The sequence below is a fragment of the Streptomyces sp. NPDC096046 genome (assembly GCF_040303285.1).
In the GTDB taxonomy this organism is placed as follows: domain Bacteria; phylum Actinomycetota; class Actinomycetes; order Streptomycetales; family Streptomycetaceae; genus Streptomyces.
Map to the genome: position 1 here is coordinate 1 of NZ_JBEOSZ010000038.1, position 57,671 is coordinate 57,671.

49 protein-coding genes and 1 pseudogene (1 of these 50 running past the window's edge) are annotated in these 57,671 nt (G+C 70.1%); 17 read left to right on the forward strand and 33 right to left on the reverse strand.

The genetic code is table 11. The features are described 5' to 3' along the window. Positions 1 to 224: 224 nt before the first annotated feature. Both ABTX62_RS27245 and dapE read right to left on the reverse strand, forming a co-directional pair. Positions 225 to 983 carry an LOG family protein gene (locus tag ABTX62_RS27245; protein ID WP_352118683.1) on the reverse strand — a complete coding sequence of 253 codons (759 nt, stop codon included), beginning with the start codon at positions 981 to 983 and terminating at the stop codon, positions 225 to 227. 118 nt (positions 984 to 1,101) lie between these two features. After that, positions 1,102 to 2,181, reverse strand: a complete 1,080-nt coding sequence (dapE, locus tag ABTX62_RS27250) for a succinyl-diaminopimelate desuccinylase (protein WP_352118684.1) — start codon at positions 2,179 to 2,181, stop codon at positions 1,102 to 1,104. Positions 2,182 to 2,266: 85 nt separating this feature from the next. Between dapE and ABTX62_RS27255 the strand changes: the two genes are divergently transcribed. Then, complete coding sequence (locus tag ABTX62_RS27255; protein ID WP_502998018.1) at positions 2,267 to 3,247, forward strand: heavy metal transporter; 981 nt, start codon at positions 2,267 to 2,269, stop codon at positions 3,245 to 3,247. 345 nt (positions 3,248 to 3,592) lie between these two features. Further along, positions 3,593 to 4,051, forward strand: coding sequence for an ATP-binding protein (locus ABTX62_RS27260; RefSeq protein ID WP_352118686.1), 459 nt, complete (start codon positions 3,593 to 3,595; stop codon positions 4,049 to 4,051). Between the two features lie 73 nt (positions 4,052 to 4,124). Here ABTX62_RS27260 and ABTX62_RS27265 read toward each other — a convergent pair whose 3' ends face one another. Beyond that, entirely contained in the window at positions 4,125 to 5,216 is a 1,092-nt protein-coding gene (locus ABTX62_RS27265; protein WP_352118687.1) for a bifunctional succinyldiaminopimelate transaminase/glutamate-prephenate aminotransferase, read from the reverse strand. A 121-nt stretch (positions 5,217 to 5,337) separates the two neighbouring features. Then, positions 5,338 to 5,658 (reverse strand): ferredoxin, encoded by a 321-nt coding sequence (gene fdxA / locus ABTX62_RS27270; RefSeq protein WP_003973842.1) that lies wholly within the window; start codon positions 5,656 to 5,658, stop codon positions 5,338 to 5,340. Positions 5,659 to 5,798: 140 nt separating this feature from the next. On the opposite strand from fdxA, the gene ABTX62_RS27275 reads away from it, so the two are divergent. Together ABTX62_RS27275 and ABTX62_RS27280 are read left to right on the forward strand one after the other, a co-directional pair. Beyond that, entirely contained in the window at positions 5,799 to 6,806 is a 1,008-nt protein-coding gene (locus ABTX62_RS27275) for a GNAT family N-acetyltransferase (RefSeq protein WP_352118688.1), read from the forward strand. Positions 6,807 to 6,836: 30 nt separating this feature from the next. Next, entirely contained in the window at positions 6,837 to 7,688 is an 852-nt protein-coding gene (locus tag ABTX62_RS27280; RefSeq protein WP_352118689.1) for a transglutaminase family protein, read from the forward strand. A 92-nt stretch (positions 7,689 to 7,780) separates the two neighbouring features. Here the strand turns inward: ABTX62_RS27280 and ABTX62_RS37960 are convergent. The 7 genes and pseudogenes from ABTX62_RS37960 to ABTX62_RS27310 form a co-directional block, all read right to left on the reverse strand. Beyond that, a pseudogene (locus tag ABTX62_RS37960) lies at positions 7,781 to 8,104 on the reverse strand (hypothetical protein); the annotation flags it as partial. A 75-nt stretch (positions 8,105 to 8,179) separates the two neighbouring features. Then, positions 8,180 to 10,738, reverse strand: coding sequence for a hypothetical protein (locus ABTX62_RS27285; protein WP_352118690.1), 2,559 nt, complete (start codon positions 10,736 to 10,738; stop codon positions 8,180 to 8,182). Positions 10,739 to 10,894: 156 nt separating this feature from the next. Continuing rightward, on the reverse strand, positions 10,895 to 11,305 hold the full coding sequence (locus ABTX62_RS27290) for a DUF6113 family protein (RefSeq protein WP_352118691.1): 411 nt from the start codon (positions 11,303 to 11,305) through the stop codon (positions 10,895 to 10,897). Then, positions 11,302 to 12,162: an N-acetyl-1-D-myo-inositol-2-amino-2-deoxy-alpha-D-glucopyranoside deacetylase gene (mshB, locus tag ABTX62_RS27295; RefSeq protein WP_352118692.1), complete on the reverse strand. Its 861-nt coding sequence runs from the start codon at positions 12,160 to 12,162 to the stop codon at positions 11,302 to 11,304. Before mshB ends, ABTX62_RS27290 begins: the two co-directional genes overlap by 4 nt. A gap of 49 nt (positions 12,163 to 12,211) precedes the next feature. Further along, entirely contained in the window at positions 12,212 to 12,874 is a 663-nt protein-coding gene (locus ABTX62_RS27300) for a hypothetical protein (protein ID WP_352118693.1), read from the reverse strand. Between the two features lie 136 nt (positions 12,875 to 13,010). Further along, the gene (locus tag ABTX62_RS27305; protein WP_352118694.1) at positions 13,011 to 13,628 is read right to left on the reverse strand and encodes a Uma2 family endonuclease; all 618 of its coding nucleotides are present in this window, start codon (positions 13,626 to 13,628) and stop codon (positions 13,011 to 13,013) included. 57 nt (positions 13,629 to 13,685) lie between these two features. Next, complete coding sequence (locus tag ABTX62_RS27310) at positions 13,686 to 14,651, reverse strand: helix-turn-helix domain-containing protein (RefSeq protein WP_352118695.1); 966 nt, start codon at positions 14,649 to 14,651, stop codon at positions 13,686 to 13,688. Between the two features lie 303 nt (positions 14,652 to 14,954). Here ABTX62_RS27310 and ABTX62_RS27315 point away from each other — a divergent pair, with 303 nt between their 5' ends. Beyond that, positions 14,955 to 15,254, forward strand: a complete 300-nt coding sequence (locus ABTX62_RS27315) for an NIPSNAP family protein (RefSeq protein WP_352118696.1) — start codon at positions 14,955 to 14,957, stop codon at positions 15,252 to 15,254. Between the two features lie 9 nt (positions 15,255 to 15,263). Here the strand turns inward: ABTX62_RS27315 and ABTX62_RS27320 are convergent, their stop codons facing one another. Next, a complete protein-coding gene (locus ABTX62_RS27320) occupies positions 15,264 to 18,806 on the reverse strand; it encodes an nSTAND1 domain-containing NTPase (RefSeq protein ID WP_352118697.1) in 3,543 nt (1,180 codons plus the stop codon). Positions 18,807 to 19,087: 281 nt separating this feature from the next. Beyond that, entirely contained in the window at positions 19,088 to 19,555 is a 468-nt protein-coding gene (locus ABTX62_RS27325) for an ATP-binding protein (RefSeq protein ID WP_352118698.1), read from the reverse strand. Between the two features lie 157 nt (positions 19,556 to 19,712). On the opposite strand from ABTX62_RS27325, the gene ABTX62_RS27330 reads away from it, so the two are divergent. After that, positions 19,713 to 20,588 (forward strand): helix-turn-helix domain-containing protein, encoded by an 876-nt coding sequence (locus tag ABTX62_RS27330; RefSeq protein ID WP_352118699.1) that lies wholly within the window; start codon positions 19,713 to 19,715, stop codon positions 20,586 to 20,588. After that, positions 20,585 to 20,794, forward strand: a complete 210-nt coding sequence (locus tag ABTX62_RS27335; RefSeq protein WP_352118700.1) for a DUF397 domain-containing protein — start codon at positions 20,585 to 20,587, stop codon at positions 20,792 to 20,794. The genes ABTX62_RS27330 and ABTX62_RS27335 overlap by 4 nt, the downstream gene beginning before the upstream one ends. A 4-nt stretch (positions 20,795 to 20,798) precedes the next feature. Here ABTX62_RS27335 and ABTX62_RS27340 read toward each other — a convergent pair whose 3' ends face one another. The 4 genes from ABTX62_RS27340 to ABTX62_RS27355 form a co-directional block, all read right to left on the reverse strand. Continuing rightward, positions 20,799 to 22,394 carry a type I restriction-modification system subunit M gene (locus ABTX62_RS27340; protein WP_352118701.1) on the reverse strand — a complete coding sequence of 532 codons (1,596 nt, stop codon included), beginning with the start codon at positions 22,392 to 22,394 and terminating at the stop codon, positions 20,799 to 20,801. Further along, positions 22,391 to 23,806: a restriction endonuclease subunit S gene (locus ABTX62_RS27345; protein WP_352118741.1), complete on the reverse strand. Its 1,416-nt coding sequence runs from the start codon at positions 23,804 to 23,806 to the stop codon at positions 22,391 to 22,393. The genes ABTX62_RS27340 and ABTX62_RS27345 overlap by 4 nt, the downstream gene beginning before the upstream one ends. A gap of 2 nt (positions 23,807 to 23,808) precedes the next feature. Next, a complete protein-coding gene (locus ABTX62_RS27350) occupies positions 23,809 to 27,405 on the reverse strand; it encodes a type I restriction endonuclease subunit R (RefSeq protein WP_352118702.1) in 3,597 nt (1,198 codons plus the stop codon). 145 nt (positions 27,406 to 27,550) lie between these two features. Then, positions 27,551 to 27,745: a hypothetical protein gene (locus ABTX62_RS27355; protein WP_030842840.1), complete on the reverse strand. Its 195-nt coding sequence runs from the start codon at positions 27,743 to 27,745 to the stop codon at positions 27,551 to 27,553. 177 nt (positions 27,746 to 27,922) lie between these two features. On the opposite strand from ABTX62_RS27355, the gene ABTX62_RS27360 reads away from it, so the two are divergent. The 3 genes from ABTX62_RS27360 to ABTX62_RS27370 all read left to right on the forward strand — a co-directional run bounded on the left by ABTX62_RS27360 (position 27,923) and on the right by ABTX62_RS27370 (position 30,961). Next, positions 27,923 to 30,046 carry a S9 family peptidase gene (locus ABTX62_RS27360; protein ID WP_352118703.1) on the forward strand — a complete coding sequence of 708 codons (2,124 nt, stop codon included), beginning with the start codon at positions 27,923 to 27,925 and terminating at the stop codon, positions 30,044 to 30,046. A 265-nt stretch (positions 30,047 to 30,311) separates the two neighbouring features. After that, on the forward strand, positions 30,312 to 30,581 hold the full coding sequence (locus ABTX62_RS27365; RefSeq protein WP_352118704.1) for a hypothetical protein: 270 nt from the start codon (positions 30,312 to 30,314) through the stop codon (positions 30,579 to 30,581). Further along, positions 30,578 to 30,961, forward strand: a complete 384-nt coding sequence (locus ABTX62_RS27370; protein WP_352118705.1) for a hypothetical protein — start codon at positions 30,578 to 30,580, stop codon at positions 30,959 to 30,961. The genes ABTX62_RS27365 and ABTX62_RS27370 overlap by 4 nt, the downstream gene beginning before the upstream one ends. A gap of 97 nt (positions 30,962 to 31,058) precedes the next feature. Here ABTX62_RS27370 and ABTX62_RS27375 read toward each other — a convergent pair whose 3' ends face one another. The 8 genes from ABTX62_RS27375 to ABTX62_RS27410 form a co-directional block, all read right to left on the reverse strand. Then, positions 31,059 to 32,207 (reverse strand): ABC transporter ATP-binding protein, encoded by a 1,149-nt coding sequence (locus ABTX62_RS27375; protein WP_352118706.1) that lies wholly within the window; start codon positions 32,205 to 32,207, stop codon positions 31,059 to 31,061. After that, positions 32,200 to 33,258: an ABC transporter ATP-binding protein gene (locus tag ABTX62_RS27380; protein WP_352118707.1), complete on the reverse strand. Its 1,059-nt coding sequence runs from the start codon at positions 33,256 to 33,258 to the stop codon at positions 32,200 to 32,202. Before ABTX62_RS27380 ends, ABTX62_RS27375 begins: the two co-directional genes overlap by 8 nt. 11 nt (positions 33,259 to 33,269) lie before the next feature. Next, a complete protein-coding gene (locus ABTX62_RS27385; RefSeq protein WP_352118708.1) occupies positions 33,270 to 34,238 on the reverse strand; it encodes an ABC transporter permease in 969 nt (322 codons plus the stop codon). Then, positions 34,231 to 35,157, reverse strand: coding sequence for an ABC transporter permease (locus ABTX62_RS27390; protein ID WP_283971421.1), 927 nt, complete (start codon positions 35,155 to 35,157; stop codon positions 34,231 to 34,233). The genes ABTX62_RS27385 and ABTX62_RS27390 overlap by 8 nt, the downstream gene beginning before the upstream one ends. Positions 35,158 to 35,303: 146 nt before the next feature. Beyond that, a complete protein-coding gene (locus ABTX62_RS27395) occupies positions 35,304 to 36,944 on the reverse strand; it encodes a peptide ABC transporter substrate-binding protein (RefSeq protein WP_352118709.1) in 1,641 nt (546 codons plus the stop codon). Positions 36,945 to 37,555: 611 nt separating this feature from the next. Continuing rightward, complete coding sequence (gene typA / locus ABTX62_RS27400; RefSeq protein ID WP_352118710.1) at positions 37,556 to 39,463, reverse strand: translational GTPase TypA; 1,908 nt, start codon at positions 39,461 to 39,463, stop codon at positions 37,556 to 37,558. 234 nt (positions 39,464 to 39,697) lie between these two features. After that, a complete protein-coding gene (locus ABTX62_RS27405; protein ID WP_352118711.1) occupies positions 39,698 to 40,369 on the reverse strand; it encodes a hypothetical protein in 672 nt (223 codons plus the stop codon). A gap of 131 nt (positions 40,370 to 40,500) precedes the next feature. Further along, a complete protein-coding gene (locus ABTX62_RS27410) occupies positions 40,501 to 42,684 on the reverse strand; it encodes an ABC transporter family substrate-binding protein (protein ID WP_352118712.1) in 2,184 nt (727 codons plus the stop codon). 288 nt (positions 42,685 to 42,972) lie between these two features. Here ABTX62_RS27410 and ABTX62_RS27415 point away from each other — a divergent pair, with 288 nt between their 5' ends. Genes ABTX62_RS27415 through ABTX62_RS27430 form a run of 4 tightly spaced genes read left to right on the forward strand, consistent with a single transcriptional unit; the run spans position 42,973 to position 46,888 of the window. After that, on the forward strand, positions 42,973 to 43,263 hold the full coding sequence (locus tag ABTX62_RS27415) for an Rv0250c family protein (protein ID WP_352118713.1): 291 nt from the start codon (positions 42,973 to 42,975) through the stop codon (positions 43,261 to 43,263). A 57-nt stretch (positions 43,264 to 43,320) separates the two neighbouring features. Continuing rightward, complete coding sequence (gene sdhC, locus ABTX62_RS27420) at positions 43,321 to 44,157, forward strand: succinate dehydrogenase subunit SdhC (RefSeq protein ID WP_352118714.1); 837 nt, start codon at positions 43,321 to 43,323, stop codon at positions 44,155 to 44,157. A gap of 17 nt (positions 44,158 to 44,174) precedes the next feature. Beyond that, positions 44,175 to 46,115, forward strand: coding sequence for a fumarate reductase/succinate dehydrogenase flavoprotein subunit (locus tag ABTX62_RS27425; protein ID WP_352118715.1), 1,941 nt, complete (start codon positions 44,175 to 44,177; stop codon positions 46,113 to 46,115). Continuing rightward, positions 46,112 to 46,888: a succinate dehydrogenase/fumarate reductase iron-sulfur subunit gene (locus ABTX62_RS27430; RefSeq protein WP_352118716.1), complete on the forward strand. Its 777-nt coding sequence runs from the start codon at positions 46,112 to 46,114 to the stop codon at positions 46,886 to 46,888. Before ABTX62_RS27425 ends, ABTX62_RS27430 begins: the two co-directional genes overlap by 4 nt. On the opposite strand, the gene ABTX62_RS27435 is transcribed toward ABTX62_RS27430, so the two are convergent. From ABTX62_RS27435 to ABTX62_RS27465, 7 genes are all read right to left on the reverse strand, one after another. After that, entirely contained in the window at positions 46,889 to 47,977 is a 1,089-nt protein-coding gene (locus ABTX62_RS27435) for a glycoside hydrolase family 18 protein (RefSeq protein ID WP_352118717.1), read from the reverse strand. It abuts the gene before it with no gap. Between the two features lie 696 nt (positions 47,978 to 48,673). Next, positions 48,674 to 51,310 carry a SpoIIE family protein phosphatase gene (locus ABTX62_RS27440; protein ID WP_352118718.1) on the reverse strand — a complete coding sequence of 879 codons (2,637 nt, stop codon included), beginning with the start codon at positions 51,308 to 51,310 and terminating at the stop codon, positions 48,674 to 48,676. A gap of 252 nt (positions 51,311 to 51,562) precedes the next feature. Then, entirely contained in the window at positions 51,563 to 52,006 is a 444-nt protein-coding gene (locus ABTX62_RS27445; RefSeq protein WP_352118719.1) for an ATP-binding protein, read from the reverse strand. Positions 52,007 to 52,129: 123 nt separating this feature from the next. After that, a complete protein-coding gene (locus tag ABTX62_RS27450) occupies positions 52,130 to 52,585 on the reverse strand; it encodes a (deoxy)nucleoside triphosphate pyrophosphohydrolase (RefSeq protein ID WP_352118720.1) in 456 nt (151 codons plus the stop codon). 64 nt (positions 52,586 to 52,649) lie between these two features. Next, positions 52,650 to 52,844 (reverse strand): SPOR domain-containing protein, encoded by a 195-nt coding sequence (locus ABTX62_RS27455; protein WP_352118721.1) that lies wholly within the window; start codon positions 52,842 to 52,844, stop codon positions 52,650 to 52,652. 341 nt (positions 52,845 to 53,185) lie between these two features. Beyond that, positions 53,186 to 53,938 carry a GntR family transcriptional regulator gene (locus tag ABTX62_RS27460; RefSeq protein WP_352118722.1) on the reverse strand — a complete coding sequence of 251 codons (753 nt, stop codon included), beginning with the start codon at positions 53,936 to 53,938 and terminating at the stop codon, positions 53,186 to 53,188. 147 nt (positions 53,939 to 54,085) lie between these two features. Next, positions 54,086 to 54,859, reverse strand: a complete 774-nt coding sequence (locus tag ABTX62_RS27465) for a hypothetical protein (RefSeq protein ID WP_352118723.1) — start codon at positions 54,857 to 54,859, stop codon at positions 54,086 to 54,088. Positions 54,860 to 54,915: 56 nt separating this feature from the next. On the opposite strand from ABTX62_RS27465, the gene ABTX62_RS27470 reads away from it, so the two are divergent. Both ABTX62_RS27470 and ABTX62_RS27475 read left to right on the forward strand, forming a co-directional pair. Further along, on the forward strand, positions 54,916 to 55,137 hold the full coding sequence (locus tag ABTX62_RS27470) for a DUF2283 domain-containing protein (RefSeq protein ID WP_352118724.1): 222 nt from the start codon (positions 54,916 to 54,918) through the stop codon (positions 55,135 to 55,137). 248 nt (positions 55,138 to 55,385) lie between these two features. Beyond that, a complete protein-coding gene (locus tag ABTX62_RS27475; protein WP_352118725.1) occupies positions 55,386 to 56,966 on the forward strand; it encodes a S8 family peptidase in 1,581 nt (526 codons plus the stop codon). A 90-nt stretch (positions 56,967 to 57,056) separates the two neighbouring features. Here ABTX62_RS27475 and ABTX62_RS27480 read toward each other — a convergent pair whose 3' ends face one another. Continuing rightward, positions 57,057 to 57,545, reverse strand: a complete 489-nt coding sequence (locus tag ABTX62_RS27480) for a MarR family winged helix-turn-helix transcriptional regulator (protein WP_352118726.1) — start codon at positions 57,543 to 57,545, stop codon at positions 57,057 to 57,059. A 109-nt stretch (positions 57,546 to 57,654) separates the two neighbouring features. Between ABTX62_RS27480 and ABTX62_RS27485 the strand changes: the two genes are divergently transcribed. After that, a protein-coding gene (locus ABTX62_RS27485; RefSeq protein WP_352118727.1) for an MMPL family transporter crosses the window boundary here: on the forward strand, positions 57,655 to 57,671 show its 5' end (the start). Its footprint extends 2,086 nt past the window's final position; the window shows 17 of its 2,103 coding nt (coding positions 1-17); it begins with the start codon at positions 57,655 to 57,657; the stop codon falls past the right edge of the window.

The following is a 57,671-nucleotide window of genomic DNA, read 5'->3' on the forward strand; positions in this document are numbered from 1 at the left end:
AGCGGCGTCCGGTGCGTGCTCTCGGCGTGCCGGGTGCAAGCCCTCGTACTGGGTGTACTTGGGCTTGCGCCCGGTGCGGCGAGAGTGCGTGCCGGACGCCGCGACGGGGCGAACGTTGCCTGCTGCGGCACTAGCCGGAGTACCGGGGGGCTTCGCCCCCGGCCCCCCGGCCGTGCCCTCACCTCACCGCGACGCACCCGGACCCGAGGCCGGGCTCGAAGGCCTCAGCGGCCGGCTTCCTTGGACACCAGGGCCACCGCCTCGTCCACGTCGTCCGTCACGTGGAACAGCAGCAGGTCCTTGTCCGCCGCCTTGCCCTGGGCGATCACCGTGCCGCGGAGCCAGTCGATCAGGCCGCCCCAGTAGTCGCTGCCGAACAGCACGATCGGGAAGCGCGTGACCTTCTGGGTCTGGACGAGGGTGAGGGCCTCGAAGAGTTCGTCGAGGGTGCCGAGACCGCCGGGCAGGACGACGAAGCCCTGGGCGTACTTGACGAACATCATCTTCCGCACGAAGAAGTAGCGGAAGTTGAGGCCGATGTCGACGTACGGGTTGAGCCCCTGCTCGAACGGCAGCTCGATGCCGAGGCCGACCGAGATGCCCTTCGCCTCCAGGGCCCCCTTGTTGGCCGCCTCCATCGCGCCCGGGCCACCGCCCGTGATGACGGCGAAGCCCGCGTCCACCAGGCCCCGGCCCAGCCGGACGCCCGCCTCGTACTCGGGTGAGTCCGCCGGGGTCCGGGCCGAGCCGAACACGCTGATCGCCGGCGGTAGTTCGGCCAGTGCGCCGAAGCCCTCGATGAACTCCGACTGGATGCGCAGCACGCGCCACGGGTCGGTGTGGACCCAGTCGGAGGGGGCACGCTCGTCCAGCAGTCGCTGGTCCGTGGTGCTGGCCTGCACCTGATCCCGCCTTCGGAGGACGGGACCCAGGCGCTGTTCGTCCGGCGGCTGCTTCTTCCCCTCGGGGTTGCCGGTCGCCATGTGCGCTCCCTCCGTCGTGCCTGTCTTTCCACCTCAGCGTAGATCTACGCGGGTTACGAACGAGGGACGTGAGCATGTCCGCGCTGAAGCGCCGTAAACACGAGGGCGTCCCGGCGGGTCAGGCGGTCAGCCAGTTCCTCAGGCGCTCCTCGCCCGCGAGGATCTTGGCGATCTCCACCCGCTCGTCCCGCTTGTGCGCCAAGTGGGGGTTGCCGGGGCCGTAGTTGACCGCCGGGACGCCGAGCGCGGAAAAGCGGGAGACATCCGTCCAGCCGTACTTCGGCATGGGGGTGCCGCCGACCGCCTCGATGAAGGCCTTGGCCGCCGGATGGGACAGGCCCGGCATCGCCGCGCCGCTGTGGTCGACGACCTCGAACTCCTCGACCCCGCAGTCCGCGAAGACCTCCCGGACGTGGGCGACGGCCTCCTCGGGCGTGAGGTCGGGCGCGTAGCGGAAGTTGACGGTGACCACGCACGCGTCCGGGATGACGTTGCCGGCCACTCCCCCGTCGATGCCGACCGCGTTCAGGCCCTCGCGGTACTCCAGGCCGTCGATGACCGGCCGGCGGGGTTCGTAGGAGTCCAGGCGGGCGAGGATCGGGGCCGCGGCGTGGATCGCGTTGGAGCCCATCCAGCCGCGCGCCGAGTGGGCCCGCTCACCCGTGGTCTTCAGCAGCACCCGCAGGGTGCCCTGGCAGCCGCCCTCGACCTGGCCGTCCGACGGTTCGAGCAGGACCGCGAAGTCGCCCTCCAGCCACTCGGGGCGCGTCTCGGAGACGTGCTTGAGGCCGTTCAGCTCCGCGGCGACCTCCTCGTTGTCGTAGAAGACGAAGGTGAGGTCGCGGTTGGGGGCCGGGACGGTGGCGGCGATGCGCAGCTGCACGGCGACGCCCGACTTCATGTCGCAGGTGCCGCAGCCCCACAGGACGCCGTCCTCGTCGAGCCGGGAGGGGACGTTGTCCGCGATCGGCACGGTGTCGATGTGGCCGGCCAGGATCACCCGCTCCGGGCGGCCCAGGTTCGTGCGGGCCACGATGTTGTTGCCGTACCGGTCGACCGTCAGGTGGGGCAGCACGCGCAGCGCCGTCTCGATGGCGTCGGCGAGGGGCTTCTCGGTGCCGCTCTCGGAACGGAAGTCGACGAGCCGGGCGGTCAGCTCCGCGGCGTCCAGCGTGAGGTCAAGCGAGGTGTCGGCCATGCCGTCGACCCTAACGCGCCAGGCCGTCGCCTCACTGTCCACACCCGGCTCATACCACTCCGTACTCTCCAGTACCTTGTACCGCGTGCCAGAGCCGACATCTCCCAAACGTCGTGGCCGCCTCTTCCGATGCGGAGCCGCCTTCATGGTCCTGCTCGCGGTCGCCGGTTACCTCGTCGTGCAGTACGTCGCCGGTGGCTCCGGCGGACCGGGCTGCAAGGTCGTCTCCGGCAAGGGCGACGGAGCGTCGTACGAGTTCAGCCCCGAGCAGGCGGTGAACGCGGCGACGATCACCGCCGTGGGGACCGCGCGCGGGCTGCCCGAGCGGGCCGTGACCATCGCGCTGGCGACCGCGCTGCAGGAGTCGGCGCTGCGCAACATCGACCACGGCGACCGGGACTCCCTCGGCCTGTTCCAGCAACGGCCCTCGCAGGGCTGGGGGACGCCGAAGGAGATCATGGACCCGACGTACTCGGCCAGCGAGTTCTACGAGCACCTGGTCAAAGTGCCCGGCTACACCCGGCTGCCGCTCACCGTCGCCGCCCAGCGGGTGCAGCGCAGCGGTTTCCCGCAGGCCTACGCCAAGCACGAGCCGGACGCCGCGCTGCTCGCCGCGGCCCTCACCGGGCAGTCCGCGGCCACGCTGACCTGCGAAGGCCGCCCGGGTGCGACCCGGGCCTCGGGCCCGGACGGTGTGCGGGCCGCGCTGGTGCGGGACTTCGGGCGGGACGTGCTGGAGTCGGCCGGCGCCGAGGTGGGCGGCTCGCCGGCGGCGGGACCGGCGCCGTCCCCGAGCGGTACGGGCGGCACCGGCGGGCGGACGGTGACCCTGCCGGTGACCGCCGACCCGGGTTCGACGACCGGGCGCAGCCCGGACCGGCGCGGCTGGCAGCTGGCGCACTGGGCGGTGGCCCACGCCTCCGAGCTGCACATCGCGCGCGTCACCTACGCGGGGCGCGAGTGGGTCGCCGGGAACACCGCCAGCCAGTGGCGGGACGCTCCGGCGAAGGGCACCGCGGGAGCGGAACGGGACGCGGACGCGGTCCGTATCGTCACGATGGGCTAGCTCGAGCAGGAGTGCGGGGACTCACCCGTGGGGCTTAGCCGCACGACTCGGTGGCGGTGTGTGCGCAGGTTTTGGCACCCTCCTCCGGAAACCGTGGAATCCCTTGGGAACACAGGGCTGGAAGGATTCGGCGGCGTTTCCCGCAGTAGCCTCTTTGACCGTTTTTATCCGCAGCCGATAATGCGACACATTGCCAACTCTTTACGTTGCGGCGCCGCAACCTTCACGGACTTCGAGCGGTAGTCACTGCGTCCGAGCCGGGGTGATCCACAGCCAGTCGATCAACTGCCCCACCCGGCCGGGCACTTCACGAAGCTCACTGTTCTCTCCCGTCGAAGGAGCACCATGTCCCTCCCCCTGACCCGCAGGATCGCCCGTGCCGCGCTGATCGTCGCTGCGGGAGCGGCTGCCGGGGTCGGTGCGGCCGGTTCCGCCAGCGCGGCCCCCGAGCTGCCCGCCACCCCGAACCTCGGGGGTCTGACCGCCCTGGACGGCGCGAACGTCGGCGACACCGTCGACGGCGCGGCGCAGAACGTCACCGAGTCCGCGGGCGACACCGGCGGCAAGACCGTCGAGAAGGCGGTGCCGGCCGCGGGCAAGACCGGCGGCAAGAACGGCGGCAAGGCCGTCAAGAAGACCACGCCCCTGACGCAGAAGACCGCCGGTGACGCGGCGGGCACCGCCGAGCAGCTCGTCGGCGACACGGCCGGTTCGGCCAAGGGCGGCCTGCCGACGGACTCCCTCACCCAGGGCGGCGTGCCGTCCGCCGACTCCCTGCCGGTGAAGAGCCTGCCGGTCGGCTGACGCACCGAGGCTGTGACGCCGAAGGGGTCCGGGGAGCTTCCCCGGACCCCTTCGCCATGTGCTCGTTCGGCGCTCACAGACGCCGTACGGCCGCCGCGACCCTTTCGTCCGTCGCCGTCAGCGCCACGCGGACGAACTCCGCGCCCGCCGGGCCGTAGAAGTCGCCCGGTGCGACGAGGATGCCGCGCTGCGCGAGGTGGGCGACCGTGTCCCAGCAGGACTCGCCCCTCGTGGCCCACAGGTACAGGCTGGCCTCGCTGTGCTCGATGCGCAGGCCGTGGGTGCGGAGGGCCTCGCGCAGAAGCTCGCGGCGGGAGGCGTAGCGCTCGCGCTGCACGCGCACGTGGTCGTCGTCGCCCAGGGCCGCGATGACGGCCGCCTGGGTCGGAGCCGACGTCATCATGCCGCCGTGCTTGCGGATCTCCAGCAGCGGCCCGAGGACCGCCGGGTCGCCGGCCAGGAAGGCCGCGCGGTAGCCCGCGAGGTTCGAGCGCTTGGAGAGGGAGTGGACGGAGACGATGCCGTCGTACGAGCCGCCGTTGACGTCCGGGTGCAGCACCGAGACCGGGTCTGCCTCCCAGCCCAGCTCCAGGTAGCACTCGTCGGAGAAGAGCAGGATGCCGCGCGAGCGGGCCCAGGCGACGATCCGGGTCAGCTCCTCCTTGGAGAGGACCTTGCCCGTGGGGTTCGACGGGGAGTTCAGCCAGAGGAGCCTCAGGCCCTCGGGGTCCAGCTCCGTCGGGTCGTCGTAGGCCTCGTACGCGGCGCGCGCCAGCCGGGCGCCCACCTCGTACGTCGGGTAGGCCAGGCGCGGGTAGGCCACCCGGTCGCCGGGGCCGAGGCCCAGCTGGGTCGGGAGCCAGGCGACGAGTTCCTTGGAGCCGACGATCGGCAGCACGTGGCGGTGGGTGACCTCACGGGCGCCGAGGCGGCGCTCGACCCAGCCGGTGATCGCGTCGCGCAGCTCGGGCGTGCCCCAGACCGTCGGATAGCCCGGCGAGTCCGCGGCCGCGACCAGCGCTTTCTGGATCAGCTCGGGGACCGGGTCGACCGGGGTGCCGACGGACAGGTCGACGATGCCGTCCGGGTGGGCGGCGGCCGTGGCCTTGTACGGGGTCAGCTTGTCCCAGGGAAACGTGGGGAGGCGGTCGGAGACTGCGGACACGGGTTCTGGCTCACTTTCTGGCACGTACGAGCCGGGCTACGGCAAACGCCTCGGCCCCGTACGGCGATCAGCGGGCTGATCGGGCCGTACGGGACCGAGGCGGCGCCGGTGCGGGCCGCTCTTACTGGTTCTGCGGCGGCAGCGCGGCGACGAAGGGGTGGTCGCGCTCGATCAGCCCCAGCTTGCTGGCACCGCCGGGCGAACCGAGTTCGTCGAAGAACTCGACGTTCGCCTTGTAGTAGTCCTTCCACTCCTCGGGAGTGTCGTCCTCGTAGAAGATCGCCTCGACCGGGCAGACCGGCTCACAGGCACCACAGTCGACGCATTCGTCCGGGTGGATGTACAAGGACCGCTGGCCCTCGTAGATGCAGTCGACCGGGCACTCCTCGATGCACGCCTTGTCCTTGACGTCGACACAAGGCTGCGCGATGACGTAGGTCACGCTGTCGTTCCTCCTCGATAGGGCGCTGGCGGGCCTCCTCAGGCTCCGCCGCCTGGCGCGCGGGAGCGCGGCGTCGTCGATGCCCGCCCCTAGTATCTCCGTTCCTGGGCATGATCCGTACAGGAGGGGTGAACTGACCTGTGGAAATCTCTGCCGCCGGGCGACTCGAGGTCCGTATCACCACTGCTGACGTGGGTAAACGGGTCTCCGTGCGGAGCTTGACCGAACGTCCGGCCCCGGTGGAGAAGTTCACCGACACGGTCGGTGTTCTCACATCATGGGACAACGGTGTGCTGCTGATCACACGCAAGAGTGGCGAGAGCGTCCGTATCGAGGAATCGGCGCTGGTCGCGGGCAAGGTCGTGCCCTCCGCACCGGCGCGTCGCCGCGGGCCCGCCGCCTCCTACGAGGAGCTGGCCCGGGTCGCCGCGCGGGCCTGGCGGCCCGTGGAGAGCGAACGGCTCGGGGAGTGGGAGCTGCGGGCGGCGTCCGGGTTCACACGGCGGGCCAACTCGGTGCTCCCGCTGGGCGCGCCCGGCCTGCCGCTCGACGAGGCCCTCGACGCCGTACGGCGGTGGTACGGGGAGCGCGGACTGCCCGCCTACGTCCAGACCGCGACCGGCGCCGAGGGCACGCAGGAGCTGCTCTGCGCCGCGCTGGAGGAGCGGGGCTGGGAGCGGGAGGTGACCGCCGAGCTGTGGGTCGGGCCGCTGGCGCCGATCGCCGACCGGGGCGACCCGGCGGGGGTCGTACTGTCCCGGGAGGCCGACGCGGGGTGGCTGGCCCGGTACCAGCGCAAGGGCGTGAGCGAGGTGGCGCTGCGGGTGCTCGGCGGCGGGCCGTCCGTCTGGTTCGCGAGCGTGCCCGGGCCGACGGCACCGGCCGCCATCGGGCGGTGTGTCGTCGACGGGCGATGGGCCGGGTTCGCCGCCGTCGAGGTCGATCCGGCGCTGCGGCGGCAGGGGCTCGGCACGGCCGTGATGGCCGCTCTGGCCCGTCAGGCGCTCGACGAGGGCGCGTCGGCCGCGTGGCTCCAGGTGGAGGCCGAGAACGCGGGAGCGCGGGCGCTGTACGCCCGGATGGGCTTCGCCGCGCATCACGCCTACCACCACTACCGGGCGCCGGACGCCGGCGGCACCGGCCGGTAACCGATCGTCGTCGAAGGGCACGAGCCAGCCATGCGTCCCCCGTTTCCCCCGCCCCCCGAGCGTTCCGCCGAGCTGCGGCGGCGGTTCGCCGAAGAGGCCCGTGGCGAGCGGCCCGATCTGGCGACGCTGTGCCTGCTGGTCGGGGCGGTGGCGGACGGGGAGCTGGACGAGGCGGGCCTGGACGCCGCGCAGGTCGAGCTGGACCGGCTGGCCGGGCTGCTGCCGTACCGGCCCGGCGGGCCGCGGGCCTGGGCGGTCGCCCTGCGGGAGCTGCTCGGTGAGCGGACGGGCTTCCACGGCACCTCGGCCGACTACCAGCGGCTGGAGTCCTCGCTGCTGCACGAGGTGCTGGTGCGGCGCAGAGGGCTGCCCATCCTGCTGTCCGTGGTGTGGATGGAGGTGGCACGGCGGGCGGGAGCGCCGGTGTACGGGGTCGCCCTGCCGGGGCACTTCGTGGTCGGGTTCGGGCCGGAGGAGGGGCAGGTGCTCGCGGACCCGTTCGACGGGGGGCGGGTGCTGAGCGGGGCCGACGCGGAGTTGCTGGTGGCCGGGGCGGCGGGGGCGCGGTTGGACGCGGCGATGTTGCGGCCGGCGGATCCGCTGAATGTGGTGCTGCGGATCCTGAACAACGTGCGGGCGTGGGCCGCGGCCCGGCCGGAGCGGTCGGATGTGGCGTTGTGGGCGGTCGAGTTGTCGTTGCTGCTGCCGTCGCGTCCGGCTCGGTTGCGGTACGAGCGGGCGCAGTTGCTCGTGCAGCGGGGGGAGTTCCTGGGCGGGGCCGCGGAGTTGGAGGCGTACGCGGAGGTTGTGGAGGCGGTGGACGAGGCGGCTGCCGAGCGGGTGCGGGGAGAGGCGTTCGCGGCTCGGGCCATGCTCAACTGAGCCTTCACGCCGTGCAGCGTCGCGCTGTCGGGTGTGCGGGTTTGTCGTGGTCGATCGCGCAGTTCCCCGCGCCCCCGCCCGGCCGCGTTCGTGAGCCGGACGAGTTCGGCGACCACGACCTCGTTCATGAGCCCGCCGCTCCGCAGCGTGGCGCCCACGCGCCCGGCGACCATGGCAGGTCGAGGCTGGTGGACTCGCGGCGCCGCCGGGGCCGAGCAGGGCGACGACCGTGACCTCGTTCATGAGCCCGCCGCTCCGCAGCGTGGCGCCCACGCGCCCGGCGACGATGGCAGGTCGAGGGTGGTGGACTCGCGACTCGCGGCGCCGCCGGGGCCGAGCGGGGCGATGGTCCGGCCAGGTCCGACCGGGGGATGCCGGCGGGGGCGGTGCCGGGTGTCCGGAGTGCCGCATGACAGGTGTCATGTCCGCGGGGTGACGACGACAGCCCCCGCCCTCACCGGGCAGGGGCTGTCGTACGGCGGGTGCCCGGGTCAGTTCGGGGTGGTGTCGATGACCACGGTGCGCTCCGCCGGCGTCTGGCCGCGCAGCGCCTTGCGCAGTGCGGTGACGACGTCCTGCGGGAGTACGTCGCGCTTCCCGGTGGCGGTCTCGATCTGTACGCCGTCGAACGTCGTGCCGTAGGCCTCCTTGAGCGCCTTCAGGTTGTAGGTGTCCACGAGCTTGCCGTCGACGGCCTTGAATCCGAGGATCTTCGGCAGCGACAGCGCGCCGAACGGAATGCTGTGCGCCGCATCGGTCTGCACGGTGGCCTTGGCCGACATCGCGGGCTGCGCGAAGTCCTTCAGGACCCGGTCGACCTCGGCGTTCGAGACCGTCGGCCGGCGGGTGGTGGTCGGCAGGTTCACCGTGCCGACCCTGCCGGTCTCCACCTGGGTGCGGTACGCCTCCTCGACCGTCGTCGTCGCCTTGGCGAGGTCGATGCCCTTGCCCACCTTGCCGTACACCGGGACGGCCTTGCCGTCCTTGAACTCGATCGTGCCGTCGGTCGACGCGCCGGAGCCGCCCGCCGCCTCCTTCAGGGAGGCGTGCAGCTTCTCCTCGTCGACGGGCATGACCGGCGTGACGACACGGTGGTTGCCGAAGAGGGAGCCGATCACGGAGACCGGGTTGTAGTCGCTCTTCGCCGCCGCGTCGGCCGTGGCGTCCATGTCGAACTGCAGGCCCGCGTTGTCCGGGTCGAGGGTGACGGTCTTGCCGCCCACCGACAAGGTCATCTCCTTGCCGACGCGGTTGTCGAAGGCCTCGTCGAGCTTGCGGACCGCGCCGTCGCGGGTGGTGCCGCCGATGTCGACGCCGAGCACGGTGGTGCCCTTGGGCACGTCGGTGCGGTTCATCAGCAGGCCGGCGCCGTAGACGCCACCGGCGAGGACGACCACGCCGACGGCCAGCAGCACGAGCTTGCTGCGCCCCTTCTTCTTCGGCGCCTTCGACGAGCTCGCCGGGGGCGGGGAGACCGGCTCGGGCAGCTTCGGGGCCGTGTGCGGCACCGGGCCGTCACCGGGCGCACCCGGGCCGAACGGAGAGGCCGCGCCGGGCGGTACGACGGGGATGCCGCTGGTGACGGTGTGCCCGGAGACGTTGTCGTGCCGGGGGCCGTAGCCCTGCCCGTCCGACGGTTCGGGGGCGGGCTTCTGCGGGGTGAGGATGGCGGTGTCGTCGCTCATGCCACCACCGGGGCCGGGGCCCGTGGCACCGGGGGTGCCACCCTGGGCACCCGGGCCCGCCGGGCCGCCAGGGGCTCCGGGTACGCGCGTACCGGCGGGACCGCCGGGAGCGCCCGGGCCACCGGGGCCGCCGCCTATGGCTCCGGGACCGACGGGGGCGCCGGGGCCTCCCGGCCGGCCGTGAGCGTTGAAGGCACCGGGGCCGCCGGGGCCGCCGCGGGCACCGGAGCGGCCGGGCTCATCGAAGGACTCGGGGGCGCCGAGCCGACCCGGGTCACCGAAACCACCGACGGCACCGGGCTCATCGAAGGACTCCGGGGCACCGGGCCGACCCGGGTCACCGAAGCTCCCAGGGCCGCCAGGGCCGCCCGGCGCGTTGAAGGCACCGGGATCACCGTGGCCGCCTGGTGCGTTGAAGTCGCCCGGGCCACCGGCCGGTGGCACCATCGGGCCGTCGCCGGTGACCGGTCCGCCGGTCGGGCCGGCCGGGCCCCGGGACCCGGGCGCGCCGGGTTCGCCGAAGCCGTGGGCAGCGCTCGGGCCGCCGTTCTGGCCGTCGTAGCCGCCCTGCCCGTTCTCGGAGAAGTACGGCAGGTCGTCGCGGCGCGGTTCGCCGCCGTCGCTCGGGGCGGGACGGGAGCCGTTGCCCGCGGAACGCGAACCGTTGCCCAGCGGGCCCGCCGCCAGGGCCTCGGTGACGTCGAAGGAGCCGGTGCCGCCGCCGTGCCCGGGCGCGACAGGACCACCGGTCGCGCCGCCCGGCAGCCCGGCACCGTTCGTGCCGCCGGACCGGGAGCCGCCCGGCGCGCCCATGGAGCCGACCACGCCACCGGGCCGCCCGGTACCCGGACGCGCGCCACCGGACGCACCGGCGCCGGAGCCCGGCGCACCGGGCCCGCCCGCCGCCGGAGCCGAACCGCCCGGCAGACCGGCCCCGTTGGTGGAGCCGCTGCCCGGACCGCCCTTGCCTCCGCCGGACTTGCGGGGCGCGAACCAGTCACTGGTGGGCTTGTCGTCGCCCGGCTGCGCGGACTCGGCAGGCGGCTCGACCGGGGCCGGAGGCGCGTCGGCGCCCGGGGCCGTCGGCGCCTCACCGCGCGTGTCGGTGTCTGCGGAACCCTCCGCCTCCGCGACGGGTTTGCGCATCACGACCGGCGGAATGGGCCGGGACCCGGGGATGTTGATCCGGATCCGGGTCGTCAGCGTGGTCTCGGTCTTGCGTTCCTCCGGCCGCGTGGCGGAACGGCCCGCGTCCCTACCGGCGTCGGAGACCGTCGGGGTCCCGTACGGCGGCGTGCCCGACGGGTAGGCGGCTCCGCCGCGCCCGTTGGGCCCGGAGGACGGAGTGTCAGTTTCACGACTCAAGGCAGGTTCTCCCGGTTGGCTCCGCCGCCCGACACAACCTCACGCGGGCAGCTCGGCGGCGCGCACCACCATACTGGCCACTTCTCAGCCGTATCTCAGGACCGCTGGGGAAAGTCACACCGGACCCCCACGGGCGTGTCCCGGCGAAGTGGTACGTCACTTGCCAAGTCGGACGGGGTCACCGTCCGGTTGCCGCCCCGGGGCGAAGGTGGCGCAGATCACAGCCACGGCGATGCCCCCGAGCAGGAAGAGATAGGAACCGCTTCCCGCGGCGAAGAGGAAGTCGCCCTCGGGACGACTGGCGGTGAGCAGGATGACGGCCAGCATCCAGCCCGCCGCGACCGCGACACCCCCGGACCGGGCCCTCATGACGCGGGCGGCACCGAGGACGGCTCCGGCCTCGGCGGCGAGAGCGAGCAGCAGTCCTCCCGGGAACCACCCTGGCTGTACCAGCGCCCCGGCCGCGCCGACCACGGCGCCGAGCACGAAGAACCCGAGGAGGGCGCCGACCCGCCCGGCGGTGGGCGGCCGCATCGGCTGGGCGAGGATCGGCGTCCGGTCGCTCACGAGTCCCCCTCGACACCGGCGAACAGGTCCGTCTCCCGCTCGCCCGGTCCCCGCTCGCCCCGCACGAGTTCGTAGTACTCGGTCGTGAGGATCGGCTGGGCGAGCTCGTTGGACAGCACGAAGTACGGCTCGGCCACGGTGATCTGGGTGGCGTGGGCGCGCATCGCAGCAGCCTTGGCCGCGGCGTGGGCGGTGCCGTCGACGACGGTGGTGATCCGCTCCTCGGCCACGACACCCGGGACGTCGTCGACGTCGGCCGCCTTGGTGAAGGGCGTGCCGGGCAGGTCCTGGCGGAGCCGGGCGAACGACTCCTCCACAACCGGCCGGGGAACCCGGTTCCAGTAGACCTTGGGGATCGTCCAGCCCGACTCGGCGGCCAGCTCCGCAGCGCGCATGGCGACGCGGTGGGCCTGGATGTGGTCGGGGTGGCCGTAGCCGCCGTGGTCGTCGTAGGTGACAAGGACCTGGGGGCGCACCTCGTGGATCACCTGGACGAGGTGTGCGGCGGCCTCGTCGACGTCGGCCTGCCAGAAGCAGGCGGGGTCGTCGTTGTCGGGCAGGCCCATCATCCCGGAGTCGCTGTAGCGGCCGGCGCCGCCGAGCAGGCGGAAGTCCGTCACGCCGAGCTCGGCCATGGCGGCGGCGAGCTCACGGCGGCGGTGCTGGCCCAGGGCGGCGCCCGTCAGGTGCGCGAGCTCGGACGGGATGACCTCGCCGCGCTCGCCGAGGGTGCAGGTGACCAGGGTGACGTGGGCACCCTCGGCCGCGTACCGGGCCATGGTCGCGCCGTTGTTGATCGACTCGTCGTCCGGGTGCGCGTGCACCAGCAGCAGACGCCGGGAGGGCAGTTCCGTCATGGGGCCAGCCTACGAGGCACCGGACCGCTGTTCGTCACGCCCCGGCCCGTCACCCCTCGGCGTCGAGCACATGGGCGATGGCCAGGGCGATCCGCTCGATCCAGTCGATGGCGTCCGTCACCTCGGCCTCGTCGATCGGACGGCGCTGCTTGAGGTCGCCGTCGATCAAGTCGGCGTCGTGTGCGATCTTGTTGCGGCGCTGGGTGATCTCCAGGTACCGGCTACGGAGCTTCTTCTCGTCGAACGTGGTCCGCCCCTGGAAGAAGTGCTGGTTGATGCATCCCGCCGCCTCGTACCAGACCTTCTTCTCCGTCACCAGCTTGAGCACCTCGGAGATCTTCCCGGGGTGCTGGAGCGCCTGTACGGCGAGCTTCTCCCGCAGGTGCTCCGCGACGGCCTCGGAGAGCGTGACCTCACCCCGCCGCACCGCCTCCACCCGGTGCAGCGGCAGTTCGTACCTCCGCAGTTGGTGAGGCATCGCCGGGCTGTCCTCGACCGTCAGTTCGGCCACTCGGCGCAGCACCTCCTCGTGCAGCCAGTGGTCGATGGCCGCGACAGCCTGCACCCAGGCCGCCCGGTAGAAGTCGTCGATGTCGATCGTGGGCGACCGGAACGGCGTGAGCATCCGGCCTGCCTCGACCATGCGCCGGGCGTACGACAGATTCGTCATGAACGCCTCGAACTGACGCGTCTGCGGTCTGGAAACAGCCATGCGCAACCCCGTGCTCACTCTTCGCCACGATCTTTACGAGCACGATCGCGGAGTTGCCAGGGGGCCGGTCAAGTCGGAAAGCATCGTCCGAACGAAGGTGACCGAAAGCAGTTCTTCTGTTTCCGGATCGAGTCCCTCAGGACCCGGCCTCTTCCTCATCGTCGTCCTGGTAGCACGGCAGGCCGCTCGTCGGAATGGTCCACTCCGCGATCGTGACGTCTTCGCCGTAGACGAAGTCCTTGCGGGTGGCGTACCGGGGTCCGTCCGGCGTCCGATGGATGTCGGTGAGGACAGCACCGGTGCCAGTACGAGGGTCGAAGATCGCGTAGACGGGGATGCCGAGCAGCGGGTAGTCACGCATCTTGCCCACCCAGTCGTTGCGCGGGTTGGAGCGGGATACGACCTCGATGGCGGCGATGAGCGTACGAGCGTCGAAAGACCCTTCGATATCCATGTCCTCTTCGGCGATCACCATGATGTCGGGTCGGCGCATGACACCCTCGGGTTCGTTTTCCACGTCGGGCTCGCCCGTATGGGCCACGAGCTCTTCCGGCATCACCTTCTCCAGGCGCTTCCGGAGTCGCGACCTGGACAGCTCGTGTGGGCCGTTGGGCGACAGCAGGTCGTGGACGATCCCTTCCTTGGTGATCTCGAACTTGCCCGGCACCGTGTCGTCCGTGGACTGAACGAAGTCACGCATGGCCCGGTACCGGTGGGAGGCGCCCTGTCGCACGTCGTCGGGTGCGATGGTCATGGCGCTCACTCCTCGTCATCCGTGCCGTGCCCAGGGGCAAGGGTCGTCGCGCTCACGCTAGGCGGCCTCCTGGAGATCGGTGCGGCAGTCGCGGCAACGTGCTGCGGGGTCGGGTGAGCGGAACCCGCGGTCGCAGCCGTCGCAGTTCCGCATCGGATGCCACACGGGCGGCGACGGGGCGGCGGCCGGTGCACGGAACGGGGCCGGGGGCGGGAGCTGGGCGGCGAGACGGCCGGCCAGGAAGGCGGCGGGCCGTCGTACGCCCTCGGGCGGCAGGTCGGCGGTCAGGGCGCGGCGTACGGCGGCGGGGCTGACGTCCCGTTCCAGCCAGGCGGCGACACCGGGGGCCAGATGGGCCGTATCGTCGACGGAGAGGAGCAGTCCGGGGTCGTGGCGGTGGAGGTCCGCGAGGAGGTCGGTGGCGGCCTGGAGGAGCGCGGGGGCGGGGTACGCGGGGCGCGGTACGTCCGGGAGCGGCTTGCGGGGTGCTCGTTCCCCGCGCGCCGCCCGTGTGGAGCGCGTCCCGCTTTCCTCGCACGCCTCCCGCTGCTGCGGTGCCGCCGCGGCTCGGGCCTGGGGGTGGTCGTGAATCTCGGGGCGCTCACGGGCCTCGGGGCGGTGGCGGGCCGCCGCCGGCTGGTTGCAAGAGATCGTGCGGGTGACGATGCGGCCGGTGGGTGTGCGGACGCGTTCGCGGCGCAGGTAGCCGTGGGCCTCCAGTTCGCGCAAGGCGGCGGCGATCCGGGTGGCTCCCTCGGGGAACCGGGCGGCGAGGGTCTTGATGTCGGCTGGGGCTCCCTTGGGCAACGACTGCAGGTGTGTGCCGAGCCCGATGGCGAGGAGCGAGAGCTCTCTGTGCTGAGCCAGGTGGTTGCCGATCACCGTGAAGCGGGTGGTGTGGCGTGTGTTCTCGTGCTGGATCCCGCCGGTGCGGTGGACCGCGCCGGGCCGCCGGTTCGGGTGCTTGTTGCCCACAACGTGGGCCTGGGCGTGCGGGGGCACGCTAGGGTTCGGGGTACCCATCGGGAAGCCTCTATCTTCCTCGGTGGTCAGGCCCTCGCACTGGGATTGCCGTCCCGGCGGGGGCCGTCGCATGTCTGTGGTTGTGTTGCGCCGAGCGTAGAGCCAGCAAGGGGCTGGAAATCCAGTCGAGTTGCCGATGTTCACTCGCGCGGGTGAGCGGCCGTCACGAGCGGGAGGGGTGGGGTTTGGTGAGGTCATTTCACCTCCGTGGTTCTTGGGAAAAGAGAGTGCCCCTTTCGCCGAAGCACGAGTTTTCAGGTTCCGGCGGCACACCGGCTCCGCCGCTCGGAGAGGATGTCTGCCATGCCGAAGACCACACAACTGCGTACGTACACGGTCCGGGACGGCCTGCTCGACGAGTGGGTGCAGCGGTGGCGGGGAGAAATCGTTCCGCTGCGGCTGGAGTTGGGATTCAGGATCGGGGGAGCATGGGTGGACCGTGAGCGCAATCAGTTCGTCTGGCTGATCTCCTACGATGGCCCGGAGACCTTCGCCGAGCGCAACGCGCTGTACTGGTCGTCGCCCGAGCGCGAAGCGATGGGCCTGAACCCGGACGACTACCTTGTCCACACCGATGACCGCACGGTCGAGCAGGCCTACTGAGCCACTACCTCACGCGGGGTCGAGCGGCAGCAGATGCTGCCGCCGTTCCTCCTGAGTGAGGGTACGGAAAACCCTCCCCCGGGCAGTGGCCTCCAGCCGGTCGTAGTCGGGCTCCGCTCTCCACACCCGCGCCGTCCCGTCGGCCGATCCCGTGAGCAGTCGCGTGCCGTCCGGTGACCAGGCCACGGAGAGCACCTTGTCCTGGTGCACACCGACGACGGCGACCTCTTCCAGGGTCGTGGCGGACCAGACCCGTACAGTGCGGTCGTCGCCGCCCGTGGCGATGTGCAGGCCGTCGGGTGACCAAGCCACGGCGCGAAGCCGCCCCTCGTGCCCCTTGAGCACCTCGATACGTCGCCCGGTGACGACGTCCCACACAGCTGCAGTCCAGTCGCCGGAAGCGGTGGCGATCCTCGTCTCGTCCGGCGACCAGGCCGCGTCCTCCACGTAGTTCTCGTGGCCGCGCAGCACTGTGAACTGCCGCCCCTCCCCGATGTCCCACAGGCGACACGTACGGTCGTCCGAGCAACTGGCGAGCAGCCGACCGCTCGGCGACCAGGCCACGCGCCCCACCCAGTCCTGATGTTCGGTGAGTTCCAGCAGCTCGGTCCCGTCCGACGCGGACAGGACGCGCACGGCACCGTCGTGACCACCGGTGGCGATCCGGCCGCCGTTCGCAGACCACGCGCACCCCTCGATGACTTCGCCGTTTCGCTCGAACAGTGTGCTGCCGCGCCCGTCGATGATCCGAAAAAGTCCGTCGTTCGTACTGAACGCGAGTCGTTCCCCCTGTGGAGCCCAGGCGACAGACCAGACCCGGTCCTCGCACTCGATCACCGGTCCGGCAGGCGCTCCGGTCACCACGTCCCACACCCGTACGGTGCCGTCGTCCGAGGCAGTGGCGAAACGGTCGCCGTCACTGGACCACGCGGCATGATTCACGGGACCTCGGTGTCCGTCGGCCAGTACGGCCTCTGCGCCACGCGGGCGCAGGTCCCACACCAGGCCGGTGCCGTCGGTGGAACTGGTGGCGAGCATGGCCCCGCAGGGTGACCAGGCGACGCCCCACACTGTGTCCGCATGGCCCCGCAGCACGGCCAGGACCTTGGCGTCCTCGGTGTCGACGATGCGCACGGTGCGGTCCGAGGAGGCGCTGGCCAGCATCCGACCGTCCGGTGACCAGGCCAGGTTCCACACGTAGTCGGTGTGTCCTCGGAGCAACAGGCGCAGGGCGCCGGTCCTGGCATTCCAGATGCGGGCGGTGTGGTCCCCGGAGCCGGTGGCGATATGCCGTCCGTCGGGTGACCAGGCGATGCCCTCGACGAAGTCCGAGTGCCCGGTGAGCGTGGTGGCCGCCGTCCCGGCCGTCAGGTCCCACACGATCGCGGTCTGATCGTGGGAGGCGGAGGCGAGGCGATCGCCATCCGGCGCCCAGGCCACACCCCACACGTCCTCGCTGTGCCCGTGCAGTTCGTGCACGACCCGACCACTATCGGCCTCCCAGACCCGGACGAGCCGGTCCTTGGAGCTCGCCGCTACGTGCCGACCATCCGGCGACCAGGCGACCTGTCTGTTGAGGTCCCCGGCTCCGGTGAGCAGCCGGACCGGCTCCCCCGAGGCAACGTCCCAGATCCGTACGACACGGTCACGGCCGGCGGTTGCCACCCTCGTCGAGTCCGGTGACCAGGCAACGGACTCGGCCATGGCCCCATCGCACGGCAGTACCAGCCGGGTGCGTCCGGACGGTGCGTCGTGAACGCGAGCTGTGCCGTCCCTGGACGCAGTGGCCAGCATGCGCCCGTCGGGGGACCAGGCGATGTGCCGGACTGTGTCCGTGTGTCCGTCGAGCCGGGCACGAACGTGACTTGCCGCCAGCGCCGCCATCAACCCGCGTCTGGCCGAGGGCGTGGGTGTGCACTCGCCGAGCGCGGCGAGCGACAGCAGCAGGGAACGCTCCGGTTCGTCCTCCGCGCTCAGGAGAACCTGCCGACCGATGCTGTCGGAGACGCGGCTGAGGAAGGTCAGGTCGCGGCGCTGCGAGGACTCGACGAGTGCGCGGGCGGGTGGGGACGCCTGCCCGGATTCCTCCAGCGCTTCCAGCCAGCGCCGGGCCGCGCTGAGGCGTTCCCCGGTGAGCAGGTAGTCGTCGCTGCGTCCGGCCCTCTCCCAGTCGGCCGCCCACCGTTCCAGTTCGGCGCGCTCGCGAAGTCGTTCGGCACGCGCCTCGACCTCCTGCCGCAACGGGGCCCACTGACGGAAGAGGGCCTCGTGTGTCACTTGTGCGTAGGGCTCACTGGTGGTTGCGGAGCCGGTGGCCGTGACGTCGGTGCGCAGCAGCCGTGCCTCAACGAAAGCATCGACGACATGGCGGTCCTGTCCGCCGAGTTCGGACAGCGGTACATGGCGGCGAGCCACCTCCTGCCCCTCGACAGTGACGAACCGGAGCAGAACCCGGAGGACGGCGTCGATTCCCACGCCTGCACCGAGCCCGGTCACGGTGTTGTCTGCCTGGCGCGCCAGCGCGCCAGGCACTCCGCCGAGCCGCCGGTACAGCTCCTCGGTCACCGTCCCGCCAGGGCCGGAGGCGAAGTACAGCTCTTGGAGGAGATAGGCGAGCAGCGGAAGTGCGTCGTCCGTCCCGGTCTCGCTCACGATGGAGTCGACGACTCCGGCCTCGAAGCCGAGCCCGACGAGGGCGCCCGGTCGCTCCACGACTTCGGCGAGCTGCGCTCTGCCCAATGCGCCGATGACGACGGGGTGTTGGAAGAGCTCCGCCTGTCCGGTACCGAGAAGCCTGCCGAGCAGATCCACCCGGAGGGTGGCCAGCACGCGCACCGCCGGATCCTGTTCCACACAGGTCCGCAACGCTTCGAGAAACTGGACGCGTTCACGCTCCCCCGCCAGGGTGACGACCTCTTCGAACTGGTCTACCACGAGGAGTATCCGCCGGAACCGGCCTCCCCGCAGCCGCGACAGCTCAGCTCGCAGTGCGTCCGGCCCTTGGCGCAGCCTGCGCAGTACGGCACTCGCCGGTTCCGGCCCGTCGGCGACGGCCGCCAACGCGCCCGCGAGGGCGCCCAGCGGGCTGGGTCCGGGAGCGAAGGCCGGTACGACGGTCCAGCGGCGCTCCCGAAGCCGAGGCATCACCCCTGCCCTGACCAGCGAGGACTTTCCGCTTCCGGACGCCCCGACCAGCAACAGGAACCGATCAGCGGGGTGGGTCGCGGTGGCGTGAAGCCTGCGCGTCAGTTCGGCAGTCTGTGCCTCCCTGCCGAAATAGACGGGTGCCTCGTCCTCGTCGAAGGCGTCGAGGCCCGGGTAGGGAACCCGCTCACGCGGCCACTCGACCCGAGGCGGTGCGGGGTTCTCCAGCCGGTAGACAACGACCTGCCCGACCACGAGTGCCACAATCAGCACTCCGATGGCCGGAACGGAGAACCGCTGAATCGCCGCCATCGCCCAAGGCACATCGTCGGTACTGGTCGCGTAGTTGGTGGCGATCCCGAGCAAGCAGGCGACCAGCGCCAGCATGATCTGAAGCGCGACCTGCATACGGTTCCTCATCGGACACCGCTCACGACCGCGCCGCTACCCGCCAGCACCCGCTCAGCCTCCGCTCCCACCGACCTCTGAACGCCGGCACCGTGTCATTCGTCCCGGACCCCCGTGGATCGGTGAGGCGGGGCGCTCATGACCATCTTCTGGGGCTTCTCAGACGTGTTCAACGGTGCGTATGCGTTTCGGCCATACGGAGCCACGGCTCTTCCGCTCCGGCGGGGATCGGTGAGGGTGTGCGCTGCGGGCGGCAGTGGTGGGGCAGGCGAGCTTCTCTCTCACCGTCGTGGCACGGGGTACGGGCAGGCGGGTTCCGGTGGCGGACCGACTTCGCACTCGGCCCACACCGTCTTACGCGGGTACGGCCCGGGGGCCGTGCCCCAGCGGTCTGCGAGCGCGTCGACGAGGACGAGGCCTCGGCCGGCCTCGGCATGCGGGGTGGAGTGTTGCAACCGCGGGAGGCGGTCACCCCGAGTGTCGGTGACCTCAATGCGCAGGGTGTCGCCGACGACGTAGAGGGTGAGCCTGAAGTCCCGGCCGGGGACACGGCTGTGCGCGGCGGCGTTGGCGGCGAGCTCGGCCACGATGTGCGCCGCCGGGTCCAAGGGGAGGCCCCAGGAGCGGAGCTGCTCGGTGGCGAGCAGTCGGGCGAGGCGGGCTCCGCGGGGCGTGGGTGACAACTGAACGCTGAAATTGCGGATCGGTGTGCCGAGTTGAACCACGGGGGTGGCGGTTTCTTGATTCACGTCACTCAGCGTGGCGGAGTGCGCTTACCGTGACCAGTGACGACGCCGTTGCGTACGGTGACTGTCCGACGCTTGTCCGGTGGTGTCCGGGCCTGTCGGGACGGGCCGGATGGGTACGAGGTCGGATCGGTAAGTCCGTATGACGGAGGGGCACGGTATGTCGGTGGACGGTGAGGTAAGGCGGCTCAAGACCGAGGCGGACGAGCCGGGTTGGGAGGTGGACCCGGACGACGAATGGGGACTGGCAGTCATCGCGACCGTTGGGCGGCAGCTGAAGCTGCGGCGGGAGGCCGTGGGGATGCGGGCTGCCGAGTTCGGGGAGGCGGTGGGGTACGGCGAAGACATGGTGTACAAGATCGAGGCCGGGAAGCGGATCCCCCAGCCCGAATATCTGGACACGGCGGACGGGGTGTTGGGGGCGGGTGGGTTGCTCGCCGCGATGAAGGAGGACGTGAAGAAGGTCCGGTATCCCAAGAAAGTGCGGGATCTGGCGCAGATGGAGGCGAAGGCCGTAGAACTGCTCTCGTACGGCAATCACAACCTGCACGGCTTGCTCCAGACAAAGGAATACGCGTGGGCCTTGCTACGAACACGGCGGCCGGTGAACCCGGAAGACCAGTTGGAGCAGGCACTGGCGGCACGTATGGCCCGAAAGACGATCTACGATCGTGCACCAGCCCCTGAGCTCAGCTTCGTCCTGGAAGAGACGACACTCAGGCGCCCCGTCGGAGGCAAGATGGTGTGGCGCAGTCAGCTCGAACACCTCCTCGAAGTCGGGAAGTTGCCAAACGTGGAGATTCAGGTGATGCCAACGGACCGCTGGGATCATCCTGGGACCGGAGGCCGCATCCAGGTGCTGAAGTTCGAGGACGGTACGGCGGTTGGGCGCATGGACGACGAGTTCAATGGCCGCCCTGTCCATGATCCGAGGCAGGTCAGGATCCTTGAACTGCGCTATGGCATCATCCGGGCCGAGGCTCTGACCGCACGCGAGTCACTGGCCTTCGTCGAGCAACTGGTGGGAGAAAGATGATCCGCAAGGCCTCTGTCGAAGACGCATCCGCGCTGGTGTGGTTCAAGAGCAGCTACAGCGACAGCAGCAACCCGAGCGACTGTGTCGAGGTCGCCAACACCCCCAGCACCATCCACGTCCGCGACTCCAAGCACACGGTCGGCCCACGCCTCCAGCTCTCACCGGTGGCCTGGGCCGACTTCGTGACGTACGCGTCCAAGGGCTGAACGGCTACTCGACCTCGACCTCTGGTACGTCTACGTCGCCGCCCAGGGAGCGGGCGATGGCCGTGAACTCGTTCAGGGCGGATTGGAGGTCGCGGACGATCTCCTCGGCGATCACCTCGGGCGGCAGGCCGCTGTCGGCGTCGTCGAGGGCGGGGTCCTTCATCCACGTGATGTCGAGGTTGACCTTGTCGCGGGCGATCAGTTCCTCGTAGGTGAACCTCTTGAACGGCCCGTTCTCCACCTCTGACTCGACGCGGGAGGAGCGGGGCTCACCCGGCCTGTAGGCCGTCACGAAGTCGTCCAGGTGGGCGCGGGTGAGCGGGCGCTGCTTGAGCGTGAAGTGCTGGCCGGTGCGGAAGTCGTAGACCCACGTTTCGGTGGTGTGGGGCTTGCCGTCGGCGCGCGGGGGCTTCTTCTCGAAGAAGAGGACGTTGGCCTTGACGCCGCCCGCGTAGAAGATGCCGGTGGGCAGCCTCAGGATGGTGTGCAGGTCGAACTCGTCGAGCAGCTTGCGACGGACCTTCTCACCCGCGCCGCCCTCGAAGAGGACGTTGTCGGGCAGGACGACGGCCGCACGTCCGCCGACCGCCGTGAGCGACATGATGTGTTGCAGGAAGTTGAGCTGCTTGTTGGTGGTCGTGGCGGTGAAGTCGTCGCGGTCGTACTCGGTGTCCTGCTTCTCGGCCTCACCGTCCTGACCGATCACGGTGATAGCGGACTTACGGCCGAAGGGCGGGTTCGCGAGGACCAGTGTGGCGTGCTTGCCGCTGGGCTTGTCGGCCAGGGCATCGCCAACGATGATCAAACTCGGCCCGTCGCTCTTGCCGATGCCGTGGAGGAGCATGTTCATCGCGGCGAGGCGGGCGGTGCCGGTGACGAGTTCATTGCCCCAGATCTTGCGACCCTCGTCGTAGGCCTTGCGGTCGTCGAGCGACATGGTCTTCATGTGGTGGTCGCGGATGTAGGCGTGGGCCGCAATGAGGAAGCCGCCGGTGCCGCAAGCCGGGTCGGTGATCGTGTCGCCCGGGCCGGGCTGCATCACATCGACCATGGCGTCGATGAGGGGGCGGGGCGTGAAGTACTGGCCGGCGCCGGTCTTGGTGTCCGAGGCGCCCTTGGCGAGCAGGCCCTCGTAGGCGTCGCCCTTGAGGTCGACCCCCGTCATCGTCCAGTCCTCGCGACCGATCAGCTCGACGACGAGCTTTTCGAGGAGGGCAGGCTTGGTGATCCGGTTCTGGGCGTCGGCGAAGATCGTCCCGATGGTGGTGTCGGGGTGGCGGCCGAGGTGCTCCAGGACGGCCCGGTAGTGCAGTTCCAGTTCGGGGCCGCGCTTGGTGACGAGGGACTGCCAGTTGTACTCGGCGGGGACAATGGCGCTCATGTCCCGCCCCTCCCAGGGGTCGCTCTCCATCTCGTCGACCATCTTGAGGAAGAGCAGGTAGGAGAGCTGCTCGACGTACTCGATGGTGGACATGCCGTTGTCCCGGAGGACGTTGCAGTAGTTCCAGAGCTTGGCGACAAGTGTGTTGGTCTGGGCGACCGCCTTGGCCGTCTTGACCGGCTCAGGGGCGGGCTGCTGGGCGTCTACGGGGGCGGTCACAGCTCGAACTCCTGCTGTACGGCGAGGGCGGGGGCGGGGGTTGGTTCGGGGGCCGAGGCGGATGACTCGGCGGTTCGCTGACCGGGGTCCTTGACCCTGCGTGAACGCTTCGGCTGCGATGCTCGGTCAGCAGCGATGCGAGTCAGAAGAATGGATGCAGGTTCGTCATCGGAGTTCTGCACGGACAGCCCTCCTGTGAAGGCACGCCGCAACAAAGCCGACTTCAAAGCGTCAGCACGTCGCAAACCGATGGTCACCTGCCGGTCCATAGCTGCAATACCGCTCACCATTTCCTCACAGCGCTGGACGAGCTGCTTCTGTACGTCCAGCGGAGGAATAGGAAACTCAACTTTCTTCAGGCGTTTGGATGAAAGATGTGCAATGTTCGTTGTGATACGCACCTCACGCATGAACCGCTTGGCATGCAAGTGGCGCCGGAACACGAGCAACGCCCACTCCGGAAGGACCCCCGTACCAGCTTTGAAGCGCAGCAAACTATTGGTGAAAGCTACGTCCTTCGGGACCCCTCGATAGAGGGCGGGACGCCCCACGAGATGAGGACTCTGCCCTTCATTGAGCAAAACGTCACCGGGCTCCAGTCGGTACTTCTTCCAAACTCCGGAGAAGTCCATCTCCATGACGTCCGCGGTATCGATTCGATCTTCGAAAACGTTGGCGACGCGCAGATAGGGACGCATCTCGGGGCCGTGATGCCAATCAGGATGGCGCGCACGCCCTAGTTCAAGGGTTCCCGCACCCTCCACGGTCGTCATCTCCCACGAAGGCGGCACGTCGTCAGGGACCGCCGACACCAAGGCCCTCTTCCGTAGGCCCTCAAGCCGCCTACGGGCCTGGGTCAAAGTAGCTGATCCCGACTCGATCCGCGACAGCTGCTCTTCGAGCGCCTCGACGATCCGGTGCTGCTCCGCGAGCGGGGGCAGCGGTAGCGAGATCCCCTCGAGGATGACTTGATTCACCTTGTAGATTCCCGCAGTTGTGCGCGCCTTCGACTCGATTTGCCCGCGCACAACTGGAGAATCCCATAGCAAGCGAATATACGAGGTGGAAATTAGCGCATCATTCACTCGCACACGAATCATCGTGTCTGGGAATGCAACCGGTTTATCTACGGCCCCCACCAGGCCACCACGCCCCACCAAGCGCTTTGACCCGTTTCCGCGACTAAGCAGGAAGTCACCTTCACGAACCAGGAAAGGCTCAGCCTGTTCCAGGCTCCAGGCGCCCTCCTTCGATTCGGCAAGCTTGATTTTGCCGCCCGTGATCGCTGTGAGCCGCAGGACAGGGAATCCACCTTCCATGGTCTTTACAGAGCGACCATTGACAAGTGGCTCACTCAAAACGTCCTTCAGGGGCACCCAGCACCAGGAGTTCGGCAACCCGCCCAGTTCCACGCTCAAGCCAGTTCCTGATTCAACTCATCCAACAGTTCCAGCGCCCGGCCCTTGTCCCCGAACGCCCGCATGAAGCCTCGGCCGCCCCCACGCTCCGAGAACGGCGCGACGGAGAAGTCCCCGGGCTCTATCCCGACGTCGACGGCAATGGCGTTCTTTATCCGCTCCAGCCACCACAGCTGGTCCTCGGTGAACTCCACGCCCGCCTGCCGCTGCCGCAGCAGCCAGCCCTCGAAGCGCTCCTCGACCACCGTACGGTACGGCTTCAGCTCGTCGTCCGCGCCCAGCTCGTAGCGGATGAGCCGTACCAAGTCGCCCAGGCCCGCCTCCTTGCCCGGACTGGCTGCTGCCTTGCCGACCTGCTCGTAGTACTCCCAGAGAACCGCCGTCGTCCACGAACGCTTCGTCGCCTTGATGCGGCCGGCGAGTTCCTTCAGTGCGGCCCGTGCCTCACCGGGAGCGAGCCGCGCCCCGCTCCCCAGGGCGACCTGTATCGCCGCGTTCTCGTCCCGCTGCTCCTTCTCCAGCAGCTCGTTCCACTCGGCCAGCTCCTTCTGCGCACGCTCCTCCATCGGGATCTCGCGCAGCTCGGTGACCTTGACCTCGGTCGTCTCGTCGTAGGTCAGGTCCTGCTGGTGGCGGATCTCCAGGATCAGCTTGCGCAGTGCGGGGCGGGCGGTGAGCGGGGCCACCGCGTCCTGGACCAGCTTCTGCGCCAGCTCGGGGCCACCCTCGTGCCGGGCCCGGTCCTGGGTGTCGACGTCCACCGCGTCGGTGATGCGGCGGGCCAGGTCGGCCAGGCTCGCGCCGTCGGAGGTCTGGGTGATCAGGTCCCTCTCCTCTTTGCCGAGCTGGCGGTCGATGCGGGCCAGGCGGCGGGCCAAGACCTCCGCCTCGTCGGCCGTCAGGGACCGCGTGCCCGCCTTGTCGAGGAGCTTGGCCAGCGGGATGCCGCGCTGCGCGCCCGCCGGGATCAGCGGCCGGGCGTCCACGAGCGGGGAGTCGGTGACACCGACCGCGTCGACGAGGACGAAACGGTCCTTCTTCAGGTCGGGCGCCGCCTCCGGAGTGACCGCCTTCAGCTCGTCCGCGTCGATGGAACGGGCCCCCCGCCCCTTCATCTGCTCGAACATCACCGGACTCTTCACCGGCCGCAGGAAGATCACGCACTCGAGCGGCTTCACGTCCGTGCCCGTGGCGATCATGTCGACGGTGACCGCGACCCGCAGCCGGGGCGAGTTGCGCAGGTCGTTGATGAGGGCCTCGGGGTCGTCGCCGTTGTCGCGGGACTTGTAGGTGATCTTCTTGGCGAAGTCGTCGCCCCGGCCGAAGATCTGCTTGACCTGCTTGAGCACCTCGTCGGCGTGGTCGTCGTACGGGCCCGCGAAGATCAGGGTCTTGGGCAGGTCGGCCCGGCCGGGGAACCACCGCTTCCAGTTGTCCCGGTACGTCGTCAGCACGGCACGGACCTCGTCCTCCGTGATGACCGTGCGTCCGATCTGCGGGGCGGTGTAGGTGAAGTCCTCGTCCAGTTCCTCGTACCGCTGGGCCCGGGTCTGCCGGTCACGGATACGGACGGTCGTACCCGCCTCGATCCTCGCGACGACGTCCCCGTCCCGCAGGTCGGTCACGATGCGTGCGATGTCGAAGTCGACGTTGACCCCGTCGGCGACCGCTTGTTCGTAGGTGTAGCGCGACACCTCGTTGTGGTCGAAGAAGCCCTTGGTCTGGCGGGTGGGGGTGGCGGTGAGACCGACGAGGTGGGCGTCGAAGTAATCCAGGACACCCCGCCACAGGCCGTAGATGGAGCGGTGACACTCGTCGATGACGATCACGTCGAAGGACTCGATCGGGACGTCGGGGTTGTACTCGACCGTGATCGGCTCGTCCGTCACGTAGGACTCGTCCAGGGGCGCAGCCGCGTCGTCCTCGCGGTCCTCGGTCTCCGCTCCCTCCGCCGGCGGCTCCCCCTTGAGGAGCGAGTACATCCGCTGGATCGTCGAGATGACGACCGAGGAGGTCTCCTGGAGACCGCCGCGGCCCAGCATGTCGACGTTGTAGAGGTCGGTGAGCTTCCGGTTCTCGTCGGGGGTGCGGTACTTGTCGAACTCCGCGCGGGCCTGGCGGCCGAGGTTGTTGCGGTCGACGAGGAAGAGGATCCGGCGGGCGCCGGCGTACCGGAGCAGCCGGTAGACCTCGGTGACAGCCGTGAACGTCTTGCCCGCACCAGTGGCCATCTGGATCAAGGCGCGCGGCTGGTCGGCGGCCAGGGAGTCTTCCAGGCGCGTGATCGCCTCGACCTGGGCCATGCGCAGGCCGTGCGTCTCCAGCAGCGGCATGCTCGTGCGCAGGGCCGCCCGGAAGGTGGGCGCGTCCTGGTGCTCGTCGGCGTACCGCATCCACGCGGCGAGGGTTTCGGGGCGGTGGAACGCGAAGACTTCGCGGGAGCGGGCGTCCGGGTCGACGCGGTTCAGGAAGAACGTCTCGGTGCCGGTGGTGGCGTAGCGGAAGGCGAAGGGCTCCTCACGGCGCCACACCGCCATCGCGTGTTCCTTGAGCACGCCCGCCGCGTACCGCTCGTTCTGGGCGAGAGCACCGGCCAGGGAAGTTCCCTCACGCTTGGCCTCGATGACGCCGACGATCTTGCCATCGACGTAGAGAACGTAGTCGGCACGGCCGGTGGCGAGGGTGAACTCGCGGATGGCCACACCCGTGTCCGCCAGCGGGTTGGCGTCCGCCTTGTCCTGGATCACCCAGCCCGCCCTGGACAACATGGCGTCGATCTTCTTGCGCGCCTGCACCTCGTTGAGCGGGGTTGGTCGCTGGGCACGCTCCACGATCGCGTCGCGAGCGGCGGAGGCCACTGGGCGGGGCTTGAGCCGCTCGCGGTCGTACCGCTGCTGGTGCGCCGCCCGCAGCGCGGTGACCTGCGCCTGCAATTCCTCGATCTGCGCCGTGTACGTGGCCTTCGCCTGTTCCGCACTGACGATGATCTTCTCCGCCTCGGCACGGGCCCGACGCTCGGCTTCCAGGCGGTCTCCGACCTCCGACAGCTTCACGCGGGACTCGGCGAGCGTGCGCCGGTGCCCTTCCAGCGCCTCGCGCAGCTCCGCGATCTCCTGGGGATCGGTCTCCGGCGTTTCCTCGGGCAGAGTGGGCGGGACGAAGGCGGTCACCGCGCGGGTGCCGCCCATGGCCCGGTCGAAGAGGTCGCCCAGCTGCCAGCACAGCTTCAGGGCTTCAAGGGCTTTGGTGGTGTCGAAGAGGTGGTTGTGCGCGGCGTCGTTGCGGCCCCGGCGCAGCTTGTGGAAGGCGTCGCGGCTCCAGCCTACGAGGACGCCGGCCCGGGTGAGGGCGTTGATGCGGTCGACCTGGTTCGTCCCCTCGACGCGCGTGCCCGTGCGCGTGACGAACTCCTCGGCCAGCACCTCACCGAACTGGCCGGCGCTGACGTAGGCGGCGTTCGGATTGGTCAGGACGGTGAGCTCGGCCTGCGAGCCGTAGATGGCGAGGAGCGGCTGGTACCCGTAGAGGCGTCCGAAGTTGGGGGACGCCTTCGCCTGCTCCCGAAGTCGCCTGTCCACGCTCTCGTCGTCCACGCGCCGCCCCCTTGCCCGTCGTTCCTGCCCGGCCCGCCAAGCTTACGGAACACGACTCGGGGACGCCGGAGATCGGGACAGACGAGGCATGGACTCCGGCCGGGACCTGGGTCTTCCCTCGGTCCCGGGCCGGAACGCGCGGCGCTCAGAACTTGATGCTGCCGATCATCCCCGCGATGTTCGTCGTCAGCTCGTTGATCGTGGGAGCGACGGTCGAGGAGGCGAGGTAGAAGCCGAGCAGCATGCAGACGATCGCATGCCCCGCCTTCAACCCCGACTTCTTGATCAGCAGGAAGACGATGATCGCCAGCAGCACCACCGCCGAAATCGAGAGTGCCACGGCGGCTCACCTCCAAAGATCCACGAGGGCGCGGGGGGTCGGACTATGGGGGCATCAAATCCGTACAGCGGCCAGCAGGTTCATACCCACTATGCGACATTGATCATAACTATCCGTCTGCGCGCATCGCTCGGCGCACGGCCGCACAAGGGGGCGCATGGCCAATATGGTCAGGGCATGACGACCGAGCCTCACTCCTTCCCCCGACGGCACGCCCGTACCCAGCGCTTCACGCTCGGCGCGCCGCGTTCGTTCACCGTGGCGCCCGACGGTTCGCGTGTCGTGTTCCTGCGCTCCGGTTCCGGTACGGACCGGGCGAATTCTCTCTGGGTCCTCGATATGGAGGAGGGCGGGGAGCGCGTCGCCGCCGACCCGCGCACCCTGCTGGGCGGCGCCTCGGAGGACCTCTCGCCCGAGGAACGGGCCCGGCGCGAACGCAGCCGTGAGGGCGGGGCCGGCATCGTCGGATACGCCACCGACACGGCCGTCGAATTGGCCTCTTTCGCCTTGTCAGGGCGGCTTTTCGCGGCCGAGCTGCGGGCCGGGACGGCGCGTGGGCTGCCCGCGCCCGGGCCGGTGATCGACCCGCGTCCGTCGCCCGACGGGCGGCACATCGCGTACGCCGCGCAGGGTGCGCTACGGGTGACGGGCGCCGAGGGAGAGGGCGACCGGGCGCTCGCCGAGCCGGAGTCGGAGAATGTCTCATACGGACTGGCGGAGTTCATCGCGGCCGAGGAGATGGGGCGTTCGCGGGGCTTCTGGTGGGCTCCGGAGTCGGACCGGCTGCTCGTGGCGCGCGTGGACGACACGCCGGTGCGGCGGTGGTGGATCGCTGACCCCGCGCATCCGGAACGGGAACCGCAGCGGGTGCCGTATCCGGCGGCCGGCACGGGCAACGCGGAGGTGCGGCTGTTCGTGATCGGGCTGGACGGGCCGCGCACGGAGGTCGCCTGGGACCGGGCGCGGTACCCGTATCTGGCGCATGTCCACTGGTCAGCGGCGGGCTCGCCCCTGCTGCTCGTACAGGCGCGCGACCAGCGCAGTCAGCTGATCCTGGCCGTGGATCCGGACACCGGCGCGACGCGGATGGTGCACGCCGACGAAGATCGAACATGGCTTGATCTTTTCCCCGGGGTGCCGTGCTGGAGCCCGTCCGGGCAGCTGGTGCGGATCGCCGACGAGGGGGGTGCGCGGGTGCTGGCGGTCGGGGAACGGCCGCTCACGGGAGCACAGTTGCAGGTGCGGGCCGTGCTGGACGTCTCCGAACAGGACGTGCTGATCTCCGCGTCGGCGGGGGCGGAGGCCACCGAGGCGGAGACGGGCCAGGTGCATGTGTACCGGGTGAATGAGCTGGGCGTGGAGCGGCTGTCTCAGGAACCGGGCGTGCACGCGGCGGTGCGGGCCGGGGAGGTGACGGTTCTGGTCTCGGCGACGCTGAACCGGCCAGGTGCGCGGGTCCAGATCCTGCGCGACGGAAAACCGACCATGACTGTCCCATCTCACGCCGAAGATCCCGGTATGTCCCCACGCGTGACGCTCACCGAGGGGGGCGCACGCCGCGTCCCGTGCGCCGTGCTTATGCCTCGGGACTACGACGGCGACACCCCTCTGCCGGTGCTCATGGACCCGTACGGCGGCCCGCACGGCCAGCGGGTGGTCGCGGCCCACAACGCGCACCTCACGTCGCAGTGGTTCGCGGACCAGGGCTTCGCGGTGATCGTCGCGGACGGCCGCGGCACCCCGGGCCGCTCCCCCGCCTGGGAGAAGGCGATCCACCAGGACTTCACGCTGTCGCTGGACGACCAGGTGGAAGCCCTGGAGGACCTCGCGAAGCGGCACCCCCTGGACCTGTCCCGGGTGGCGATCCGCGGCTGGTCGTTCGGCGGCTGGCTGGCGGGCCTGGCGGTGCTGCGCCGCCCGGACGTCTTCCACGCGGGCATCGCGGGCGCGCCGGTGACGGACTGGAGCCTGTACGACACCCACTACACCGAGCGCTACCTGGGCACACCCGTGGAGCACCCCGCGGCCTACGCGAAGAGCTCCCTGGTCACCGCCGAGGGCCTGTCCTCCCCGGCCGAGCCGCACCGGCCCCTGATGATCGTGCACGGCCTCGCCGACGACAACGTCGTGGTCGCCCACGCCCTGCGCCTGTCCTCGGCCCTGCTGGCCGCCGGCCGCCCCCACGAGGTACTGCCGCTGTCCGGCGTCACCCACATCACCCCCCAGGAACAGGTCGCCGAGAACCTGCTTCTGCTTCAGGTCGACTTCCTGAAGCGCTCCCTGGGCATGACGACCGTCTGAACGCGGCAACGGGCCGGGACGCCTCGCGGCGCCCCGGCCCGTCCACGGCACCCGCACGGCCGTACGTTTTTCAGGTTCGCACGTCCGTATTCCGGAACGACTTCCGTCAAGTTGCTTCCGCGTTAACGGGGTTGGGGCGGGTTGAGAACTCCGTCAGGACGCATGGACCACGCCCTCCTCCTCGGCGAAGCAGCAGGCCGACTCATGGGCCGCCGGGGAGCCGCACTCCCGCCACCGCGGGTATTCCACTCGGTATACTCGCTGTATGGACACCACGATCAAGGTCGACTCCAAGACCCGCGACCGTCTCGCCGTTCTCGCGGAGGCCCACGGGACGACCATGCGCGCCCTCATCGACGAGTTCGCCGCGAACACTCTCACTCCGGCCGAATTGAAGGAGCGCGCTGACCGCACCGCCGCCTACCTGGCCGAGCACTTCGGTGTGACCGTCGCGGCCGAAAGCAGCGCCGAGGTCTTGCGGGGTGTGCGCAACCAGGTCGTGGCACACCATGCTGCCGAGCAGGCCGTCGCGTGATCCGGGAGCACTACATCCTCGATACCGACACGCTGCTCGCCCTGGGCGGCCATCGCCAGGTCTCCGGACTCGTCCACGCCGCCCAGCTCGAACCCGGCGTGTTCCTCCACACGCCGGTGCTCTCGGTCATCGAAGCCGAGCGCGAACGCGCGGGAATCGCGATGCACGTGGGGCAACTCGGCATTGCGACGGTCGACCTCGATTACCCGGCTGCCCTCTCCTGCTGCCGACTGCACTCCGAAGGAATGCCGTTCGGAACGGGCGCGGCGATCGAAGCAGCCCACCGCGTGGGCGAGGAATACGAGGCACCGTTCGTCGCGACGGTCCGGCCGGAGCTGTATGAGAAGCGGTTCGCCCGTGTCGTCGATCTGAATCGCTGAGGGTCCGGCTGGACGCGCGGCCCCGTCGTTGCCGAGAACGCCGACTCCCGGCGCCTCCATGCGAGGGCCGGGAACCGGACGGAGCGGTAAGACGGTGTCAGGCCGCGTGGACCACGTCCTTCTCCTCCGCGAAGTGGCAGGCGGACTCGTGGGCCGCGGGGGTGTCCTCGCCCTTGAAGCGCTCGGGGACCGCCAGGAGCGGAACCTCCTGAGCGCACTTGTCCTCGGCCTTCCAGCAGCGGGTGCGGAAGCGGCAGCCCGAGGGCGGGTTGGCCGGGGACGGGACGTCGCCGGTGAGGATGATCCGCTCGCGGCCCTCACGGGACTCCGGGTCGGGGACCGGGACGGCCGACAGCAGCGCCTGGGTGTAGGGGTGCGTCGGGTGGTCGTAGATCTCCGTGTCCGTGCCGATCTCGGCCATCTTGCCGAGGTACATCACACCCACCCGGTCCGAGATGTGCCGGACGATCGACAGGTCGTGCGCGATGAAGAGGTAGGAGAGGTTGAACTCGTCCTGGAGCTTCTCCATCAGGTTGATGACCTGTGCCTGGACGGACACGTCCAGCGCGGAGACCGGCTCGTCGCAGATGATGATCTCGGGGTTCAGGGCCAGGCCGCGGGCGATGCCGATGCGCTGACGCTGACCGCCGGAGAACTGGTGCGGATAGCGGTGAATGTACTCCGGGTTGAGACCGACCACATCCAGCAGGTCCTGGACCTTGCGGCGGCGGTCGCCCCGCGGCGCCACCTCGGGGTGGATCTCGAAGGTCTCCCCGATGATGTCGCCCACCGTCATACGGGGGTTCAGCGAGGTGTACGGGTCCTGGAACACCATCTGGATGTTCCGGCGGACCGCCTTCAGCGCGCGCCCGGACAGCTTGGTGATGTCCTGGCCCTTGTAGAAGATCTCGCCCGCGGTCGCCTTCTCCAGCATCATCAGCAGCTTGGCGACCGTGGACTTGCCACAGCCGGACTCGCCCACGATACCGAGCGTCTCGCCCTGGTAGAGGTCGAAGGAGACCCCGTCCACGGCCCTGACCGCGCCGATCTGACGCTTGAGCAGGATGCCCTGGGTCAGCGGGAAGTGCTTCACCAGGTTGCGCACCTGAAGGATGGGCTCACCGCGCTCGGCCGGCGCCTGGATCGCGGCGACGGCCTCCTCGTGACTGGCGGCCTCGACCGTGTCGACTTCGGTCGTGTGGGGAGTGGCGTCCATGGACTCGTCCGTCTTCTCCAGGTCAGCCATGGATCGTCTCCTTCCAGAAGTGGCACGCGCTGCCGCGGCCGACGAGCTCGCCGCCGTCCCGCTCGGTGACCGGGTGCAGCGGCGGGACGTCCGTACGGCAGATGTCCTGCGCCTGCGGGCAGCGCGGGTTGAAGGCGCAACCGGACGGGATGCGGGTCAGACTGGGTGGCAGGCCCTTGATCGCGTACAGGTCCTGGCCCTTCTGGTCCAGGCGCGGAATCGATTCGAGCAGACCCTTGGTGTAGGGGTGCGCGGGCCGCTTGTACAGCTGGTGCACGGGGGCCGTCTCCACGATCCGGCCCGCGTACATCACCGCGATCTTGTCCGCGACGTCGGCTACGACGCCGAGGTCGTGGGTGATCAGGATCAGACCCATGTTGTACTCGCGCTGGAGCTCCGCGAGCAGATCCATGACCTGGGCCTGGACCGTCACGTCGAGGGCCGTGGTCGGCTCGTCGGCGATGATCAGGTCCGGCTCCAGGGCGAGCGCCATCGCGATCATGATGCGCTGGCGCATACCGCCGGAGAACTGGTGCGGGTAGTCGCCGACGCGCTCCCTGGCGGCCGGGATCTTCACGCGGTCCATCAGCTCGATGGCCTTGGCCTTGGCGTCCTTCTTGCTCAGGCCCTGGTGGACGCGGAACATCTCGCCGAGCTGGTAGCCGACGGACAGCACCGGGTTCAGCGAGGACAGCGCGTCCTGGAAGATCATCGCGATCTTGCTGCCCCGGATCTTGCGCCGGGCGTCGCCGGACATGGTGAGCATGTCCTCGCCCCGGTACAGGATCTGGCCCTGGGGGATCCGCCCGGGCGGCATGTCGAGGATGCCCATGATCGCCTGGGCGGTCACGGACTTGCCGGAGCCGGACTCGCCGAGCACGGCGAGGGTCTCGCCGGAGCTCACGGTGTAGTTGACGCCGTTGACGGCCTTGGCCACGCCGTCACGCGTGTGGAACTCGACGTGCAGATCGCGCACTTCGAGCAGGGGAACGTCGTCCCGGGCCGCGCCTCGCGGCTCGGGCACGTCACGGGTCTCTTCGATGGTGGTCACGTACGCCCTCCTCAGCGCAGCTTCGGGTCGAGGGCGTCGCGCACTGCGTCGCCGAGCATGATGAACGCGAAGACCGTCACGAAGAGCATGCCCGCCGGGAACAGCAGCGCGTGCGGGTTGTCCCGGATCACCTTGCTGCCCTCGGAGATGTCGATGCCCCATGAGATCGTCGGGTCGCTGAGGCCGAGGCCGAGGAACGACAGCGTCGCCTCAGCCGAAATGTAACCGCCGAGGGCGATCGTGGCCACGACGATGGTCGGCGCGAGCGCGTTCGGCATCACGTGGCGGAACAGGATCCGCGTGGTGCCGGCGCCCAGCGCCCTGGCCGCCGTCACGTAGTCGGCCTGCTTGGCCGTGATCACGGAGCTACGAGTGACACGCGCGATCGAGGTCCAGCCCAGGGCGGCCAGGGCCAGGATCACCACGTACTCCTTGCGCTCGGTGAAGGCGTTCAGGACGACCATCGCGCCGAGCAGGAAGGGCAGGCCGAAGAAGATGTCGATGATCCGGGAGATCACCGAGTCGATCCAGCCGCCGAAGTAACCCGCCAGCATGCCGAGCAGGCCGCCGACCAGCGTGACCGCGGCGGTCACACCGACGGCGACCATGATGGAGGCGCGGGTGCCGTGGATGACGCGCGAGTAGATGGATCGGCCCTGCTGGTCGTAGCCGAACCAGTCGGGCTGGAAGAAGTGCGTCAGCTCCGGCTTGCCCAGATAGTGGTGGACGAGGTCGCCGTCGCGCGGGTTGACGCTGGCGAACCAGCCGGGGAACGCGGCGATCACGAGAAGCAGGACCAGGAGCACCGAGGACACCCAGAACATGGGGCGGTGCCGCAGGTCGTACCAGGCGTCTCCCCACAGGGAGCGGGGCTTCTCGCTCTTCTTGACGTTCTCCGGGGCGGGTACGCCGACGGCCGGCGGGGCCACGGCGTCCACGGTCGCGGAGTCGGTGGTCTGGGCCTTGGTCACGTCAGGCATACCGGATCCTCGGGTCCAGGACCGCGTACAGCAGGTCGATGAGCAGATTGATCAGGAGGATGACGAGGACGAGCACCGTCACCACACCCGTGACCGTCGAGCCCTCGCTCGTCTGGATCGCCCGGTAGAGCAGGTTGCCGACACCCTGGATGTTGAAGATGCCCTCGGTGATGACCGCGCCACCGATGAAGCCGCCGACGTCGGTGCCGACGAAGGTGACCACGGGGATCAGCGAGTTGCGGAGCAGGTGGACACCGATGATGCGGCGCCGGGGCAGGCCCTTGGCGAGCGCGGTGCGGATGTAGTCGGCCCGCAGGTTCTCGGCGAAGGTCGTCCGCGTCAGCCGGGCCACGTACGCCATGGACAGCATGGCGAGGACGAGGGCCGGCAGGAACAACTGTGAGAAGTCCGTGGAGTCCTGGACGTTGGGCGGCAGCCAGCCGAGTTCGTCGGCGAAGATGAACCGGGCGATGAAGCCGAGGACGAAGACCGGGATGGAGATCACGGTCAACGTGAAGATCAGCACGCCGGTGTCGGCCGGCTTGCCGGCCCTCAGGCCGGCCCACGCGCCGAGACCCACGCCGATGATGATCTCGATGGTGAGCGCCAGCAGCGTCAGCCGCAGCGTCACCGGGAAGGCGTTGGCCATCAGTTCGACGACCGGACGCCCGGACAGCGTCTTGCCGAAGTCTCCCTGGACGAGATTCACCATGTAGTGGAAGTACTGTTCGAGGACGGGCTTGTCGAAGCCGTACTCGCGCTTGATCTGCGCGATCTGTGCGGGATCGGGAGCCTTGTCCCCGTAGATGGCCCGGACCGGGTCGCCCGGCAGAATGTGGACCATCAGGAAGATCAACAGAGTTGTCCCGATGAAGATCGGGATCATCTGGAGCAGTCGCCTGGCGGCGTAGCGCCCCATCTTGCGCCTCCATGCCGTGAGGGGTCGGCGAGGCCTGCGCACTCATCTACCGCAGGTGAGGGGGGTGAGGTGGAGGCCTGTGCCTACGGACCGGCGCCGCCGCTCCCCTTGTGCGGGAGAGGCGGCACCGGTCTGCGGTCGTCTGGTTACTTCTGCTTGACCTGGATGGTGTCGAAGATCGGGTCACCGTCCTGGCCGTACTCGATCTTGCCCAGGATGTTCTTGGACTGACCGCTGTTGACCTTGTAGAACCAGAGCGGAATCGCCGGCATGTCCTTGGCGAGGAGCTGCTCCGCGTCCTGGTACATCTTCACGGTCTCGTCGATCGAGCTGGCCTTGTCCGCCTCGGAGCTCAGCTTGTCGAACTCCTTGTTGGAGTAACCGCTGGTGTTGCCGGCCGCCGTGGAGCCGTACAGGTCGCGCATGAAGTTCGAGTTGACCGGGTAGTCCAGCACCCAGCCACCGCGGTACATGGACTTGACCTGCTCCTTGTCACGGGCGTCGAGGTCGGCCTGGAAGGTCGGCTTCGGGTCGCCGGTGCACTCCACGCCGGTGGACGTGCGGATCGAGTTGCAGACCGCGTCGACCCAGGGCTTGTGGTCCTGGTCGGCGTTGTACTGGATCTGGATCTTGTTGCCCGGGACGCCGCCACCCTCCTGGATGAGCTTCTTGGCCTGGGCCGGGTCGAACTTGACGATGTCGCCGAGCGCGCCCTTCTTGTAGCCGAGGACGCCCGGGGCGACGTAGGAGTCGGCCGGGGTACGCGTGCCCTGGAGGACGGTCTTGGTGATCGTCTGACGGTCGATCGCCATGGACAGACCCTGGATGACCTTGGGGTCGATGTCCTTGAACTGCTTGGTGTAGAACGCCGGGACGATCGACTGGACGGCCGAGTACGGCTCGTCGATGGCGCGGTCGCCCAGGTCCGTCTTGTAGTTCGTCAGCGCGGTGGTCGGGACCTGCTCGATCCAGTCCACGTTGTCCGAGCGCAGGTCCGAGTACGCGGCGTCGGCGGTCGTGTAGTTCTTGAAGTCGATGCCGCCGTTCTTGGCGACGTTCGGGCCCTTGTAGTCCGCGAACTTGCGGACCTTGATGAGCTTGTTGTGCTCCCAGGACACGAACTTGTACGGACCGTTGCCGATCGGCTTCTCGCCGAAGCCCTTCGGGTCCTTGAAGAAGGCCTCGGGCAGCGGCGCCCACACGTCGTAGCCCAGCTTGTACGCGAAGTACGAGACCGGCTGCGTCAGCTTGATCGTGAAGGTGTTGTCGTCGACGACCTTCAGACCCGACATCTTGTCGCTCTTCGGGTCACCCTTCTCCGGGTGCACGTCCTCGAAGCCGACGATGTCCGCGAACCAGCTGGAGTTGGTCTGGTTGTTCTTGATGTTGGCGGACCAGTTCCACGAGTCCACGTAGGACTGCGCGGTGACCGTGGTGCCGTCGTGGAACTTCCAGCCCGGCTTGAGCTTGACGGTCCACTCGGACGAGTCGTCGTTCGGCGTGACCGACTCGGCGTTGATGTACTCGAGCTTGCCGGTGCCGGGCTCGTAGTCGACCAGACCGGAGAAGATCGTGCGCAGCACGCGGCTGCCCTGGCTCTCCTTGGCGTTGGCCGGCTGCAGCGGGTTCTGAGGTTCGCTCAGCTGCGCAGTGACGATGCCGTTCGGGTCGGCCTTCCCCTTGTTCATGTCGTCGCCGGCACTGTCATCTCCGCCGCCGCAGGCGGTGGCGGCCAGAGCGACGACTATCGCCCCCGCGACCCACTTGGCGCTCTTGGCACCGCGCATGGGTTCCTCCTATGAAGTCATTGGTTCACCGCAAAGGGGGCACAGGACAGACCACCGCCACAGCCCGTCGCCGGTGCCGGAAATCGTCAAATGCCCCCGCGCTCGTGAGTCGGCGCCGCCTGAAGCGGGTGACCTGTTCATCCGAGCTCTACGCGCCTAACTATCTGCCAAACACCAGGACCGAACCACACTCTCGAGGTCTCGGTTCGATCACAGCTCTCGCCTACATCTTCCAAAATCCGGACAAAGGGTTTGGTGAAAGATCCCTGCGAAACGGACTTGTTACACATCTATCGGTGTCGGCTGTCCGTATTCCGGACGCGAGAGTGAGATAAACCGCTTGCGACGTACCGTGGGTCCCGTGCAGGGTGCCACCGGAGTCTGTCGCGCGCTCAAGAAGCTTGTGCGGCAGGGCCGTTGCGCGTTCCCCGAGGCCGGGGAGGCAGGGCGCTTCGGCAGCAGGGTAGTGGGAGAAAACCGCCCCTGACGGCTGTCACGGGCAAGTCGAGGGTTTTCCCTACCCCTTGCCTCTGCGTTACCTCCCCTTCAGACGACAGCACCGGGCACCCCGCTCACGCGGGGTGCCCGGTGCTGTCGTACTGCGGCAGGCGTCAGCCGTGCTTGGCGCGGCTCGCGGCGCGGGCGCGCTCGCGGGCGTCCAGGTTCACCTTGCGGATGCGCACGGCCTCCGGGGTGACCTCGACGCACTCGTCGTCCCGGCAGAACTCCAGGGACTGCTCCAGCGACAGCTTGCGCGGCGGGACGATCGCCTCGAACGAGTCGGCCGAGGAGGACCGCATGTTCGTGAGCTTCTTCTCCTTGGTGATGTTCACGTCCATGTCGTCGGAGCGCGAGTTCTCGCCGACGATCATGCCCTCGTAGACCTCGGTGCCGGGGTCCGTGAACAGCACACCGCGCTCCTGGAGGTTCGTCATCGCGAACGCGGTGACGGAACCGGCGCGGTCGGCGACCAGCGAACCGTTGTTACGGGTCTGCAGGTTGCCGAACCAGGGCTCGAACCCCTCGTGGATGGAGTGGCCGATGCCGGTGCCGCGGGTCTGGGTCAGGAACTCGGTCCGGAACCCGATGAGACCGCGGGACGGCACCACGAACTCCATGCGGACCCAGCCGGAGCCGTGGTTCGACATGTTGTCCATACGGCCCTTGCGGACACCCATGAGCTGCGTGACCGCGCCCATGTGCTCCTCGGGCACGTCGATCGTCATGCGCTCGACCGGCTCGTACGTCTTGCCGTCGACCTCCTTGGTGACGACCTGCGGCTTGCCGATGGTCAGCTCGAAGCCCTCACGGCGCATCTGCTCGACCAGGATGGCCAGCGCCAGCTCACCACGGCCCTGCACCTCCCAGGCGTCCGGCCGCTCGGTGTCCAGCACCCGGAGGCTCACGTTGCCGATCAGCTCGCGGTCAAGGCGGTCCTTGACCTGACGCGCGGTGACCTTGCGGTCCTTGACGGCCGCCTTGTTGTCGGCGCCCTTGCCGGTGCCGCCACGGCCGACCAGCGGCGAGGTGTTGGTGCCGATGGTCATGGAGATCGCGGGCTCGTCGACCGTGATCAGCGGCAGCGGGATCGGGTTCTCCGGGTCCGCGAGGGTCTCGCCGATCATGATGTCCGGGATACCGGCGACGGCACAGATGTCACCGGGGCCGGCCTTCTCGGCGGGCTTGCGGGTCAGCGCCTCGGTCATCATCAGCTCGCTGATGCGGACGTTGCTGATGGTGCCGTCGCGCTTGATCCAGGCGACCGTCTGGCCCTTGCGCAGCTCGCCCTGCTCGACGCGCAGCAGCGCGATACGGCCGAGGAAGTTGTCGGCGTCCAGGTTGGTGACGTGGGCCTGGAGCGGGGCGGCCTCGTCGTAGGTGGGCGCCGGGATGTGCTCCAGGATCGTGGAGAAGAACGGCTCCAGGCTGGTGGAGTCGGCGGGGACCGTGCCGTTCTCCGGCTTGGTCAGCGAGGCGATGCCGTCACGGCCGCAGGCGTAGACGATCGGGAACTCGATCTGCTCCTCGTCGGCGTCCAGGTCGAGGAAGAGGTCGTACGTCTCGTTGACGACCTCGTCGATCCGGGAGTCCGGGCGGTCCGTCTTGTTGATGCACAGGATGACGGGCAGCCGCTGCTGGAGCGCCTTGCGCAGCACGAAGCGGGTCTGCGGGAGGGGGCCCTCCGAAGCGTCCACGAGCAGGACGACGCCGTCGACCATCGACAGACCGCGCTCCACCTCGCCACCGAAGTCGGCGTGGCCGGGGGTGTCGATGATGTTGATGGTGATGACGTCCCCCCCGTCCTTCGGGTGGTACTTCACCGCCGTGTTCTTGGCCAGGATCGTGATGCCCTTCTCACGCTCCAGGTCGTTCGAGTCCATCATGCGGTCGTCGACCGAGTCGAGCTGGTGCGCGGCGAAGGCGCCGGCCTGCTTCAGCATGCCGTCGACGATGGTGGTCTTGCCGTGGTCGACGTGAGCGACGATGGCGACGTTGCGGATGTCGTGGCGCGTGGCCATAAAAGGCGTACTCCCGGAGTGGTGAGGAAGGCCCTGCGCGTACGTCGGTGGTGCGCGGGCTCTGCCGGGCTCAACATGCCACGGCCTCACCCCATGGTACGGGGCTGCGGCCGCGAGGGTTAGCCGGGATACGTCGGTGCAGGTCAGGCCTGTTTCAAGGTGCTCGGCCCGGGCGCCGGGACCTGCTGGGGGCTGCCGCCCCCAGGCCCCGCTCCGGCCTGGACGGCCTCGTCCTCAAGCGCCGGACGGGCTGGGGGTGGCCGGCCCCTCGCAGACCCGCTCGGCGACCTCCCGGGCCAGGGCCGAGTCGGGGCGCTCGTCGCAGTCGGTCAGGCCTGCGATGTCGATCCTCCAGTTCCGGGCATGGCCGGAGACGGTCCGGCCGTCGGGGCACGTGTAGCGGAAGTCCGCCGACACTTCCCTCACCCCGGCGTACTGGACGAACTCGCCCGACGCGCGGGGCGTGACGCGGTCGGTGTCGAGCTCGGGGGCCGGGAGCCCGATATCGGTGAAGGACCAGGTGTCGCCCCCCGCCTCGGCCAGGGTGCGCGCGTCGGACTCGATCTCGCCGGTCTTCTTGCCGAGCGAGAAGAGGATCTCCGCGGGGGACGGGGCCGGTCCGTCGGCGCGTACCGAGGGGCGGGGGGTGTACACCCGCCGCATCGGGTGCTGGAGGGCGCCGCCGCCCTCGCCGAGGCGCTCGGGGGCGGATACGCCGGTCAGCCGGTCCCGCTCGGTGAGGTGGGACCAGGTGAAGGTGCCGTTCGCGCAAGCCTTCGCGGCGGGCCGGGCCGTCTTGCGGTCGGCCCCGTCGCCGCCCGCACCCCCCGTGCACGCCGTCAGCCCCGTCACCAGCACCCCGACGACCAGCCCGGCCGTGCGGGCCCGCCCCACCATGCCGCTCATCCGCCGCCCCCGTCCCCCGTGCACGGACGCCCGGCGCCCGCACCATGATCACTACTGGTCTCATGGTGGGACGCCGGGCGCGGGACGGCAAGGCGTTTGAGCGTTCCCAGAGCTTTTGGGCGTTCCCGGAGCTACGGGGTGGCCGAGCCCTTCGCCGACGGGCCCGACGCCGGCTTCGCGCCCTTCTCCAGGAAGCCCATGTCCTCGTAGACCGGCGTGCCGAAGCCGAAGGCGCCGGTGTTGACCAGGTTCTTGCGGGCCGCCAGGAGCTGGGGGCGCTGGAAGAGGGGGATCGAGCCGGCCGCGGCCCAGATGCGGGAGTCGGCCTTGCGGATCAGGGAGCGGGACTCGTCCTCGTCGAGGGTGGCCACGGCTTCGTCGAAGAGCTGGTCGACCTGGTCGGTGCCGACCCGCGTGTAGTTCTGTTCGACGTTCAGCGAGCCGTCGGCGGCCGGGACGGGTTTGGCGTAGACGGGCCGGGCGTCGGTGGCGGGGAACGCCGTGGCGGGCCAGGAGTACAGGGCCAGGTCGTACTGGCCGGAGGCGATGTGGTCCTTGAAGTAGGACTCGTCGGAGACCTTGGAGATCTCCGTGCCGATGCCCACGCGCTCCAGCATGCGGGAGATGCGGTCCGCGACCGTGCGCAGCGTCTGGGAGCCGGGCCCGGAGGGGAGGACGAAGCGGAGGGTGAGGGGCTTGCCGTTCTTGGCGAGCCGGGCGGACTCCTGGTTCGCCGGGGCGGCGGTGCCCTTGGGGGCGTACGCGCCGGGCACGCCGCCCTGCTGGGGCTTGTACTGCTTGCCGTCCTGGGCGAGGTGGTCGGCGGGGTCCGGTCCGTCATGCGCCTTGTTGTCCTCGCCGACGACGTACGTGCCGTCGTCGTCCGGCTTCTCCCCGGAGTCGCCGTCGGTCTTCTCCGCCTCGGAGCCGGCCGCCTTCTCCTTCTTCTTCTGTTCCTCGACCGGGCCGCCGCGCACCCACCCGGCGTCCGCGAGCAGCGCCTGGGCCTCCTTGGTGTCCTGGCCGCCGAGGGCGCCGCTGTTGTCGGCGTAGGCGGCCTGGCCGGACAGGGCCAGGTGGCTGCCGACCGGGACGGCGGGCAGGCCGAGGGGTTCCAGGACGGCCTTGGCCAGCTCCTTGCGGTCCAGGGCGCGGGCGACGGCCCTGCGGACGCGTTCGTCGGCGAGGGGGCCCTCGGCGCCGTTGAGGGCGAGCTGGGTGTAGGCGGGCTCCAGGGACTTGCGCACCTCGAAGCCCTTGAGGGCCTGCTGCTGCCGGGCGTACTCGGCCACGGCCTTGCGCAGCTTCTTGCGGGCGACGGTCTCCTCGTCGGCGGCGTCCTCGTCGGAGCCGTTGGCCACGGCCCAGGAGTGCAGGGAGTCCGCGGCGGACCGGTCGGCGCCGGGGCCCATCAGCGGGCTGGTGGAACTCGACGGGCGGGCGGCGACGGTGATGCGGCGGGCCGCGGAGGGGTCGATCTCGGCCAGGTCGAGGGTGTCGGCGGCGAGCGCGGCGGCCCGCTTGTCGCGCGGGACGGCGCGCAGCTCGATCTCGGAGAGCTTGGCGCGCTGGCCCCACCAGCGCGGGTTGCGGGTGAGGGTGACGCGCTCGTCGTCGCGGTCGACCTTCCGCACCGTGAAGGGACCGGCGGTGACCTTGAGCTTCATGCGGGCCCCGTCGTTGAAGGAGTCCGGATTCCCCATGACGTCCTTCGGGTACAGCGGCGAGAACAGCGAGCGCCAGTCCGCGTAGGGGCGGCCGAACGTGACCCGGACCTCCAGGGCGCTGTCGCCGCGCTCGATCTTCTGGATGCGTTCGTAGCCGGCGTTGCGGGCGGTCCAGTAGGCGGTGTCCTTGCCGGACAGGGCACGCCACTGGGCGGCGAAGTCGGCGGCGCCGATCTCCCGGCCGTCGCTCCAGACGGCCTGCTGGTTGAGCTTGTACAGCACGACCTGCTTGGGCTCGGTGTCGACGACCTCGGCGGACTCCAGGTAGTCGGGGTTGCGCTCGGGGCGGCCTGAGGCGTTCATGCGGAACATCGACGGCAGGACGGCCTGGGCGACGCGGGTGGTGGTGGCGTCGGCGTCCGACTGGAACGTGTTCAGGGTGTCGGGCACGGAGTCGACGGCCCAGCGCAGGGTGCCGCCGTCGGTGATCCGGTCGCGGGGGGCGGGCTGGATGTCCTGCCCGGCGAGCGGCTTGCCGGACGGGTCGTCCGAGCCGCATCCGGCGAGCGCGGGCACCGCGAGCACACCCGCGGTGAGGAAGGCGACCGAGCGCGTGACCGCACGCGGGCCGACACCGTGCTGGGACATCTGTGCTACCTCCGGGGAGCCGCGGGCGTTATGATCACTTTTGGCGGTATTTGGAGCTCATCTGATGTATGCGGCCACTGAAGAGGAAAGGGTTCGGCAGCACAGGGCGACACGGCGGTCACGGGCGGGAAGCCACCCGTGCGGCGCAACGCACCGCAGGGTGCACCCACACGCCTCGGCCAATCGATGCACATCCCTTCACAGCACAAGGTGTGACGCGCAACACTCGCAGGCGCATGAACGTTGCCGCCTTGGGCCACGAAGGACCCGCGGAAGTGAGGGCAAGTCATGTCCGTTCACGACGAACTGACGTCAGTCCAGCGCAATCTCGACGAGGTGTTCCGGTCGCTGGGACGCCTGGAAAAGCAGCTCGGCACCGGCGGCCTGGAGATGCGCCGCGTCCGTGCCGACGCCAACCACCTGCGCGAGAGCGTCGCCCTGCTGCGCGACGCAGCGGCGTCCACGGTCGCGCCGACCCGCCCCGAGCTGGTCACCATCTCCGACACGCCGTACGACGCCGCCCTGTGGAGCGACTCGGACGACGAGGGGCTCGGTGCCCGGGACCGGCGCGCTCCCTGACCCGGGCAGGAGTCGAGCGCGACCGGCACCTCCCCCGAACCCGACCGGAGTCGTCACGTGGCCACTGGTACGGAACCCCCTGCCACCGCACCCCATCACCCGAGCGGCGGAGTGCGGGGCGGCACGCGCGCCGCGATCGCCGCCCCGCACCTGCGCACCGACCGCTGGTGGCTGGCCCCGGCCGGCACGGCCGCGGGTCTGCTCGCGTTCATCGTCTACTCGACCTGGCGGGCCTTCGCCGGTGCGGACTACTACGCGGCGCCGTACGTCTCCCCGTTCTACTCGCCCTGTCTGGCGGAGAACTGCGTGCCGATGAAGGCCGGCCCCAACTGGGAGATCTTCGGAAGCTGGTGGGGCATCTCGCCCGCGATCATCATCCTGATCTTCCCGCTCGGCTTCCGCCTGACCTGCTACTACTACCGCAAGGCCTACTACCGGGGCTTCTGGGCGTCCCCGCCGGCCTGCGCGGTCGCCGAGCCGCACAAGAAGTACACCGGCGAGACCCGCTTCCCGCTGATCCTGCAGAACATCCACCGGTACTTCTTCTACGCCGCGATCGTGGTCGCCGGGATCCTGACCTACGACACCGTGCTGGGCTTCCGCGACGAGACCTACGCGTGGGGCCACATGGGCCTCGGCACGCTCGTGTTCCTGGTCAACATCGTGCTGATCTGGGCGTACACGATCTCCTGCCACTCCTGCCGGCACATCGTAGGCGGCAAGCTCAAGCACTTCTCCAGACATCCCCTGCGCTACCGGATGTGGCAGTGGGTGGGGAAGCTCAACGCCCGGCACATGCAGCTGGCCTGGGCGTCGCTGGTGAGCGTGGCGCTCGCCGACTTCTACGTCTACCTGGTCGCGTCCGGCGTCTTCGACGATCCGCGCTTCTTCTAGAGGATGGGGCCTTACCGATGTCCGTGGTCGACCGGCAGGAATGGGACGTCGTCGTGGTGGGCGCGGGCGGTGCCGGGCTGCGCGCCGCCATCGAGGCCCGCGAGCGGGGCGCCCGTACGGCCGTGATCTGCAAGTCGCTGTTCGGCAAGGCGCACACGGTGATGGCGGAGGGCGGCATCGCCGCCGCGATGGCCAACGTCAACAGCGGCGACAACTGGCGGGTGCACTTCCGCGACACCATGCGCGGCGGGAAGTTCCTCAACCAGTGGCGGATGGCCGAGCTGCACGCGCAGGAGGCGCCGCAGCGGGTGTGGGAGCTGGAGACCTGGGGAGCGCTGTTCGACCGCACCGAGGACGGCCGGATCTCCCAGCGCAACTTCGGCGGCCACGAGTACCCGCGCCTCGCGCACGTCGGTGACCGCACGGGCCTGGAGCTGATCCGCACCCTCCAGCAGAAGATCGTCTCGCTCCAGCAGGAGGACTTCCGCGAGACCGGCGACTACGAGTCCCGGCTGAAGGTCTTCCAGGAGTGCACGGTCACGCGTGTCCTCAAGGAGGACGGCCGCGTCTGCGGCGTGTTCGGCTATGAGCGCGAGTCGGGTCGCTTCTTCGTGCTGGAGGCACCGGCCGCGGTGATCGCCACCGGCGGCATCGGCAAGTCCTTCAAGGTGACGTCGAACTCGTGGGAGTACACCGGCGACGGCCACGCGCTGGCCCTCCTCGCGGGCGCTCCCCTGCTGAACATGGAGTTCGTGCAGTTCCATCCGACCGGCATGGTCTGGCCGCCGTCGGTGAAGGGCATCCTCGTCACCGAGTCGGTGCGCGGCGACGGCGGTGTGCTGCGCAACTCCGACGGCAAGCGGTTCATGTTCGACTACATCCCCGACGTCTTCAAGGACAAGTACGCCGAGACCGAGGAGGAGGGCGACCGCTGGTACGACGACCCGGACCACAACCGGCGCCCGCCCGAGCTGCTCCCCCGCGACGAGGTCGCGCGGGCGATCAACACCGAGGTGAAGGAGGGGCGCGGCTCCCCGCACGGGGGCGTGTTCCTGGACGTGTCGACCCGGATGCCCGCCGAGGTCGTCAAGCGGCGGCTGCCGTCGATGTACCACCAGTTCAAGGAGCTGGCGGACGTCGACATCACGGCCGAGGCGATGGAGGTCGGGCCCACCTGCCACTACGTGATGGGCGGGGTCGCGGTCGAGTCCGACACGGCGGCGGCCCGCGGGGTGCCGGGGCTGTACGCGGCCGGTGAGGTCGCCGGCGGCATGCACGGCTCCAACCGGCTGGGCGGCAACTCCCTGTCCGACCTGCTGGTGTTCGGCCGCCGGGCGGGCCGGCACGCCGCCGAGTACGCGGCGGGGCTGGCCGGGGCGCGGCCCGTCGTGGACGACGTCCAGGTCGACGCCGCCGCCGCCGAGGCCCTGCGGCCCTTCTCGGCCGAGGCGGAGATCGAGGAACCGGCGGGCGGACCGCCGGAGAACCCCTACACCCTCCACCAGGAACTCCAGCAGACGATGAACGACCTGGTCGGCATCATCCGCCGCGAGCCGGAGATGGAGCAGGCCCTGCGGAAGCTGGCCGAACTGCGGGTCCGGGCGCGGCGGGCCGGGGTCGAGGGGCACCGGCAGTTCAACCCGGGTTGGCACCTCGCCCTGGACCTCAGGAACATGCTGCTGGTCAGCGAGTGCGTGGCGCGGGCCGCGCTGGAGCGCACCGAGTCGCGCGGCGGTCACACGCGCGAGGACCATCCGGGCATGGACCGCGAGTGGCGCCGGATCAACCTGCTGTGCGCGCTCACCGACCCGACGGGCGGCCTGGCGGCGACGGACCCGGTCCGCGGCCAGATCACCCTCACCCGCGAGACCACCGAACCCGTCCGTGCCGACCTGCTCGCCCTGTTCGACAAGGAGGAGCTGGTCAAGTACCTCTCCGAAGAGGAGCTCTACGAATGAGCGGCTATACGACCCACTTCAGGGTGTGGCGCGGGGACGTGAGCGGCGGCGGCCTGGAGGACTTCGAGGTCGAGGTGAACGAGGGTGAGGTGGTGCTCGACATCATCCACCGCCTCCAGGCCACCCAGGCGTCCGACCTCGCCGTGCGCTGGAACTGCAAGGCCGGCAAGTGCGGTTCCTGCTCGGCGGAGATCAACGGCCGGCCGCGGCTGCTGTGCATGACGCGCATGTCGGTCTTCGAGCGTCAGGAGACGATCACGGTGACGCCGCTGCGGGCGTTCCCGGTCGTCCGCGACCTGGTCACCGATGTCGGCTTCAACTACCAGAAGGCGAGAGAGGTCCCGGCCTTCGTCCCGCCGCCCGGACTCGCCCCCGGCGAGTACCGCATGATGCAGGAGGACGTGGACCGGCCGCAGGAGTTCCGCAAGTGCATCGAGTGCTTCCTGTGCCAGGACACCTGCCATGTGGTCCGTGACCACGAGGAGAACAAGCAGGCGTTCGCCGGGCCCCGTTACCTGATGCGGATCGCCGAGCTGGACATGCATCCGCTGGACTCGGCGGCGGAGGCGGGCCTGGACCGCCGGACCACCGCCCAGGACGACCACGGCCTGGGCTACTGCAACATCACCAAGTGCTGCACGGAGGTCTGTCCCGAGGGCATCAAGATCACGGACAATGCGCTGATCCCGCTGAAGGAACGGGCGGTCGACCGCAAGTACGACCCGCTGGTGTGGCTGGGTTCGAAGATCAGGAGGCGGTCCTCGGCGGGCTGATCATTCGCCGACCCAGTCCTCCTTGTACGCGCGCCAGTCCGCCTCGGTCGCCGCGAAGTCGATGTACAGCGCGACACCGAAGTTGGCCCGGTCCGCGTCCGTGCGGGACAGACCGAGGCGGACGCCCCGGACGGCGGCGGGCACGGTCTCGGCGTGGCCCCAGTGGTCGAAGTTGCTCTCCCAGTAGAAGGGCAGGCCCATCAGCAGGTCGGTGGAGGGCGGGGTGACCTCCAGGGCGAGGGAGGTCTGCTGGGCGACGTAGCCGCCGTAGGTGCTCTCCAGAGGCTGGGCGGTGTCGTACGACATCACGGCGATCTGGTCGACGCGGCGGGCGACCTGGCCGAAGAACTCCTGCGACCACCACTTGGGATGTTCGGTGAAGAAGCCGAACACGGTGTGGAGGGCCGGGAGCGGGTCGATCTGGTGGGCGGCGACCGACAGTCGCGCGTCACGGGAGCGCGTCTCGCGGCGCAGGGCGTCGAGGAGGGCGAGGTAGTCGCGGTCGCCGGACGGCATGGGCTCCAGGTCGAGGTGAATGCCCTCGTAGCCGGTGTCGAGGACCTGGCGGGCGGAGCGGACGACGGCGGCGCGGGTGTCCGCGTCGGCCAGACGCATGCCGTCGGGGCCCTCGGTGGCCAGGACGTCACCGAGGAAGGCCTGGACGCGGACGCCGGGCAGTTTCTCGTGCACGGCGTCGATGAACCAGCGGGCCCTCGGATAGACCGCCTCGGGAAGCGTGCCGTCGTGTTCCAGCGGACCCGAGTGGACGTACAGGTCGCGGATGCCGGTGCCTTGGAGGCGGCGGGCGAGGGCGGTGACGTCGGTGTCCTTCTTACGGCCGTCGACCCAGGCGTGGCCCAGCCAGAGGGCGTCACGGTCGCGGGTGCGGGTGCCGTCGGCCGGGTCACCCATGTAGTTGACGCGCAGAGCCGTCAGGACGGACAGGAGCGGCAGCAGCAGGAGCAGGGGGAGGGCGACGGCCGTGCGTCTGACCCACCGCCGGCGTCTCGTGCCGCCGTCCCGGCCGGGCGGGGGGTCCGCCTGGGGTGGTAAGGAGTTCTCGTCGTCGCCGGCTTCCGTGCGCTCCATGCCGTCTCCCCTCGGTGGTGTGGTCGATGTTGCCGGGGAGGACGATCAGCACGGGCGTTCGGTTGCGATCAGTCGAGGTTTCCGGCCAGGTGCCGTACGCGCGGAGGCCCCTGCGTGGGCCAGGGCGGCGGTGTCGGCGGCGGGACGGCGTCGCCGGCAGGATGGCGGTCTCGGCGACCTGGGGTGGCGGCTTCGGCGCCGAGACGGCGGTGCCGACTGCGGAACGGCGGTCTCGACAGCCTCGTGGCGGCTTCGGCGCCGGGACGACGGTGCCGACTGCGGAACGGCGGTCTCGACAGCCTCGTGGCGGCTTCGGCGGCAGGACGACGGTGTCGGCGGCAGGACGACGGTGTCGGCGGCCTGGCGGCGGAGAACGAGGGGGGGGCGGGCCGTCGCGGGCGAAGGTCGTGAAGGCCTACCGGAGCGGAAGGGGTCGGCCGCCTCGACGGCGAACGACGACGTCCACCGGCGCGGGGCCCCGACCCCGCGGTGCGGGGCCGGCCCGGCCGCGTCGGCCGGGTCCCGGGGACGCAGCACCAAGGCGGGGGCCGTCGGCGCGTCGCCTCGCCGCGAGCCGGGTCGTGGTGTCGGGGACGGGGTGGGGATGCACGGTGACGGGGACGGTGACGGGGACGGTGACGGGGACCGGGACGGGGACGGGGACCGGGCGATCGTACGGTGGCGGTCGGCCCGCTGTCAGAACAGGCTCAGCAGTGCCTCCGCCGGGTCCGTCAGCCTCGTGTCGCCTCCCGGAAGGGGCAGTTCGAACCACACCGTCTTGCCCCGGGGCGTGCGGCGGGAGCCCCACGCCGCACTGAGGAGGCCGACGAGCTGGAGGCCTCGGCCGCCCTCGTCGGTGTCGCGGGCGCGGCGGCGGCGTGGCTGGACCAGGCCGGAGTCCCAGACCTCGCAGACCAGGGTGCGGTCGAGCAGGAGGCGCAGGCGGATCTCGCCCTCGCCGTAGCGCAGGGCGTTGGTGACCAGCTCGCTGACCAGCAGCTCCGTGGTGTCGACCAAGGGCTCCATGCCCCAGGCGAGCAGTTGGGCACGCGCGTACTCGCGGGCCCGGCCCACGCTGCGCGGCTCGCGCGGCAGCGTCCAGTCGCCCACGGAATCCGTGGGCAGCCCCTGTACACGTGCCATCAACAGCGCGATGTCGTCCTCACCGTGATGGGTGTCGAGGGTGTTGAGGACGTGGTCGCAGACGTCCTCCAGGGGCTGGGCCGGGTCGGAGAGCGCGCTGACGAAGGCTTGCAAGCCCTCGTCCAGGGGGTGATCGCGGCTTTCGACCAGTCCATCCGTGTAGAGCGCGAGCAGCGCGCCTTCGGGGAGTTCGACCTCGACCTCCTCGAAGGGCTCGCCGCCGACGCCGAGCGGCATGCCCGGCGGCACGTCGAGCATCAGCGCCGGCTCGCCCGGCTCGACCAGGACGGGCGGCAGATGGCCCGCGTTGGCGAAGGTGCAGCGCCGGGTGACGGAGTCGTAGACGGCGTAGACGCAGGTGGCGAGGTACACCTCCGACAGGTCCGCCTCCCGGGGGCGGCGGGCCGCCCGGGTCGCCTGCTGCACGCCGCCGGGGGCGCCGAGGCCGCGGGCGATCTCGTCCAACTGGGAGAGCACCTCGGCCGGTTCGAGGTCGAGCTGGGCCAGGGTGCGGACGGCCGTGCGGAGTTCGCCCATGGCCACGGCGGCGCGCAGACCGCGGCCCATGACGTCGCCGACGACCAGCGCGGTGCGGTGCCCGGGGAGTTCGATGACGTCGAACCAGTCCCCGCCGACCTCGCTGGGGCGTCCGGTGTTGACGTTGCCGGGCAGGTAGCGGCAGGCGATGTCGAGGCCGGAGGCCTCCGGGTCGCCGGGCGGGAGCAGGGACCGTTGCAGTATCAACGCGCGTTCGTGTTCGCGCCGGTAGAGGCGGGCGTTGTCGATGCAGACCGCTGCACGGGCGGCGAGTTCGACGGCCAGGTCCCGGTCCCGGTCGCCGAACGGCTCGCTGCCCTTCGTGCGGGCGAACTGCACGAGTCCCACGACGGTGTCGTGGGCGACCATCGGCACGGCGAGCGTGGACTGCACGAGCCCGCCGTCCTCGCCCGGGACGGTCTGGGGGCGGGCCGTGCGCAGGGCGTCCGCGCAGGGCGAGTTGAACGGGTAGTGGTGGACGGCGCCGACCGCGACGGGCACGCCGGTGCCGGCGAAGGGCGCGTCGGACACGGCGCTGGCGAAGGCCACGCGGCGCAGTTCACCGCTGCCGTCGGCGAGCCCGGGCGGGGTCTCGTCGCCGGCCAGCAGGCCCTGGTAGAGGTCGACGGTGGCCAGGTCGCAGAAGCCGGGGACGACGACGTCGAGGAGCTGGCGGGCGGTGGTCTCCAGGTCGAGGGAGTTGCCGATGCGGGCGCCCGCCTCGTTCAGCAGGGCGAGATTGCGCCGGGCGGCGGCTGCCTCGCGGGCCGCGGCGCGCCGGGCGGTGATGTCGGTGCCGAGCCAGGCGATGCCGATGGGGCGGCCCGAACCGCTGTGCACGCGGTAGAGGTTGACGGACCAGTGACGGCGCTCGTCGGAGCCCGGCACGAAGCCGGTGATGTGCATGTCCGTGATGGAGTTGCCGCTCTCCAGCACGCGGCGCAGGGTCGCGGCGACCCGCTCGGCCTCGCCGCGCTGGAGGTAGTCGTGGACGCCCTTGCCGCGGTGGTCTTCGGGCGTGCCGCCGAAGATGGACGCGAACCGCTGGTTGGCGCGGCGGACCCGCAGGTCGGAGTCGATCAGCAGGAAACCGAACGGGGATTGACTGAAAATGGCCTGCGAGGCGGCGAGGTCGGTCTCGATGCTGCGCAGGGTGCGCACGTCGACGACGATGCAGACGGCCGCCTTGTCGCCCTCCTCGGTGCGCGTCGGCATGACGTACACCTCGGCGAGCCCTTCGTGGCCGCACTCCCCCTCGACACCCTTCGGCATCCGGAAGGGCACCACGCCGGTCCACTCGCGTCCGTCGAGGATCTCGGCCATCTTGCGCATGCCGCGCTCGCGGTGGCGCGGGTCGATGAACGCCTCGATGGGGTCCATGCCGACGGCCTTGTCGGCGGAGATGCCGAAGAGGTGCTCTGCGCGCAGGCTCCACTGCTCGACCAGCCCGTCGGGGCCGATGGAGAAGGACGCGACCTTGATGTAGTCGTAGATGGATCCGGGGGGACTGCTCTGCCACATGGCGTCCCCGGAGCGCACCCCGTCGGCGGCGAGCGCACCTCCCACCGCGGAGGCCAGGCCATCGACGGCCCTCGCCCTCGCGCCCGCCGACGGGTCCTCGGACTCCGTGGCCTTCGCTGGTATCTCGCTCACGCGAACCGTCCCCTCCAGCTCACCGCGCCCGGCACCGGTCACCGGGGGCGGCTGCCCGCAGTATCCAGCACTACGGTGCCGCACAACACGGTGTTCACGATCACAGCACGGTCCCGATGGTTTTCGGTCCGGACCGTGACAACACTTCCAGTCTTCTAACCAGGGGACACGTCGTCGAATCCCGTCGGCCGGCAACCGCCACTGGCCTGAACCAATCGCTCTACAGCGGTAAGACGTACGTACACCGGATTTTCACTCCGGCAACGCGAGTTCGAACCACACCGTCTTGCCCGTGGCGCCCGGCCGGGTGCCCCAGCGGCGGGAGGAGGAGGCCACCAGGTGCAGTCCGCGGCCGTTCTCGTCCTCGGGGCGGGCGGCGCGCTCGCGGGGCGGGTCCGGCAGCGGATCGGAGACCTCGACCAGGAGGACGGCGCCGAGGCCCACGGGGCGGACCAGGCGGACTCCGATGGGGCCGGTGGCGTGCCGCAGGGCGTTCGTGACCAGTTCGCTGACCAGGAGCGCCGCGAGGTCCGCGAGGCTGTCCAGGTTCCAGGCGCGGAGTTGGCCCCGGACGGCCTGCCGGGCGGTGCGCACGACGCCCGGCTCGGCGGGAAAGGTCCACCCGGCGCAGTCACCTTCGGTGTCGTTCACGCCGATCACTTCCCGGGCAGGAGCCCCACTCATGTCTGGTTTCATGGGGTTAATGGGCACATACCCGATATCCGGGGCGGAGTACCGCGCGGGGCGGCGCACTGTGGCACAAAAGACGTAGGGATCGTCTGCACAGCACTGTGTGAGGCCGCGCGCCCCCGACCGGCTTCAGGCGCCGGGCTCGTGCGGGCTGCCGGAGACGGGGTGGCCGGCTACCGGGCCTTCCGCCGTTCCCAGGTGCGCGAGGGTCTGCCGTACGGCGGGGACGTCCTGGTCGAGCCAGTCCACGTCCCAGATCTCGTGGGGGTCGAGCCAGCGCAGCTCGTCGTGGTCCTCCAGGGGCGCGGGAGCGGCGGAGCCGGGCCGCAGCCGGGCGGTCCACACCTTCAGGACGTAGGGGGGCCTCAGGGGCCACTCGCCCGGGACGCGCCCGCCCACCTCGGCGTCGACGCCGAGTTCCTCGCGCAGCTCCCGCACGAGCGCGGCGTCGGCCGTCTCCCCGGGCTCGACCTTGCCGCCGGGCAGCTCCCAGCGCCCGGCCAGCTCGGCGGGGGCGCTGCGCCGGGCGGCCAGCAGCCGCCCGTCCTCGACCAGTGCGGCAGCCACGACGATCCGCTCACTCATGCGGGGAGCCTACGGGAGCCCCGCCGATCGCCGGAGCCTTCCCCTGGGCGGCCCGGGGCGGCAGTCAGTCGTGCACCGCGGCCGCCCCGTTCTGACCGAGCCGCTCGACCCAGTACAGCTGCTTGTGGCCACGACCGTCGAGGCTGTCCACGATCTTCTGGGCCTCGGCCCGGGTCGCGTACCGGCCCACTCGGTAGCGGTTGCCGTTGTCGTCCTCTCGTATCACGAGCCAGGGCAGAGTGACCGTGCTGTCGTTCATCGCGCCCCTCCTCTTCCCGTCCGCGGCCTGTGCCGTGCCCCACCCGCCAAGGAAACCGCAATGCGCATATGCCCGAGCCTACGCCTTACCTTTACGCAGCGAATACGGCTTTTCACCAAGAGGTACGCAACCAGCCAGAACGCAGGGGGCGCACACTCATGAACGCGCCGTCCTAGCACCTCCGCACAACCAGGCGCACGCACACCGCCTACACGAGCCTCGACCTGCGTGAACGACAGCCGTCCGCGAGACGCGCACGGCCCCGGTCCGTGCCGGGCCGCGCGGTGAAAGTGTGAGCGGGGCGCGCGGGGAGCGCGCCGCGGGGCGGATGTGAGCGTTCGCTACTTGACCGGAAGGTGATAGGCGACCCGGTACCGATCGGCCGGGATGACCACGTCGGCCGTCTCCACCGGGCGGCCGGAGGCGTAGAACGTGCGCTGGATGACCAGGACCACGTGCCCCGGGACGCCGCCCAGGACGAGCAGTTCCTCGGCGAGGCCGGGCCGGGCGCCGACCTCCTCCGTGACGTTGTCCACGATCACGTCGATGGCACGCATGCGCTCGACGACGCCCATGCCGCCGACCGGCCCCTCCTCCGGCAGCATCACGGGTGTACGCCCCGTCACGGCGAGGGGCTCCCAGGACGTGGAGAGCATCATCGCCTCACCGCCCTCGCGGTAGAGATACCTCGTGCACATGACCCGCTCGCCCGGCTCGATGCCCAGCCGCTCGGCGACCGCGACGCTCGCCTCGGACTGCTCGCTGCTGGACTCCCACGTGCCGCGTCCCTCGCCGTCGGCCTGCTCCTGGCGGAACGCGGTGGCCCCGCCGGCCGGACGGAAGCCGGAGCGGGAGATGCGCCGGGGCACCGGCCGCTCGCGCACATACGTGCCCGAGCCGGAGCGGCCCTCGACCAGGCCTTCCGCCATGAGCACCTTGCGGGCCTCCAGCGCGACGGTGTCCGAGACCCCGTACTCCTGGCGGATTCTGGCCTGGGAGGGGAGACGGGTGTGGGGCGGCAGCTGACCGTCGACGATCTTCTGACGGAGATCACCCGCGACGCGCAGGTACGCGGGCTGCTCACCGAATGTCACTGGCCGCTCCCATCAGGTTGTACAGACAGCAACAGCGTGGCAACCGTGGGTTGTGCGGTGCAAGCAAAGGCCAGAGAATCACTCGATGTGATGACATGGGGGCCCTGAGGGCTTTACGCAGGCGGTTTCTCCCCGCTATGGCCGCCGTCACACCTGCGATTCGGAGTCCCGGCTCTCGTCCACCCCTCGGGCCGGCGGGGTCGCCACCAGCCCGAGGGCCTTGCGCGCCGTGACGGTCGCCGAGCCGTCCACGAGCCCGTACGCCTTGCCGTAGTGCGTGCAGTACGTGTCGGCGTCACCGGCGGTGCTCGCCTTCCGCCCTTCCTCCCGGGCGTCCTCCAGGTCCTCCACCAGGCCGGCGACGGGCTTGCGGGCATCGGCCCGCCAGGCGTGCCCGCGCAGGGCCTCGGTCTGCTCGTTGAGCACGCCGTGGACGTCGGTGGCCCAGGCCCGGTGGGCGGGGAGGTCGTCGTCGTGGGTCCTCTCGGGCTCCTCGTAGAGCGCCGCGTCGAGGGCGTTGGCCGTGGACAGGAAGGCAACCTGGTCGGTGTCGAGCGTGGTGGGATCGCCGCGCAGGGAGCCGGTCAGTTTGAGCCCGGCCTCGGTGTCGCCGAAGAGGCAGGTGATCGCGCGGTCGCCGAACCGCCGGCTCTCCCGGGACGGCCGCAGGTGGTACACCTCGACATCGGCCGGCATGGCCCAGGTGTCCATCGCGTACCGGTCCTGGAGGGCGTAGCACTTCTCGTCGGCGATGCCGGTGATCCTCGCCTCGCCCGGGAAGGCGCCGCCCGGCAGCGTGGCGCAGCGCGGCATCAGCCAGGAGACGGTCGCGCGTACGGTGAAGACCGGCAAGAAGACCAAGGGCAAGTCGCCGGGCACGTGGAAGTACACCACCGGCAAGGTCTGGGTGGTGATCAACAAGGCCGGCAACGTCGTGTCCGTCGGCCGCAACGGAGCCCGTCCCCGAGAGGCGAAGCATGCACATCGAGTACGACCGCGAGAACGACACCGCGTATGTCTCTCTCGTCGCACACATCGCCGACGGCGCCGCCGTCCGGCAGGTCCCCGTCGACGGGGTCGGGGCGGACGCCGAGGTGTTCCTCGACGTGGACGCGTCGGGGCGGCTGCTCGGCATCGAGGTGATCGGTGCGGGTGGGGCTCTGCCGGTGGAGGTACTGGAGCAGGCCTCCACGGGCTGAGGGGGCGCGGGGCGATCGGCCGGCGGAGCAGGGGGTGGAGCGGTCCCGGCGCGATTGACAGGTCGTCACAAAGGTCCTGCCGGTCCGTGCAGGGCCCTTGTGCAATTCCTGTGGAGGCCTCAATCTTTCGCTGACGCACAGGAGTAGCCGCTGTCTTGACATGGTCATGACCCACTGGCCCCATCGGCGGCGACCGACGGGCGTGCACCACACCCCACAGCGCACCACCGATGAGGAGGACCCCTCAGATGGCAGTGATGCGTACTCCCCACCGCTCCACCCGGCGAAGACTGGCCGCGCTCGGCGCGACGGCCACCGCGGCGCTCGTCGCGAGCCTCGTCTCCGCCCTCCCCGCCGGCGCGGCCCCGGTCGCGACCGAAGGACGCGTGCAGTACGAGGGCGCCGCGAACACCGTCGCCGACAGCTACATCGTCACCCTGAAGACCGAGAAGGCCGGTTCCGCCGAGGGCCGCGCGCTCGCGCACAAGTACGGCGCCGACATCGAGCGGACGTACACCAAGGCCCTGAACGGCTACGAGGTCGAGGCCTCCGCGTCCGAGGCGAAACGTCTCGCCGCCGACCCGGCCGTCGCCTCGGTCGTGCAGAACCGGACGTTCTCCATCACCGGGACGCAGCCGAGCCCGCCGTCCTGGGGCCTGGACCGCGTCGACCAGAAGAGCCTGCCGCTGAACAGCTCGTACACCTACCCGGACTCGGCGGGTGAGGGCGTCACCGCGTACGTCATCGACACCGGCGTCCGCATCACCCACGGCGACTTCGGCGGCCGCGCCTCCTACGGCTACGACGCCGTCGACAACGACAACACCGCCCAGGACGGCCACGGCCACGGCACGCACGTCGCCGGCACGGTCGCCGGAAGCGCCTACGGCGTCGCCAAGAAAGCCGAGGTCGTGGGCGTCCGGGTGCTGAACAACTCCGGCCAGGGCACCACCGCCCAGGTCGTCGCCGGCATCGACTGGGTCGCCCGGAACGCGGTCAAGCCCGCCGTCGCCAACATGTCCCTCGGCGGCCCCGGCGACACCGCCATCGACACGGCCGTCCGCAACGCCATCACCTCCGGCGTCACCTTCGTGGTGGCGGCCGGCAACGAGTCCACCAACGCCTCCACCCGGTCCCCCGCACGGGTCACCGAGGCCGTCACGGTCGGTGCCACGACGCCGAGCGACGCCAAGGCGAGCTACTCCAACTACGGCACCGTCCTGGACCTGTTCGCGCCCGGCTCGTCCATCACCTCGGCCTGGAGAACGAGCGACTCGGCGACCAACACCATCTCCGGCACGTCGATGGCCAGCCCGCACGTCGCCGGCGCCGCCGCCCTGCACCTGGCGGCCAACCCCACGGCCACGCCCGCGCAGGTCTCCGCCGCGCTGACGTCCGCCGCCACCACCGGCGTCGTCACCAGCCCCGGCACCGGTTCACCCAACCGGCTCCTGTACGTCGGCGGCGGTACGACCACCCCGCCCGGCCCGCGCTTCGAGAACACCGCCGACCAGGCGATCGCCGACAACGCCACCGCCGAGTCCCCGGTGACGGTCTCCGGCGTCTCCGGCAACGCCCCGTCGGCCCTGGCCGTCGAGGTGCACATCGTCCACACCTACATCGGTGACCTGCAGATCCAGCTGATCGCCCCTGACGGCACGGCGTACACGCTGAAGGCGTACGGCACCGGCGGCAGCGCCGACAACATCGACACCACGTACACCGTGAACGCCTCCTCGGAGACCGCGAACGGCACGTGGAAGCTGCGTGTGAGCGACAACGCCCGTTACGACACCGGGCGGATCGACGCCTGGGCGCTCCAGTTCTGACCTCAGCGAGCTGAGTGAACTGAGAGCTGAGTGAACTGAGCGCAGGGGCCGGGCTCGTGGGTCCGGCCCCGACCCGTTCGTGACGAACCCTCAGCCGGGGTCCCGCCGCAGCAGGGCCAGTTCCGCGTTCAGCTCGGCGAGAAACCGGACGACCACCTCCAGCTCCTCGGGGCTGAACCGGCCCCTGGCCGCCTCGGTGCTCCGGGCCAGCGGCCGGAAGTAGTCCCGGGCCAGGCCTCTGGCCGCGTCGGCGTAGTGCAGGTGCACCACGCGGCGGTCCCCGGCGCCCCGGACCCGGCGGATGTGGCCGGCCCTCTCCAGTCGGTCGAGGCACGCCGTCACCGCGCCGGACGTGAGATTGAGCTCCCCGCGCAGCCGGCCGGGCGTCATCGGCTCGTCGCCCGCGTCCGGGTCGGAGTCGGCGGCCAGGATCGCGATCAGGGCCTGCATGTCGGTCAGGTGCAGGCCCTGATCCTGGGCGAACTCCTGGGTGATGCGGTTGAACTCGCTGTTCATCCGGCGCAACAGAACGGCGAAGGTCTGCAACCCGGTGGGGTCGTCCGCCGGAAGAGACGCCATGGATGCACCGGAGCCGCTCATCCCCCCACCCTAGTATCTCTCAACCATTGAGATACTTTATGAGTGAGTTAATTTGTCCACGACTCACCTCCTACGGCTTGGGATGCGCATGAGAACCGCACAGCG

Coding starts and splice junctions, on each gene's coding strand:
- ABTX62_RS27335 (WP_352118700.1), top strand. CDS start 20,585: ATGATCCGCAAGGCCTCTGTCGAAGACGCATCCGCGCTGGTGTGGTTC.
- ABTX62_RS27425 (WP_352118715.1), top strand. CDS start 44,175: ATGTCCGTGGTCGACCGGCAGGAATGGGACGTCGTCGTGGTGGGCGCG.
- ABTX62_RS27410 (WP_352118712.1), bottom strand. CDS start 42,684: ATGTCCCAGCACGGTGTCGGCCCGCGTGCGGTCACGCGCTCGGTCGCC.
- ABTX62_RS27280 (WP_352118689.1), top strand. CDS start 6,837: ATGCGTCCCCCGTTTCCCCCGCCCCCCGAGCGTTCCGCCGAGCTGCGG.
- ABTX62_RS27330 (WP_352118699.1), top strand. CDS start 19,713: ATGTCGGTGGACGGTGAGGTAAGGCGGCTCAAGACCGAGGCGGACGAG.
- ABTX62_RS27475 (WP_352118725.1), top strand. CDS start 55,386: ATGGCAGTGATGCGTACTCCCCACCGCTCCACCCGGCGAAGACTGGCC.
- ABTX62_RS27385 (WP_352118708.1), bottom strand. CDS start 34,238: ATGCCTGACGTGACCAAGGCCCAGACCACCGACTCCGCGACCGTGGAC.
- ABTX62_RS27455 (WP_352118721.1), bottom strand. CDS start 52,844: ATGAACGACAGCACGGTCACTCTGCCCTGGCTCGTGATACGAGAGGAC.
- ABTX62_RS27395 (WP_352118709.1), bottom strand. CDS start 36,944: ATGCGCGGTGCCAAGAGCGCCAAGTGGGTCGCGGGGGCGATAGTCGTC.
- ABTX62_RS27470 (WP_352118724.1), top strand. CDS start 54,916: ATGCACATCGAGTACGACCGCGAGAACGACACCGCGTATGTCTCTCTC.
- typA (WP_352118710.1), bottom strand. CDS start 39,463: ATGGCCACGCGCCACGACATCCGCAACGTCGCCATCGTCGCTCACGTC.
- ABTX62_RS27430 (WP_352118716.1), top strand. CDS start 46,112: ATGAGCGGCTATACGACCCACTTCAGGGTGTGGCGCGGGGACGTGAGC.
- ABTX62_RS27315 (WP_352118696.1), top strand. CDS start 14,955: ATGCCGAAGACCACACAACTGCGTACGTACACGGTCCGGGACGGCCTG.
- ABTX62_RS27450 (WP_352118720.1), bottom strand. CDS start 52,585: ATGAGTGAGCGGATCGTCGTGGCTGCCGCACTGGTCGAGGACGGGCGG.
- ABTX62_RS27310 (WP_352118695.1), bottom strand. CDS start 14,651: ATGGGTACCCCGAACCCTAGCGTGCCCCCGCACGCCCAGGCCCACGTT.
- ABTX62_RS27320 (WP_352118697.1), bottom strand. CDS start 18,806: ATGCAGGTCGCGCTTCAGATCATGCTGGCGCTGGTCGCCTGCTTGCTC.
- ABTX62_RS27245 (WP_352118683.1), bottom strand. CDS start 983: ATGGCGACCGGCAACCCCGAGGGGAAGAAGCAGCCGCCGGACGAACAG.
- ABTX62_RS27300 (WP_352118693.1), bottom strand. CDS start 12,874: ATGGCTGTTTCCAGACCGCAGACGCGTCAGTTCGAGGCGTTCATGACG.
- ABTX62_RS27365 (WP_352118704.1), top strand. CDS start 30,312: ATGGACACCACGATCAAGGTCGACTCCAAGACCCGCGACCGTCTCGCC.
- ABTX62_RS27260 (WP_352118686.1), top strand. CDS start 3,593: ATGTCCCTCCCCCTGACCCGCAGGATCGCCCGTGCCGCGCTGATCGTC.
- ABTX62_RS27375 (WP_352118706.1), bottom strand. CDS start 32,207: ATGGCTGACCTGGAGAAGACGGACGAGTCCATGGACGCCACTCCCCAC.
- ABTX62_RS27360 (WP_352118703.1), top strand. CDS start 27,923: ATGACGACCGAGCCTCACTCCTTCCCCCGACGGCACGCCCGTACCCAG.
- ABTX62_RS27390 (WP_283971421.1), bottom strand. CDS start 35,157: ATGGGGCGCTACGCCGCCAGGCGACTGCTCCAGATGATCCCGATCTTC.
- ABTX62_RS27415 (WP_352118713.1), top strand. CDS start 42,973: ATGTCCGTTCACGACGAACTGACGTCAGTCCAGCGCAATCTCGACGAG.
- mshB (WP_352118692.1), bottom strand. CDS start 12,162: ATGACGGAACTGCCCTCCCGGCGTCTGCTGCTGGTGCACGCGCACCCG.
- ABTX62_RS27435 (WP_352118717.1), bottom strand. CDS start 47,977: ATGGAGCGCACGGAAGCCGGCGACGACGAGAACTCCTTACCACCCCAG.
- ABTX62_RS27405 (WP_352118711.1), bottom strand. CDS start 40,369: ATGAGCGGCATGGTGGGGCGGGCCCGCACGGCCGGGCTGGTCGTCGGG.
- ABTX62_RS27480 (WP_352118726.1), bottom strand. CDS start 57,545: ATGGCGTCTCTTCCGGCGGACGACCCCACCGGGTTGCAGACCTTCGCC.
- ABTX62_RS27445 (WP_352118719.1), bottom strand. CDS start 52,006: ATGAAACCAGACATGAGTGGGGCTCCTGCCCGGGAAGTGATCGGCGTG.
- dapE (WP_352118684.1), bottom strand. CDS start 2,181: ATGGCCGACACCTCGCTTGACCTCACGCTGGACGCCGCGGAGCTGACC.
- ABTX62_RS27305 (WP_352118694.1), bottom strand. CDS start 13,628: ATGACCATCGCACCCGACGACGTGCGACAGGGCGCCTCCCACCGGTAC.